The sequence below is a fragment of the Luteolibacter flavescens genome, assembly GCF_025950085.1.
Classification (GTDB): domain Bacteria; phylum Verrucomicrobiota; class Verrucomicrobiia; order Verrucomicrobiales; family Akkermansiaceae; genus Haloferula; species Haloferula flavescens.
Map to the genome: position 1 here is coordinate 401,599 of NZ_JAPDDS010000002.1, position 57,671 is coordinate 459,269.

The 57,671-nt window shown below is 65.2% G+C and carries 48 protein-coding genes (2 of these 48 only partly in view); 23 read left to right on the forward strand and 25 right to left on the reverse strand.

What is annotated here, in order from left to right; all coding sequences use genetic code 11:
• Window positions 1–1,167, reverse strand: partial view of an alpha-glucan family phosphorylase gene (gene glgP, locus OKA04_RS05195; RefSeq protein ID WP_264500073.1) — the 5' portion only. Its footprint begins 495 nt before the window's first position; only the first 1,167 of its 1,662 coding nucleotides appear in the window; its start codon is at window positions 1,165–1,167; its stop codon lies beyond the left edge, outside the window.
• A 287-nt stretch (window positions 1,168–1,454) separates the two neighbouring features.
• Between glgP and urtB the strand changes: the two genes are divergently transcribed.
• The 8 genes from urtB to ureC all read left to right on the forward strand — a co-directional run bounded on the left by urtB (window position 1,455) and on the right by ureC (window position 8,677).
• Window positions 1,455–3,101, forward strand: coding sequence for an urea ABC transporter permease subunit UrtB (gene urtB / locus OKA04_RS05200; protein ID WP_264500074.1), 1,647 nt, complete (start codon window positions 1,455–1,457; stop codon window positions 3,099–3,101).
• Window positions 3,101–4,237 carry an urea ABC transporter permease subunit UrtC gene (gene urtC / locus OKA04_RS05205; RefSeq protein WP_264500075.1) on the forward strand — a complete coding sequence of 379 codons (1,137 nt, stop codon included), beginning with the start codon at window positions 3,101–3,103 and terminating at the stop codon, window positions 4,235–4,237. The genes urtB and urtC overlap by 1 nt, the downstream gene beginning before the upstream one ends.
• Complete coding sequence (urtD, locus tag OKA04_RS05210; RefSeq protein WP_343226870.1) at window positions 4,234–5,001, forward strand: urea ABC transporter ATP-binding protein UrtD; 768 nt, start codon at window positions 4,234–4,236, stop codon at window positions 4,999–5,001. Before urtC ends, urtD begins: the two co-directional genes overlap by 4 nt.
• A 10-nt stretch (window positions 5,002–5,011) precedes the next feature.
• Window positions 5,012–5,740 (forward strand): urea ABC transporter ATP-binding subunit UrtE, encoded by a 729-nt coding sequence (urtE, locus tag OKA04_RS05215; RefSeq protein WP_264500077.1) that lies wholly within the window; start codon window positions 5,012–5,014, stop codon window positions 5,738–5,740.
• A gap of 118 nt (window positions 5,741–5,858) precedes the next feature.
• Window positions 5,859–6,146 carry an SPRY domain-containing protein gene (locus OKA04_RS05220; protein WP_264500078.1) on the forward strand — a complete coding sequence of 96 codons (288 nt, stop codon included), beginning with the start codon at window positions 5,859–5,861 and terminating at the stop codon, window positions 6,144–6,146.
• A 3-nt stretch (window positions 6,147–6,149) separates the two neighbouring features.
• Entirely contained in the window at window positions 6,150–6,452 is a 303-nt protein-coding gene (locus OKA04_RS05225) for an urease subunit gamma (RefSeq protein WP_264500079.1), read from the forward strand.
• 94 nt (window positions 6,453–6,546) lie between these two features.
• The gene (locus OKA04_RS05230) at window positions 6,547–6,855 is read left to right on the forward strand and encodes an urease subunit beta (RefSeq protein WP_264500080.1); all 309 of its coding nucleotides are present in this window, start codon (window positions 6,547–6,549) and stop codon (window positions 6,853–6,855) included.
• A gap of 100 nt (window positions 6,856–6,955) precedes the next feature.
• The gene (gene ureC / locus OKA04_RS05235; protein ID WP_264500081.1) at window positions 6,956–8,677 is read left to right on the forward strand and encodes an urease subunit alpha; all 1,722 of its coding nucleotides are present in this window, start codon (window positions 6,956–6,958) and stop codon (window positions 8,675–8,677) included.
• Window positions 8,678–8,688: 11 nt separating this feature from the next.
• Here ureC and OKA04_RS05240 read toward each other — a convergent pair whose 3' ends face one another.
• Both OKA04_RS05240 and OKA04_RS05245 read right to left on the reverse strand, forming a co-directional pair.
• Window positions 8,689–9,513 carry a hypothetical protein gene (locus tag OKA04_RS05240; protein WP_264500082.1) on the reverse strand — a complete coding sequence of 275 codons (825 nt, stop codon included), beginning with the start codon at window positions 9,511–9,513 and terminating at the stop codon, window positions 8,689–8,691.
• Between the two features lie 112 nt (window positions 9,514–9,625).
• Window positions 9,626–10,960, reverse strand: coding sequence for a sulfatase family protein (locus OKA04_RS05245; protein WP_264500083.1), 1,335 nt, complete (start codon window positions 10,958–10,960; stop codon window positions 9,626–9,628).
• Window positions 10,961–11,090: 130 nt separating this feature from the next.
• Here OKA04_RS05245 and OKA04_RS05250 point away from each other — a divergent pair, with 130 nt between their 5' ends.
• From OKA04_RS05250 to OKA04_RS05280, 7 genes are read left to right on the forward strand one after another with little or no spacing between them, the layout of a single operon-like run.
• Complete coding sequence (locus tag OKA04_RS05250; protein ID WP_264500084.1) at window positions 11,091–12,074, forward strand: AAA family ATPase; 984 nt, start codon at window positions 11,091–11,093, stop codon at window positions 12,072–12,074.
• A gap of 46 nt (window positions 12,075–12,120) precedes the next feature.
• Window positions 12,121–13,179, forward strand: a complete 1,059-nt coding sequence (locus OKA04_RS05255; RefSeq protein ID WP_264500085.1) for a DUF58 domain-containing protein — start codon at window positions 12,121–12,123, stop codon at window positions 13,177–13,179.
• 12 nt (window positions 13,180–13,191) lie between these two features.
• A complete protein-coding gene (locus OKA04_RS05260; protein WP_264500086.1) occupies window positions 13,192–15,285 on the forward strand; it encodes a vWA domain-containing protein in 2,094 nt (697 codons plus the stop codon).
• A 1-nt stretch (window position 15,286) separates the two neighbouring features.
• Window positions 15,287–17,443: a vWA domain-containing protein gene (locus OKA04_RS05265; protein ID WP_264500087.1), complete on the forward strand. Its 2,157-nt coding sequence runs from the start codon at window positions 15,287–15,289 to the stop codon at window positions 17,441–17,443.
• Between the two features lie 19 nt (window positions 17,444–17,462).
• Window positions 17,463–20,345, forward strand: coding sequence for a coiled-coil domain-containing protein (locus tag OKA04_RS05270; protein WP_264500088.1), 2,883 nt, complete (start codon window positions 17,463–17,465; stop codon window positions 20,343–20,345).
• Between the two features lie 8 nt (window positions 20,346–20,353).
• Window positions 20,354–20,998 (forward strand): DUF4159 domain-containing protein, encoded by a 645-nt coding sequence (locus tag OKA04_RS05275; RefSeq protein WP_264500089.1) that lies wholly within the window; start codon window positions 20,354–20,356, stop codon window positions 20,996–20,998.
• 10 nt (window positions 20,999–21,008) lie between these two features.
• On the forward strand, window positions 21,009–22,388 hold the full coding sequence (locus OKA04_RS05280) for a multiheme c-type cytochrome (RefSeq protein ID WP_264500090.1): 1,380 nt from the start codon (window positions 21,009–21,011) through the stop codon (window positions 22,386–22,388).
• Window positions 22,389–22,392: 4 nt separating this feature from the next.
• Here OKA04_RS05280 and OKA04_RS05285 read toward each other — a convergent pair whose 3' ends face one another.
• Window positions 22,393–23,085 carry an SGNH/GDSL hydrolase family protein gene (locus tag OKA04_RS05285; protein ID WP_264500091.1) on the reverse strand — a complete coding sequence of 231 codons (693 nt, stop codon included), beginning with the start codon at window positions 23,083–23,085 and terminating at the stop codon, window positions 22,393–22,395.
• A gap of 44 nt (window positions 23,086–23,129) precedes the next feature.
• Window positions 23,130–23,504 carry a rhodanese-like domain-containing protein gene (locus OKA04_RS05290; protein WP_264500092.1) on the reverse strand — a complete coding sequence of 125 codons (375 nt, stop codon included), beginning with the start codon at window positions 23,502–23,504 and terminating at the stop codon, window positions 23,130–23,132.
• Between the two features lie 217 nt (window positions 23,505–23,721).
• Here OKA04_RS05290 and tilS point away from each other — a divergent pair, with 217 nt between their 5' ends.
• Both tilS and OKA04_RS05300 read left to right on the forward strand, forming a co-directional pair.
• Window positions 23,722–24,669 (forward strand): tRNA lysidine(34) synthetase TilS, encoded by a 948-nt coding sequence (gene tilS, locus OKA04_RS05295; RefSeq protein WP_264500093.1) that lies wholly within the window; start codon window positions 23,722–23,724, stop codon window positions 24,667–24,669.
• Window positions 24,670–24,719: 50 nt separating this feature from the next.
• On the forward strand, window positions 24,720–25,124 hold the full coding sequence (locus OKA04_RS05300; RefSeq protein ID WP_264500094.1) for a hypothetical protein: 405 nt from the start codon (window positions 24,720–24,722) through the stop codon (window positions 25,122–25,124).
• Window positions 25,125–25,131: 7 nt separating this feature from the next.
• Here the strand turns inward: OKA04_RS05300 and tdh are convergent, their stop codons facing one another.
• The 3 genes from tdh to OKA04_RS05315 all read right to left on the reverse strand — a co-directional run bounded on the left by tdh (window position 25,132) and on the right by OKA04_RS05315 (window position 27,740).
• On the reverse strand, window positions 25,132–26,157 hold the full coding sequence (tdh, locus tag OKA04_RS05305) for an L-threonine 3-dehydrogenase (RefSeq protein WP_264500095.1): 1,026 nt from the start codon (window positions 26,155–26,157) through the stop codon (window positions 25,132–25,134).
• A gap of 76 nt (window positions 26,158–26,233) precedes the next feature.
• Window positions 26,234–27,316: an acyltransferase family protein gene (locus OKA04_RS05310; protein ID WP_264500096.1), complete on the reverse strand. Its 1,083-nt coding sequence runs from the start codon at window positions 27,314–27,316 to the stop codon at window positions 26,234–26,236.
• Window positions 27,317–27,398: 82 nt separating this feature from the next.
• A complete protein-coding gene (locus OKA04_RS05315; RefSeq protein WP_264500097.1) occupies window positions 27,399–27,740 on the reverse strand; it encodes a hypothetical protein in 342 nt (113 codons plus the stop codon).
• Between the two features lie 200 nt (window positions 27,741–27,940).
• On the opposite strand from OKA04_RS05315, the gene OKA04_RS05320 reads away from it, so the two are divergent.
• Window positions 27,941–28,288 carry a P-II family nitrogen regulator gene (locus OKA04_RS05320; RefSeq protein ID WP_211630810.1) on the forward strand — a complete coding sequence of 116 codons (348 nt, stop codon included), beginning with the start codon at window positions 27,941–27,943 and terminating at the stop codon, window positions 28,286–28,288.
• A gap of 628 nt (window positions 28,289–28,916) precedes the next feature.
• Here OKA04_RS05320 and OKA04_RS05325 read toward each other — a convergent pair.
• From OKA04_RS05325 to OKA04_RS05355, 7 genes are all read right to left on the reverse strand, one after another.
• Window positions 28,917–31,154 carry a transglutaminase domain-containing protein gene (locus tag OKA04_RS05325; protein WP_264500098.1) on the reverse strand — a complete coding sequence of 746 codons (2,238 nt, stop codon included), beginning with the start codon at window positions 31,152–31,154 and terminating at the stop codon, window positions 28,917–28,919.
• Window positions 31,155–31,237: 83 nt separating this feature from the next.
• Entirely contained in the window at window positions 31,238–31,972 is a 735-nt protein-coding gene (locus OKA04_RS05330; RefSeq protein WP_264500099.1) for a M14 family metallopeptidase, read from the reverse strand.
• A 230-nt stretch (window positions 31,973–32,202) separates the two neighbouring features.
• On the reverse strand, window positions 32,203–32,601 hold the full coding sequence (locus tag OKA04_RS05335; RefSeq protein ID WP_264500100.1) for a BUD32 family EKC/KEOPS complex subunit: 399 nt from the start codon (window positions 32,599–32,601) through the stop codon (window positions 32,203–32,205).
• Window positions 32,598–33,995, reverse strand: a complete 1,398-nt coding sequence (gene mgtE, locus OKA04_RS05340; protein ID WP_264500101.1) for a magnesium transporter — start codon at window positions 33,993–33,995, stop codon at window positions 32,598–32,600. The genes OKA04_RS05335 and mgtE overlap by 4 nt, the downstream gene beginning before the upstream one ends.
• A gap of 92 nt (window positions 33,996–34,087) precedes the next feature.
• Complete coding sequence (locus OKA04_RS05345; protein ID WP_264500102.1) at window positions 34,088–34,846, reverse strand: nuclear transport factor 2 family protein; 759 nt, start codon at window positions 34,844–34,846, stop codon at window positions 34,088–34,090.
• Between the two features lie 169 nt (window positions 34,847–35,015).
• A complete protein-coding gene (locus tag OKA04_RS05350; RefSeq protein ID WP_264500103.1) occupies window positions 35,016–35,309 on the reverse strand; it encodes a type II toxin-antitoxin system RelE/ParE family toxin in 294 nt (97 codons plus the stop codon).
• Window positions 35,306–35,527, reverse strand: a complete 222-nt coding sequence (locus OKA04_RS05355; protein WP_264500104.1) for an addiction module protein — start codon at window positions 35,525–35,527, stop codon at window positions 35,306–35,308. The genes OKA04_RS05350 and OKA04_RS05355 overlap by 4 nt, the downstream gene beginning before the upstream one ends.
• Window positions 35,528–35,640: 113 nt before the next feature.
• Between OKA04_RS05355 and OKA04_RS05360 the strand changes: the two genes are divergently transcribed.
• Window positions 35,641–35,991, forward strand: coding sequence for a lysozyme inhibitor LprI family protein (locus tag OKA04_RS05360; RefSeq protein ID WP_264500105.1), 351 nt, complete (start codon window positions 35,641–35,643; stop codon window positions 35,989–35,991).
• A 3-nt stretch (window positions 35,992–35,994) separates the two neighbouring features.
• On the opposite strand, the gene OKA04_RS05365 is transcribed toward OKA04_RS05360, so the two are convergent.
• The 3 genes from OKA04_RS05365 to OKA04_RS05375 all read right to left on the reverse strand — a co-directional run bounded on the left by OKA04_RS05365 (window position 35,995) and on the right by OKA04_RS05375 (window position 38,095).
• The gene (locus OKA04_RS05365) at window positions 35,995–36,594 is read right to left on the reverse strand and encodes an NUDIX hydrolase (protein ID WP_264500106.1); all 600 of its coding nucleotides are present in this window, start codon (window positions 36,592–36,594) and stop codon (window positions 35,995–35,997) included.
• 101 nt (window positions 36,595–36,695) lie between these two features.
• Entirely contained in the window at window positions 36,696–37,181 is a 486-nt protein-coding gene (locus OKA04_RS05370; RefSeq protein WP_264500107.1) for a sulfatase/phosphatase domain-containing protein, read from the reverse strand.
• On the reverse strand, window positions 37,148–38,095 hold the full coding sequence (locus OKA04_RS05375) for a sulfatase-like hydrolase/transferase (RefSeq protein ID WP_264500108.1): 948 nt from the start codon (window positions 38,093–38,095) through the stop codon (window positions 37,148–37,150). The genes OKA04_RS05370 and OKA04_RS05375 overlap by 34 nt, the downstream gene beginning before the upstream one ends.
• Before the next feature lie 112 nt (window positions 38,096–38,207).
• On the opposite strand from OKA04_RS05375, the gene OKA04_RS05380 reads away from it, so the two are divergent.
• From OKA04_RS05380 to OKA04_RS05395, 4 genes are all read left to right on the forward strand, one after another.
• Complete coding sequence (locus OKA04_RS05380) at window positions 38,208–40,373, forward strand: M3 family metallopeptidase (protein ID WP_264500109.1); 2,166 nt, start codon at window positions 38,208–38,210, stop codon at window positions 40,371–40,373.
• A gap of 51 nt (window positions 40,374–40,424) precedes the next feature.
• Entirely contained in the window at window positions 40,425–41,024 is a 600-nt protein-coding gene (gene gmk, locus OKA04_RS05385) for a guanylate kinase (protein ID WP_264500110.1), read from the forward strand.
• Window positions 41,025–41,231: 207 nt separating this feature from the next.
• Window positions 41,232–43,448 (forward strand): TonB-dependent receptor, encoded by a 2,217-nt coding sequence (locus OKA04_RS05390; protein ID WP_264500111.1) that lies wholly within the window; start codon window positions 41,232–41,234, stop codon window positions 43,446–43,448.
• Between the two features lie 28 nt (window positions 43,449–43,476).
• On the forward strand, window positions 43,477–44,583 hold the full coding sequence (locus OKA04_RS05395; protein ID WP_264500112.1) for a PepSY-associated TM helix domain-containing protein: 1,107 nt from the start codon (window positions 43,477–43,479) through the stop codon (window positions 44,581–44,583).
• A gap of 54 nt (window positions 44,584–44,637) precedes the next feature.
• Here OKA04_RS05395 and pbpC read toward each other — a convergent pair whose 3' ends face one another.
• From pbpC to OKA04_RS05430, 7 genes are all read right to left on the reverse strand, one after another.
• The gene (pbpC, locus tag OKA04_RS05400) at window positions 44,638–46,878 is read right to left on the reverse strand and encodes a penicillin-binding protein 1C (protein ID WP_264500113.1); all 2,241 of its coding nucleotides are present in this window, start codon (window positions 46,876–46,878) and stop codon (window positions 44,638–44,640) included.
• 105 nt (window positions 46,879–46,983) lie between these two features.
• Window positions 46,984–52,764: an alpha-2-macroglobulin family protein gene (locus OKA04_RS05405; protein WP_264500114.1), complete on the reverse strand. Its 5,781-nt coding sequence runs from the start codon at window positions 52,762–52,764 to the stop codon at window positions 46,984–46,986.
• A 157-nt stretch (window positions 52,765–52,921) separates the two neighbouring features.
• Window positions 52,922–54,856, reverse strand: coding sequence for a right-handed parallel beta-helix repeat-containing protein (locus tag OKA04_RS05410; protein ID WP_264500115.1), 1,935 nt, complete (start codon window positions 54,854–54,856; stop codon window positions 52,922–52,924).
• 55 nt (window positions 54,857–54,911) lie between these two features.
• Complete coding sequence (locus tag OKA04_RS05415) at window positions 54,912–55,076, reverse strand: hypothetical protein (protein WP_264500116.1); 165 nt, start codon at window positions 55,074–55,076, stop codon at window positions 54,912–54,914.
• A 117-nt stretch (window positions 55,077–55,193) separates the two neighbouring features.
• On the reverse strand, window positions 55,194–55,664 hold the full coding sequence (locus OKA04_RS05420; protein WP_264500117.1) for a hypothetical protein: 471 nt from the start codon (window positions 55,662–55,664) through the stop codon (window positions 55,194–55,196).
• Between the two features lie 31 nt (window positions 55,665–55,695).
• The gene (locus OKA04_RS05425; protein WP_264500118.1) at window positions 55,696–57,063 is read right to left on the reverse strand and encodes an MBL fold metallo-hydrolase; all 1,368 of its coding nucleotides are present in this window, start codon (window positions 57,061–57,063) and stop codon (window positions 55,696–55,698) included.
• Between the two features lie 79 nt (window positions 57,064–57,142).
• Window positions 57,143–57,671, reverse strand: the 3' portion of a protein-coding gene (locus OKA04_RS05430) for a SpoIIE family protein phosphatase (RefSeq protein ID WP_264500119.1). It continues 1,091 nt past the right edge of the window; only the last 529 of its 1,620 coding nucleotides appear in the window; the start codon falls outside the window, past its right edge — the gene reads right to left on this strand; its stop codon occupies window positions 57,143–57,145.

Below are 57,671 nucleotides of genomic sequence, written 5' to 3' on the forward strand. Positions count from 1 at the left end.
CCAGATGATCTGCACCGGGCGGTCGATGTTGTTCACCAGCGAGCGGAAGAGGCGGATGTCGCGCGTGATCAGGTCCGGGCGCTTGTAGCCGGCGAAGCGTCGTGCCCAGACCACGGTCAGCGCGTCGGGGTTGAAGAGCTTGCCGGTCTGGTTTGCCACGGTCTGGAAGAGCTGGGACTTCAGCTCGCGCTTGCGGGCCTTCAGCGTCTCGATGTCTCCTTCCGCGCGTGAGCCCTCGAGGCCCTTGTCCTTCCAGAAGCGACCATTCTGCGCATTCGTCACGTGGGTGATCGGGCAGATGTTCGGATAGTGTTCCCACATCTTGCGGGAGACGTCGCCGTGCAGCTTCGACACCGCATTCGAGAGATGGCTCAGGCGCAGCGCCGCGAGTGAGTGGTTGAAGACATCGCCCTCGATGCCGGTGATGCCGCGGATGTCATCCATCGGCACGGAGCCGAAGAAGGAGAAGTCGTGCAGGAGCTGGAAGTCGTGCTTCTCATTGCCCGCCTCCTCCGGCGTGTGGGTGGTGAAAACGAAGCGCTTCTTCACCTCGTCCACGTTGCGGTATTTCTCATACACGCGGAAGGCCGCGGAGAGACCGTGCGCTTCATTCAGGTGCCAAACCTCCGGGTCCACGCCCAGCTCCTCCAGCAGGCGGGCACCGCCGGCGCCGAGCACGATGTACTGGGCGATGCGGCGCAGCGGGTCATTGTCATAGAGACGGTGCGTGATCGCGCGGGAGAGGTGGTCATTCTCATCCAGATCCGTCGTGAGGAAGAACATCGGCACCGTGCCGAAGATATCTCCCGGCAGGAACATCGCCTTCACCCACACCGGGTGCCCGTGGACAGGCACCTGGAACTTGATGCCGGTGTCCTGCAGGAAGGCGTACTGCTTCTTGCGGAACTGCACCGCCATCTCGCGCTCCTCGCCGCGGGCCTGGTCATAGTAGCCGTAGGTCCACAGCATGCCGATGCCGCAGAGATTCTGCTTCAGGGCGGCGGCGGAGCGCATGTGCGAGCCGGCGAGGAAGCCGAGGCCGCCGGAGTAGATCTTGAAGATCTGGTCGATGGCGAATTCGCACGAGAAATAGACGGCGCTCTTCGAGAACTTCGGGTCGATCTCGTAGGTATGCGAGAATGGCTTCGGAAGAAAGGATCCGGACATGGGTGCGGCAGGCTGAGAAGGAAATGTCGCTGTGGACGTGGCGTTCGGGGGACTGGACGGTTGCCGTTAGGCTTGCGCCAGCAAGGCGGATTTGTCGAGCCCGGGAAGGAGGATGCGGATTCCGTACCAGCTTGTCCGATTTCCGGAAGGGCCGGTTGTGGCCAGGGTGACAGAGTGAATGAGGGAGGGTGGCACGGCGGGTGCTCTTGCGTAGATTCACCATGTCACTCGCGTCGTCAGGGAGTATGGGAATCGTCGGCCACCGGCTACGACTATGGCTTATCTGCATGGCAGGGCTTTTCGTCCCGCTATCCCTCGCGGCGCAGGAGCCACCCGCGAAATCACCGCGTGAGATCGTGGCGGAGGCTGCCGTGCTCATGGACGCGGACGAGCAGCGCGTGCTGGTCGAGTCGCTGGCCACCGCGAATGCCGACGAGGTGGTATCGCTGCTGGCGAAGTGGCGGGAAGGCGAGATCTACCAATGGCAGGACGACGAGGGAAACAGCGTGGCCGTGCTGCTCGATGGCGAGCCGGACGGTGACGAAAAATTCGCGCTCGTGACTCTCGCCGCCGGCAAGCCGGTCCTCGCCGCCGATGGCACCGCGGTCCGCATGACCAAGGACGAACTCTACATGGCGGACACCGACTCGAAGCTCCGCCGCGTGATGAAGGGCGTGACCGACCGGCTCGCCCTGTCTTCCCCCGACGTCCCGAAGCGCCTGCGCGCCGTGCAGGACACCGGCCTGGAGCAGGACCTCGCGAAACTGCCGCTGCTGGAGCAGCTCACGGTGGTCGAAAAGAACGGCAAGGTGAAGCAGGCACTCGCCGAGGCGACGGCCATGCTGAAGCTGCGTTCCGAGGACATGGCCGTCCGGGAGACCGCCGTGAAGGAACTCGGTGCGATGGGCTCCATCGCCTCGCAGGGTGCAATCAAAACGGTGCGCGATGAAGCGGACCAGGGCGGCCTCGTCAGCCTCGTGGCCGCATGTGACCAGGCGCAGAAGGAGATCGACTCGCACATTTCATTCGTGAACTCCGCGGGCACCGTCTTCCGCGGTATCTCGAAGGGCAGCATCCTGCTCATCGCGGCCATCGGCCTCGCGATTACCTTTGGCCTGATGGGCGTGATCAACATGGCCCACGGCGAACTCATCGTGGTGGGTGCCTATACCACCTACATGGTGCAGAATCTCTTCGCGAAGTGGAACCTCAACGGGATGGCGTGGGACATGTACTTCCTCGTCGCGATCCCCGCGAGCTTCCTCACCGCCGCGCTCGTCGGGCTCATCCTGGAGCGCGGCATCATCCGCTTCCTCTACAAGCGTCCGCTGGAGTCGCTGCTGGCCACCTGGGGTGTCTCGATGGTAATGCAGCAGCTCTTCCGCCTCACCTTTGGCGCGAACAACGTGCAGGTGGAAAGCCCCGCCTTCCTCTCCGGGAACTGGACGGTGAATGACATCGTCTTCGGCTGGAACCGCGTCTTCGTCATCGGCTTCGCGGTGCTGATCATCTTCCTCACGTGGGCCACGCTGAACAAGACCTCGCTCGGCCTGCTGATCCGCGCGGTGATGCAAAACCGCAGCATGGCCGCCTGCATGGGCATCCGCACGGAGCGGGTGAACATGATGACCTTCGCCTTTGGCAGCGGCCTCGCGGGTCTCGCGGGTGCCTTCCTTTCGCAGATCGGGAATGTCGGGCCGAATCTCGGGCAGGACTACATCGTGGACTCCTTCATGACCGTCGTCGTGGGCGGCGTGGGGAATATCTTCGGCACGGTGATCAGCGCGCTCGGCATCGGCATGGCGGACCAGTCGCTCCAACAGATCCTCGGTGATCCGGTCACGGGCAAGATCCTCGTGCTCGGTGCCATCATCCTCTTCCTCCAGTGGAAGCCCTCGGGCCTCTTCGCCACCCGCTCCCGCAGCCTCGACTGATGAATACTTCGCCCAATGCCATGGCAAAGGCCCCCACCATCGGCCTCGCGGTGATCGCGCTTTTCCTCGTCGTGGGGATGCCGTCGCTGAATGCCGCGGGGGTGGTCTCCGACTTCCATCTCAATACGTGGGGGAAATACCTCTGCTACGCGATCCTCGCGATCTCGGTGGATCTCCTCTGGGGCTACACCGGCCTGCTTTGCCTCGGGCAGTCGCTCTTCTTCGCGCTCGGCGGCTACATGTTCGGCATGCATCTCATGCTGATGATCGGGAAAATGGGCGCGTACAAGAGCGACCTGCCGGACTTCATGGTCTTCCTCGGCCGGAAGGAACTGCCCGGATTCTGGGAGCCCTTCTATTCCTTTCCCTTTGCCGCACTGATGGTCTTCCTCCTGCCGGGCGTGCTCGCCGGCATCTTCGGCTACCTCGCCTTCCGCTCGCGCATCAAGGGCGTGTACTTTTCCATCCTCACGCAGGCGCTCACGTACGGTGCCGCGCTGATGTTCTTCCGCAATGAACTCTACATGGGCGGGAACAACGGCTTCACCGACTTCCGCAGCATCCTCGGCGCGGACATCCGCAGCCCGGAAACGAAGCGCATGCTCTACATCGCCTCCGCGATCACGCTGGTGCTGGTCTTCCTCTTCTGCAAATGGCTCACCACCTCGCGCTACGGGCTCATCCAGCGGGCGATCCGAGACAGTGAGAACCGCGTGCTTTTCTCCGGCTACTCGGCGGCGAATTTCAAGCTCTTCGTCTTCGTCATCAGCGCGATGATCGCGGGTGTGGGCGGCGCGCTCTATGTGCCGCAGGTCGGCATCATCAATCCGAGCGAGATGATGACCGAGAAGTCGCTGGAGGCCGTCGTGTGGGTCGCGGTCGGTGGGCGCGGGACGCTCTTCGGCCCCATCGTGGGTGCGATCCTGGTGAACTATCTGAAGAGCTGGGCCACCACGGAATTTCCCGATTACTGGCTCATCATCATGGGCGGCAGCTTCGTGCTGGTGGTGCTCTTCCTGCCAAAGGGCATCGTCGGCATCCCAGCCCAGATCCGCGAGCTGCTGGCAAATCGCGAGAGCCGCAGGGCCGCCGCCGCAGAAGATGAACTCCTGAACTCCGCCGCAAAGTCCGAATGAGCATGCAGCCCTACCTCCTGGCCGCGGAGGGACTGAACAAGTCCTTCTCCGGATTCCAGGCGATCCGCGACCTGAACTTCGCCCTGCAGAAGGGCGAGCTGCGGACCGTCATCGGTCCGAATGGCGCGGGCAAGACCACCTTCCTCGACCTCATCACCGGGCGCACGAAGCCGGACACCGGCACGCTCCACTTCGAGCAGACGCACGATCTGCTGAAGATGAATGAATACCAGATCTACCGCCTCGGCATCGGCCGGAAATTCCAGACGCCGACAGTGTATGTGGATCACACCGTGCGGGAAAACCTGCTGCTCTCGCTCGCCGGATCGCGCGGCATCCTTCACTCGCTCTTCGGCCGCGTGAAGAAGGAGCAGGAGCAGCGGATGGACGAGATCCTCCACACCATCAAGCTCACCGAGCGCGCGCACGCGAAGGCCGGCTCGCTGGCCCACGGGCAAAAGCAGTGGCTGGAGATCGGCATGCTGCTCGCGCAGGATGCGAAGCTGCTGCTGGTGGACGAGCCCGCCGCCGGCATGACCGATGAGGAAACGCACCGTACCGGCGAGCTGCTGCTTTCGCTCGCGGGCAAGCACACCATCGTCGTCATCGAGCACGACATGACCTTCGTCCGCCAGATTTCCCAGGGCGGCATCGTCACCGTGCTCCACCAGGGGAATGTCCTCTGCGAGGGATCCGTGGACCGCGTGCAATCGGACGAGCGCGTCATCGAAGTCTATCTCGGCCGCAAGAAGAAGGCCGCCTGAACGAACTACCATGAGTGCCGTAGTTGCCACCGATGCCCCGACCCTCTCCGTCGGCAGCCTGCATGTCTCCATCGGCGGCAGCCAGATCCTGCGCGGCGTCGACCTGGAGATCCGCCCGAAGACCGTCTTTTGCCTGATGGGCCGGAACGGCGTCGGCAAGACCACCACGCTGAAGGCCATCACCGGCCTGATGACCGCGAACAAGGGCACGGTCTCGCTCGAGGGCGAGACGATCTCCCACCTGAGCCCGGAGAAGCGCGCGCTGATGGGGCTGGGCTTCGTCCCGCAGGGTCGCGAGATCTTCCCCCAGCTCACCGTGGAGGAGAATCTCTACATCGGCACCACCGCCCGCGGGCGGAAGCCCAAGAAGGAGGAGGTGGACCGCGTCTTCACGCTCTTCCCCATCATCAAGGAATTCCTTCCCCGCAAGGGCGGCATGCTTTCCGGCGGCCAGCAGCAGCAACTCGCGATCGGGCGCGCGCTGCTCACCCGGCCGAAGCTGCTCATCCTCGACGAGCCGACCGAGGGCATCCAGCCGAACATCATCGACCAGATCGGCGAGGCCATCAAGATGCTGCGCGAGGAGGGCGAGATGGCGATCCTGCTGGTCGAGCAGTACCTCGATTTCTGCAAGGAACTCGGCGACGACTTCTGCATCCTGGAGCGCGGCCGCGTGGCGGCGAATGGACCGATGACCGGCCTCAGCGAAGAACTCATCAAGGAATTCCTCACCGTCTGACCCACGCCAAATTTTCAAGAATCAGGACCAGGATGGATGGGATGGATTGGATAAAGTCAGGCATCGAAATCTTATCCCATTCATCCTATCCATCCCGGTCCCTTCTCCCTTTCCGACCATGATCCGCGATACCCTCCGCAAGCTGCTGTCAGGCTTGCTTGCTTTCTTGCCCGCCATCGCCGCCGCCCATCCGGGACACTATCATCCTCCGGGTGAGGAGGATGAGTTTGACCAGCTCGACAAGCTTCGCGCGGACTGGCTGCACCTGCATGGATGGGTTGAGGTGACGCTTGCCGCCACGCTGGTGACGTCGGTGCTGCTGTTCCACTTCAACAAGAACCGGAAGGTCCGCATCGGTGCGATCATTGCCTTCGGCGGATCGCTCGCACTGCTTGCAGCATCCTGAGCCATGCACTTGTCCCCGCGCGAACAGGAGAAGCTGCTGGTGGTCGTCGCGGCCGACCTTGCCCGGCGTCGTCGCGACCGCGGCGTGAAGCTGAACTATCCCGAAGTCGTCGCCCTCATCACTGCCGAGATCTTCGAGGGAGCCCGCGACGGGAGATCCGTGGCGGAGCTCATGAGCTACGGCACCACGCTCGTCACCCGCGACGAGGTCATGGAGGGAGTCGCGGAAATGATTCACGACATCCAGGTCGAGGCCACCTTCCCGGACGGCACGAAGCTCGTCACCGTCCACCACCCCGTGAGATGAAGAAGATCGTAGATGGGAGATTGCAGATCGTGGAGACCCCACACGCCTGTTGCCTTTCATCTCCCATCTTCCATCTGCCATCCACCATCTCAGAATGATTCCCGGAGAAATCATCACGCCCGATGGCGTCATCGAGATCAATACAGGCCTCGCGAAGCTGCGCGTGGCCGTTGCGAATACCGGCGACCGCCCCGTGCAAGTCGGCAGCCATTTTCACTTCGCCGAGGTGAATGATGCGCTGGAGTTCGACCGCGCCGCTGCCCGTGGCTTCCGCCTCGATATTCCCGCGGGCACCGCGATCCGCTTCGAGCCGGGGGACACGCGCGAAGTGCCGCTCGTCGCCTTCGCCGGGAAGCGCGAGATCTACGGGCTGAACAACAAGGTGAACGGGCCTCTGGAATGAAGATGAAACGAATGGGGACCGGGAACGCGGAATTCATTCCGCGCGTGCAAGCCCAGACACCCGACCTTCCGAGCGGAATGAATTCCGCGCTCCCAGTGTCATGAACCAGACCCGCGCCAACTACGCAGGCACCTTCGGCCCCACGGTGGGGGATCGCGTCCGCCTCGCCGATACCGAGCTTTTCATCGAGGTCGAGCGCGACCTCGTGGCGGAAAAGGGCGGCTACGGCAATGAAGTGAAATTCGGCGGCGGCAAGGTGATCCGCGATGGCATGGCGCAGTCGCCGCTCGCGTGTGATGCCGATTGCCTCGACCTCGTCATCACGAATGCGCTCATCCTCGATGCCGCACAGGGCGTGATCAAGGCGGACATCGGCATCAAGCACGGTCGCATCGTCGGCATCGGCCATGCGGGGAATCCGCTGCTGCAGGATGGCATCGACATGGTCATTGGCGCGGGGACGGAAGTCATCGCGGGCGAGGGCTGCATCATCACCGCGGCAGGCATCGATACCCACATCCACTTCATCTGCCCGCAGCAGATCGAGCACGCGATTGCCAGCGGCGTAACCACGCTCATCGGCGGCGGCACCGGTCCCGCGCACGGCACCTATGCCACCACCTGCACGCCGGGGAAGTGGAATATCCGCCGGATGCTCGAGGCCGCCGAGGCCTTTCCCGTGAACCTTGGTTTCCTCGGCAAGGGCAACTGCTCCTCGCCCGAGCCGCTGCGCGAGCAGGTGGTCGCCGGCGCCATCGGCTTGAAGCTCCACGAGGACTGGGGCACCACTCCTGCCGCGATCGACACCTGCCTCGGCGTGGCGGATGAGCTGGATGTCCAGGTGGCCATCCACACGGACACGCTGAATGAAGCGGGCTTCGTCGAGAGCACGCTCGCTGCTTTCAAGGGCCGCACCATCCATACCTACCACTCCGAGGGCGCGGGCGGCGGTCACGCTCCGGACATCATCCGTGTCTGCGGCGAGGCGAACGTGTTGCCCTCCTCGACGAATCCCACGCGGCCCTTCACGGTGAATACCATCGACGAGCATCTCGACATGCTCATGGTCTGCCACCACCTCGACTCGCGCATCCCCGAGGACGTCGCCTTTGCCGAGAGCCGCATCCGCCCGGAGACCATCGCTGCGGAGGACCTGCTGCACGACCTCGGTGCAATCTCGATGATGTCCTCCGACTCCCAGGCCATGGGCCGCATCGGCGAGGTCATCACCCGCACATGGCAGACCGCGCACAAGATGAAGGTGCAGTTCGGCAAGCTGGAGGGGCCGTCGCATCCCGCCGCTGACAATTTCCGCGCGCTGCGCTACGTCGCGAAGTACACCATCTGCCCCGCGCTCACCCACGGCATCGCGCATGAGATCGGCAGCATCGAGGTGGGAAAGCTCGCGGACCTTGTCATCTGGAAGCCGGCATTCTTTGGCGTGAAACCCGAGACTGTCTTGAAGGGCGGCCTCATCGCCTGGGCGAACATGGGCGACCCGAATGCCTCGATCCCCACGCCGCAGCCGATGATGTATCGACCGCAGTTCGGCGCCTTCGGCAAGGCGGTCGCCTCCACCTCGCTCACCTTCGTCAGCCAGGCCGCGCTCGATGCCGGCTCGCTGGATGACCTCGGCCTGCAGAAGCGACTCGTCGCCGTGAAAGGCTGCCGCACCGTCACGAAGGCGGACCTGCCTTTCAATGACGCCATGCCGAAGATCACCGTCGATCCCGAGACCTACACCGTCACCGCAGATGGGCGTGAATTGCGCTGCGAGCCCATGGCGGAGCTGCCGATGGCACAGCGGTATTTCCTTTTCTAACAGACAGCCGGTTATTGGGTGATCGCCACGGGGCCCGGTGCCTCGACCGGCTCCGGCAGTTCGTCCATGGAACGGCGGATGCGCGCGTGGGTGCGGGCGATCATGTCGGCCTCGTCGCGCAGGCCTCCGAGGATCTCATGCAGGCGCTGGCCGGGTTGCTCCGCGGCTGTCTGCTTCGGCTTGTGATCGAGTGACTCTGTCCCGAGTCCAACGATCTCGGCGTGGACCTGATAGAGGGAGGTGTAGGCGTGCAGGATCGCCGCGTGCGACTCGCGTCGCGCGCTCTCCAGTCTTTCCAGCAGGGCGGGGTCGCGGGAGGTTAGCACGTCGCCGAGCCTTTCCTCGCGCTTCCGGATGTCGGTGATCTCGCGGCAGACTTCCGCGCAGATGCCGTCCACGCCTTTCTCAACTTCCTGGGCGAAGACGGCGAGATGTTTGCCGCGATGGACGTCCTTCTCGATCTTCTGCTTCAGGAAGAGGAAACGTCCGAGGCACAGCGCGTACTGATGGAGACCCTTTGCCGAGAGGTTGTTGATGATGCGCTTGAGCTCATCGTCCTGCGCGGCATTGCTCTCGCCGATCAGTTCGCGGAGGCTCGTCGCATCGATCGCCGGACGGCGCTTCTTCCAGTAGCGGCTGACCAGGGCTGCGGTCGCGCCGAAGAGAATCACGAATCCGGCCAGTCCCGCATCGAGCGCAATGCCCGCCGCGCCCGCCAGGATCAGCGGCGTCCAGGTTATCGGTGACCGCAGCATGAGCTCGCGGCTGCGTTCCCGGATGCGGACATCGTCCATCGGGAAAGTGGGTGCCACCGAGAAGAGCGTCGAGGGGTCCATGGTCACGTGGGTTTCTTCTTTGCCCGCGAGGCTAGGAGGCGAATCGAGCGGGGGGCGACTACATTCGGGCGCTATCTTCGGAGTCGCGGGATTGCGCGCGATTGTGATTCATTCAACGAACCGAGTCCTTCGACTCGGCGAATCGCTTCCGCATCATTTCCAGCCGGTCCTTCTCGGTCGCCGCGAGATTCGCCTGTTCGCGCGGGTCGTTCTTCAGGTCGAAGAGTTCTTCGAATCCGCTGTCCGGCCACAGGATGTATTTCCATTCCCGCGTCACCAGTGCCTCCGAGGCGGGGATGAAGTCCTTGTCGCGGATCACCGCGTGCTCGTAGTAGAAGTCCTCGCGCCACGCGGGCTTCACCGGAGAAAGATAGAGCGGCGCGAAGTCGCGGCCCTGCATCGTCGGAGGGGCGGCTTTCCCCGTGGCGGCGAGAATGGTGGGCGCGAGGTCGGCATTCAGGACGATGTCATCGTTCGTCGCTCCACGCTTATCTTTCGCAAGCCGCGGATCACGCACGATGAGCGGGACGCGGATCGACTCCTCGTAGGGATACCACTTGTCGGCCAGCCCGTGCTCGCCGTGGAAGTAGCCATTGTCCGTCGTGAAGATGACCAGCGTATCTTCTAACAGACCCTGTGCCTGCAGCTCGTCCAGCACCCGGCCGCAGGCGGTATCCACCTCGGTCACCAGGCGGAAGTAGTTCTTCATCGAGGTCTGGTATTTCTCAGCGGTGTCAAAGCGCAGGCCCCATCGGCGGCGGCCCTCGTTCTTCGCGCTGGAGACTGCGGGCGGCAGCTTGGCAAAGGTGTCCGGGACTTCCGGCACGTGCGCGTCCTTGTAAAGGGCGGCGCTTTCCGGCTGGGGGAGGTACTGGTCCGGGTGATCGTCCTCGGCATGGGCGGCGAAGAAATTCACCGTCAGGAAGAACGGCTGGTCCTCCGGGCGCGAGCGCAGGAAGTCGAGCGCATCGGCCTCGTTCTTGCGCGTGATGTGGATCTCGCTGCCATCCTCTTGCTTGATGAAATGCTTCCCGCCGTAGTTGCGCGCGAAGTCGAAGCGGCCCGCCTGGAATTTCCCCGAGTGCCACTTCCCCACATGCCCGGACCACCAGCCCGCCTCGCGCAGGATGCCGGGCCACGTTTCCTCCCATGGTGTTCGGAAGGCATCGAAGCCGCGGTTCCCGTGGCGGGACATCCACTGCCCGGTCAGCATGGTCGAGCGGCTCACCCCGCAGATCGACGTGGTCACGCAGGCACGCGTGAAGCGCACGCCTTCTCCCGCCAGCGCATCCAGCCGCGGCGTCTGCACCACCGGGTGACCAGCGCAGCCCAGCGTGTCGTGCCGCCAGTCGTCGGCATAGAGCAGCACGATGTTCAGCGGCTTGGCACCGGCCGCGAGGGTCAATGCGAAACCGGCCGCAAGAATGGAAAGGAAGCCACGGATCATCTCTGATTGAAGTTACGTGTTGGAAGTCGATTTCATTCGGTGAAGGACCAATGAACTTTTGGTGACAAAAAGTTTCATTCTTGCCACTGACAGAGACGACTCCCAGCGTGAATGGAGTTGTTAAAATGCCATGAGTTCCCCCGGAAGTAAGACTGATGACGTGGCCCGCGCCTCGAAGGCGATCATGGCCGAGCTGGCAAAGGTCATCGTCGGCCAGGACGACATCGTCCGAGGCCTGGTCGCCTCGCTTTTCGCGAATGGCCACTGCCTGCTGATCGGAGTGCCCGGCCTGGCGAAGACACTGCTGGTGCAGTCGATCGCCCGGGTGCTCGGCGTCGATTTCAAGCGCATCCAGTTCACGCCGGACCTCATGCCGTCGGACATCCTCGGCTCCGAGGTCATCCACGAGCACCACGGCAAGATGGAGTTCCAATTCCGGCCCGGCCCCGTTTTCACGAATCTCCTGCTGGCGGACGAGATCAACCGCACGCCGCCGAAGACCCAGTCCGCACTGCTGGAGGCGATGCAGGAGCGCCGCGTGACCACCGCGGGGGAGGTGCGGCCCTTGCCAAATCCCTTCCTCGTCGTCGCCACGCAAAATCCCATCGAGCACGAGGGCACCTATCCGTTGCCGGAGGCACAGCTCGACCGCTTCATGTTCTCGCTCGACCTCGGTTATCCATCGCGCACGGAGGAGATCGATATCGTGCGGCGCACGACCATCGGCGAAACCGCGGACCTCACGACCGTGATCTCCGGCCACGACATCATCGCGATCCAGAAGCTCGTCCGCGCGATGCCCGTGGCAGACCACGTGCTCGCCTACGCCGTGGACCTCACCGCCTCCACCCGGCCGAATACCGGGAAGAAGACCGCCGACACCTACATCGAGTGGGGTGCGGGCCCGCGCGCCTCGCAGTATCTCATTCTCGGTGCGAAGGCATTTGCCCTCATGGAGGGCCGCGCCGCGCCCGAGGCATTCGATGTGAGAAAGGCGGCCCCCATGGTGCTCGGCCACCGCATCGTGCCGAACTACCGCGCTACCGGTGAAGGCCTGAAGGCCGGGGATCTCGTCCGCACCTTGATAGGCGAAACCAAGGAGCCCACCTACTGAGGCCATGACCCCGCCGGTCCCCCAGCCCCCGGATGATCGATCACCCATGGCTGCCCGATTCGCGGCAGCGCGGGGGATGGCGTCCTCGGGACCGCCGCCTTTCCCCGGTGCGAAGGAATCTTCACCAACAAAGCCGCCACCTTTCCCCGGGTCAGCCAAGCCCCGCGAATCTGCGGACGCCGCGGATGAGCGGAACCGCGAGCACCTTGCCTCGCGCCTGCTCGATCAGTCGGAGCTGGAGCGCTTCAAGAATCTCATCGTCTTCGCGAAGACCACCGTCGAGAGCCAGTTCAGCGGCAGGCACAAGTCGCCGGACCTCGGCAGCGGCGGGGAATTCGTGGAGTACCAGGCCTACCTTCCCGGCCTGCCGATCCATGCGATCGATTGGCGCATCTACGCGCGCACGCGGAAGCTGGTCATCCGCCGCTACCGTGAGGAGACTGACATGGACGTGCATCTGCTGGTGGATGCATCCGGCTCGATGGGCTATCTCGGCACGGGCCGGGAGAACAAGGGCCGCCGTGCGGCACGCATCGCCGCGGCGCTCGCCTACCTCATGATGAAGCAGGGCGACAAGGCCTCGCTCACCCTCTTCGCCGACCGCGTGATCGACCACTTGCCCGCAGGCGGCGGCCAGCGTCATTTGTTGAAGGCCCTGCGCTCGCTGGTGAGGCCTGCGCACGAGCCGACCGGACTGACGGACCTGCCCGGCGCGGTGCGCGAGTGCAACCGGCTATTCAAGCGGCGCGGACGGCTCATCATCCTTTCGGACCTGCTCGGGCACGATCCGGCGGAAATCTTCGATGCGCTCGGCCCGCTCCTTCACCGCGGCTTTGAGATCCTGCTGATGCAGATCCTCGATCCGGAAGAGCGCATGCTGCCGGATGCGCCGCTCGCGCATTTCGTGGACATGGAGACGGGCGAGTCGATCGAGGTGGAGCCCGCCGAGATCCGCGATGCCTACGCCGCACGCGTGCAGGAGCGCTGCGACACACTCGCGGAGGACGGTGCGAAGCATCGCGTGGAATTCACCTCGCTCTGCACCGAGAGCCCTTACCGCGAGGCCATCGAGGCCTATCTCGGCTTCCGCACTTCCAAGAACTGAAGCCACGCCGCCATGTCCTTCCTCAATTCCCCGTTTCTCTGGCTGCTGCCGCTGGCGGGGATACCGCTGCTCATCCACTGGCTCAGCCGGCGCTTTCCGAAGACCTTCCTCTTCTCGTCCATCGAGGACATCCGCCGTACCGTGGCGGGTCGTTCGCGGCTCTTCCGCTGGCGGCATCTCATCATGCTGCTGCTGCGCACCCTCGCGCTGCTTGCCCTGGTGGGCGCGTTCTTGAAGCCGGTCATCGCCTCGCGTGCTCCGGCCGACGGGAAGGAGGGCCGCCGCGTGCTGCTGCTGGTGGACCACTCGCTCAGCATGACCCATGCGGATGGCGGGACCACCGCGTTGTCGAGGGCGAAGGGCGAGGCGAGACGCCTGCTGGATTCGCTGGACCCTGCGGATCACTTCAATGTCATCCGCGTCGATGCCTCTCCCGCCGCGGCCTTCGTCGAGTTCTCCACGCTGCGCGATGCGGCGATGGCCTTTTTGGAGGACTCGGCCCCTCCCGTGGGTACCGCCGATTTCCATGCGGCGAACCAACTCGCGGCGGAACTCGCGAGAGATCAGAAGGGCCAGCTCGATGTCTATTACTTCTCCGACTTCCAGCGCGGCAATTGGGCGGATGTTGCCTTCTCGTCGCTGCCGTCCGATGCGCGCCTTTTCTTCGTGTCTGCCGCAGGAGAGAAGCAGCGCGGGAATCGCGCGGTGAGCGGCATCCGGATCGCGGAGGGCGCGGTCATCGCCGGGGGAGAGATCGAGCTTTCCATCCGCGTCGCGAATCATTCGCCGGACCCTTGGAGCGGGAAGATCGAGGCGGGCTTCGATCCTGCCCATCTGCGCGAGCGAGAGGTCACGCTTTCCCCGTGGTCGGAGACGGATGCCACACTCGTCGTGCCCGTGCCTGCGGGCGGCCTCCAGAAACTGACGGTAACATTGCCGCCGGATGACATGCCGCTCGATGACAAGCGACATCTCGTCGTGCAGGTGCGAGACCGCGAGGAGGTGGTGCTGCTCACCGGTCCCGATGCGGCGGGTGGCTCGCCCGCGCCGTCGCTCTTCCTCCGCACGGCAGTCGATCCCTATGGCGGGGAGAAGGGCGTGTATCGTCCGAGACCGCTGGAGCCCGGTGCCTTGACGCCCGCTGCGCTCTCGGCGAGCACGCGGGTGATTGGCTCGCGGCTTCCCTTGCTCGGCGATGACCAGGCGGGCACGCTGGCGACATTCCTGCGCGGTGGCGGCGGGATGATCCTCTTCCTCGATGGCGAGTCCGACCGGGCGAATCTCGACAAGCTCTCCGGCCTGCTGGGCGAGGAGCTGCCGCTGCGCCTGACCGAGAAGCTCGGCTCGGAGAATCTGCCGGGCGGTGCGATGCAGGTGGCCAGCGGGGACTTCCGCTCGCGCTTCCTACGGCTCTTCGAGAACGAGCGGCGGCAAAATCTCGCGCTGCTGGAATTCTACGATCTCTACCACGCCATGCCTACCGGCAAGGGCCGCACGCTGCTGAGCTATGCCGACGGGACGCCCGCACTGACCGAGAGCCAGATCGGCCTCGGCACGCTGCTGGTTTGCAATTTCTCCGTCTCGGAGGCATCGAGCAATCTCGCCCGCCAGCGCCTCTTCCCCGCATGGATCCACGAGATGCTGCTCCGCATGGGCGACTCCACGAATGCGGCGATGGAATCTTTCGTCCCGGGTGACACGATCTCCGGCGAAGCCTGGGCGGCGGAGGCGACCGGGCGCGATCTCATCGCTCCGCCAAGTACGAAGACCATCGTACGTCGCGATCCTGCGGGCGAGCGCCTGCGCGTCACCTTCACCGCGCCAGCCCCCGGCTTCTACCGCCTGCCCGGTGGCGATGGCCGCGACCTGCTTGCCTTCGCCGTGAATCCCGATCCCCGCGAGTCCGACCTGCGCTCGATCGACCCCGCGGTGCTGCCGGACCGTGCCGGTGGCAGCAATTCCGGCGCGGCCTACGTCGGGGAAACCGCGGACTACGGCGTGCTCCTGCGCGGCCGACCGGTCTTCCACTGGTTCCTGCTCGGCGCGCTCGGCCTGCTGCTGGTCGAGGCGATGCTTTTCAAGACTCTCAAACCGCGAACCGCCTGAGGTGCTTTTCGATCCCGTCATCCCCCTTCCATGGATCCTGCTCGCCGCCCTCGTGGTGCTGGGGCCCACGGTGGTCTTCTACTTCCGCTCGGGCAAGCGGCTCGGTTCTGTTAGAAACGTCTTCCTCCTCGTGCTGAGGGTCGCGGCGCTGCTGGTGATGCTCGCCATCCTGCTACAGCCATACCGCGAGGAGCCGGTGCCCGTGCCGGTCCGGGAGAAGTCGGTCCTCTTCGCCATCGATACTTCGGCCAGCATGGCGGAGGCGCATGCAGACGGGAAGAGCCGCATCGATGCCGCGCGCGACGATCTCGCCGGGGCGGGTGTCCTTGACGATGAAAGCGGGCGCTACCGCTTCTTCACGCTCGGCGAGGACGCGGCATCCATCAGTGCCGAGGAGCTGCAGTTCAAGCCCGCCGATGGCAAGTCCACGCGCATTGACACCGCCGTCGCGACCATCCTGCGGAATGCGAATCATCCGCCGCCATCCGCGCTGGTGCTGCTGTCGGACGGCCATGACTTCGAGCTCATCCCGCCGGGCGACACGGCACGCCGCACGCGGGCGCGCGGCATTCCCGTCTTCACGCTGCCCTATGGCACGGCGGAGTCCGGGCGCGATGTCTCGGTGCGCATCGCGAACTACCATCCGCACACGTTCGTCCGGCAGAAGACGCAGCTTCAGGTCTTCGTCCGCGCCACCGGCTGCCCGCACGAGACGCTGAACATGGACCTGCTGCTCGATGGCAAGCTCGTCGAGCGCAAGACCCTCGAGACCGGCACCCAGTCCTATCACAATGTCTCCTTCACCGTCTCGCACGAGGAGTCCGGGCAATTCGAATACACCTTCCGGCTCTCGCCTGTTACGAACGAGCGCGAGCTCTCCAACAACACCGCGACCACCTACCTCAATGTGATCGCCGAGAAGATCCGCATCCTGGAAATAGAGGGCACGCCATTCTGGGATACCACTTTCCTGCGGCGTTCCTTCGCGAGGAATGACAAGTTCGACATCGACTCGCTTGTCGCCTTCACCGGCGACCGGGTGCGGCCCATCCGGTCGAATCCCGAGCGCGTTGCCGCCGAGTTGGTCCCGCCTGCGAAGGCCGACGACCTGGCTCCCTACAATCTCGTCGTGCTAGGCCGCGACGTGCAAAAGGTGATCGGCACCGATGGCATCGCCGCGATCGATGCGTGGGTGAAGGACCACGGCGGCATCGTGGTCTTCGCCCGCGGCAAGGCATGGCCGGAGGGCGAACTGCCGGGGGCCGAGCTGCCACCGATCGAATGGGACACCTCGAATGCGCGCGGCGCGCGGCTGGAGGTGACGCCGCAGGCGGGCTCCGTGCCGGCCTTCCGCCTGCTGCGCGAGGTGGCCGCGGCGGACCAGTTTCCCGAGATCATTTCCTTCCCCGCCACCGGCCAGCCGAAGACGCTCGCGACCACCTTCTCCGTATCGGAAGACCAGGCCCCGGCGGTGGTCTATCGCCGCTATGGCAGCGGGCAGACGATCTCGCTCGGCGTGGGAAACCTGTGGCGCTGGGTTTTCAATCCGCAGGCCGAGTATGATAACAATGCCTACGACCGCTTCTGGGACCAGCTCTCGCTGTGGCTGCTGGCGAATGGCGGCGTGACCCCGATCGAGGGCTACTCGCTGCGCACCGACACGGCGAACCTGCCGCTCGGTGAGACAATCCGCCTGCGCTTCGGCATCCACGGGCGCGACGCGATGGTCGCCCCGCCATCGATCTCGTTTTCGAAGGACGGTGCGCCCGTCACGAATCTCGTGATGACCTCCGAGGAGAATGGCATGCTCCATCGCGCGGAGTTCACGCCGCGGGAGACCGGCCGCTATCGTGCCGAGGTCACGGCTCCGGATGGGAAAGTGCTCGGTGCGAGCTTCATTGTCTTCCGCGAGGACCTGGAGTCGGTGGAGACCGCGATGGACCGCTCCTATCTCGATGAACTTTCGAAGGCCAGCGGCGGCCGGCTCCTCGACCCCGCCGAGCTCGGTCCACTCCTGTCCGACCTGATGCGCGAGGCCGCCGAGCAGACCCCGCTCACCCGCCGCGTCTCGCTGTGGGACCGCGCGTGGGTTTTCATCCTTGTGAGTTTCCTCCTCGCCACGGACTGGTATCTTCGCCGCCGCTGGGGTTTGATCTGATATGATATGAAGTGATGCAATGAAAGACGAACCACCTCCCTCCTCACCGGTGATCGAGATGCTCCGCCGGGCCGGTGCCGTCGAGTCGCGGCATCGCGCGCTGCGGCTGGTGATGCGCTCGCTGGTGTGGATCGCCCTCGCGGTGCCGCTGCTGATGGTGGCGGACATCCTGTTCCATTTCTCCGATGGCGTGCGGCTGGCGGGTAGCCTCGGCGTGGCCGTCGCGCTGGTGCTGGTGCTCGCCGCGGCGGCGGTGATCGCCTTCTTCGCGAGGCCCCCTTTGCTCAGGGTCGCACGTCTTCTCGAGTCGCGCGATCCCTCGCTGGGGTCGAAGCTGGTGAACTTGCTCCAGCTCGATGCCGACGCACGCTCGGCACAGGGCTCGGAACTCACCCGCGAGCTGGCGGGCCAGGCGGTGCAGCAGGCGGCGCGCTCCGTGGATTCCTCGGGCTTCCCGGTTCTCGCGCGCGATCCGCAGCGCTTCCGTTATCTCGGTCGCGCGATGGTGCTGCCGGTGTTGTTGGGGCTGGTCACGCTCTTCGGCGGGGCGGATGCCCGGCGCGAGTGGTTGCGCTTCCTCGATCCCCATGGCGATCATCCGCCGTTGTCGTTCACGCGCATCGAGATCGAGAAGCCGGAAGCCGGCACCTCGGTCCTCTACGGGGAATCCCTGCTCGTCATCGCGAAGACGCGCGGCCACATCCCGAAAGAGCTTTTTCTAACAGCCCGGCCGGAGGGCGGTGGAGAGCCATTCACCGTCGCCATGATCCCGCGGGGCGAGGGGATCTTCGTCGCGCCGCTGGAGAAGATCCACCAACCGCTGGAGGTCACCGCGCACACCCGCGGCGAGAGCAGCCGCAGCCAACGCCGCCGCATCGATCTCATCCTCACGCCGCAGATCGGCCCCGCCGTCGTGACCATCGCGCCGCCCGCTTACACCGGCCAGCCCGCGCGCGAGGTGCCCTTCCGCTTTACTGCTCTCCAAGCGCTGGAAGGCACGGCGATCACCTTCCGCCTTGGCTCGAATCGACCTCTGGGTGAGGGCAAGATTTCGCTGCTCACCGCGCCGGACCAGTCCACGGACTTCCCGCTGCTCCCGGCACCCGAGGGCGCGGCGGACAGCGCCACCGCCTCGCTGACGGCCACGGCATCGGGCCGTCTTTCCTATCATCTCGTGGACATCGCCGGTCACGCAGCGACGGAGACCCCGACTTCCACGCTGACGGTCACGCGGGATCAGCCTCCTTCCATCACGGTCACCGCACCGGAGCGCGATGCCTTCGTCGTGGAGAAGATGAGGCTGCCGCTGGTGATCGATGCGACCGATGACTACGGCCTGCGCTCGGTGCGGCTGCATGTGGGCATCGACGGGAAATTCGGCGAGCCGGTGGTCGCGGAGTTCGACAAGCCCGACGTCCGCCGCCACCGCGTGGAGCATCAGCTCGACCTCGCCGCCATGGGGGCGAATGCGGACAGCGAGATCACTGTCTTCGCCGAGGCAGTCGATACACGCCCCGAGCCGCAGATGACGCGTACCGGCAGCCGCAGGATGGGCGTGATTACCGAGGAGCAGTACAATGAATACCTCCGCCAGCGGGCCGACGTCGCAATGATCGCGGGGAAGTACGAGAACCTGCTGGCCCGCTTGCAGGAGAAGGTCGAGGCGCAGCGCGAGATCGAGAAGACCTTGAAGGAGCTTCAGGAGAAACAGGCGAAGGACCCCGACGACAAGGAACTGGAGGAGGGCCTGGCCAAGGCATTCCAGCAGCAGGACGACCTGAACCACGAACTGGAAGCGCTGGCGGAAGAGATGTCCGACTTCGGCCGGGAGGATCCCGTTTACGATTTCGAAAAGGAACTGCAGGAGCAGTTGCGCGAGCAGGCGGGGAAGCTGCGTGAGTCGGCGAAGCGCAACCGCGAAGAGACCGGGAAGGCGCTGGAATCCGGCCCGCCGCCATCCGAGCCGCCGACGAAGGAACAGCTCGACGCCATGGCGCAGGCTGCGCAGGAGCAGCGCGAACGCCTGGAAGGCGAGCGCCAGGAGGCGGAGCAGAACGTGCAGGAGCCGCTGCAGGATCTCGCGCAGCTCCACGAACTGATGAAGGACTTCAATCTCTTCAAGCAGCTTGAAGAACAGCAGCGCGAGCTCGCGGAGCAATCGAAGGCCTACGAGGAGAAGCAGGAGCTGACGCCCGACGACCGCCTCGCTATGCGCGAGATGGGAGCGAAGCAGCGGGAGCTGGGACGCAAGCTGGATGACCTCGCGCGCAAGCTCGAGCAGGACGCCGCGGCGGCGAAGGAGGAGTTCCCGCAGGCGGCGGAGAGCGCGCAGCAACTCGCCGACGCCATCGGCCAGGCAGGCATGCCCGGCATGGCTCGGGAGGCCGCGCAGGACATGCTGGAGGGTCGCGCCGATGGAGCGCATCCGCGCGCGCAGCAGCTCCACGAGGAGATGGAGAAACTTTTCGCCGAGAACGGGCAGCCCGGTCTGGAGGGCGTGCAGCAGGGCATGGATCAGGCGCTGCGGCTGGAGCGCGGGATGAATCCCGGCAATTCCTTCCGCCAGATGATGCAGTCGCTGAATTTCCGCCCGGGTCCGGGCGGCGGGTCGGGCAAGGGTGCCTCCGGAATGATGGCCAGCGGCTCCGCACCCGGCGATACGGACGTCATCGGCGGCGAGTCTCTGATGGACGGCCCCATGTCGCAGGCCATGGCCGGTCGTGGCGACCAGGGCGGCGCGGGGATGTCCGGCGCGCCCACCGCACGCATCGATGCCGCCGACAGCGGCAAGCCTGACGAGCTTTCCTCGCGACGCACCACCACGCCCGGTTCGTCATCGCTTCTGATGGAGTATGAAAACATCGCCGACGCCTACTTCCGCCGGCTCACCACGGAGAAATGATACCACTCATGAAAGCACTCCTTTTTCTAACAGCACTCTTCGCCTCGCCGGTGCTCGCCGTCGATTGGAATACCGAGACCATCCGCTGCGGGAATCTCGTCTATGGCGACAACCAGACCTCGGTGTGCTTCGCCGAGACCTTCCTCACCGAGACGGCGAGCGAGACCGGCCTGAAGATCGACCCGAAATTCGCACGCATCGCGCTGGCGACCGAGGAGGTCTTCACCACGCCGCTCTGCGTCTTCACCGGCGAGGGCGATTTCAAGCTGAAGGATTCCGAGCGCGCGAACCTGCGACGCTATCTGGAGAACGGTGGCTTCATCCTTTCCAGCCCCGGGTGCTCCAGCGAGCCGTGGGACAAGGCCTTCCACAAGGAGATTGCGCTCGCCCTACCCGGCCACGAGCTGAAGGAGATCCCAATGGACCACGAGATCTTCTCCACCGTCCACAAGATCACGAAGCTGAATGTGAAAGGCGGCGGCAGCACGCGGCTGAAGGGCATTTTCATCAATGGTCGCCTCGCGCTGGTGCATTCGCCCGAGGGCCTGAACAACGCCGCGAACGCGAAGGGCTGCTGCTGCTGCGGTGGTGCCGAGATCCTGGAGGCCAAGCAGGTCAATGTGAACGCCGTGGCCTACGCGCTCCTTCACTGAGTATTCCCGCGTGAAGAAAGTCCTCCTCATCGCCCTTGGGCTCGCTGTCGTGGTCGCCGCTGCGGCGATCTATTACACCCGGTCTCCCGGGGCAAAGCCCGCTGCCGCGCAAAAGCTGACCATCCACTTCACCTGCGACACTTCCGGCAGGCTGGAGCCGTGCGGGTGCTTCACCGGCCAGCATGGCGGCCTCACCCGTCTCATGACCTGGCTGGAGGCGAGGCCGGAGCGTCACGACACGCTCATGGTGGATGTGGGCGGCGCACTCGCCGGGGTGAATGACTACGATCTCATCCAATACCGCTACCTCGCCCGCGGCTATCAGGAGATGGGCTTCGAGGCGCTGAACATGGGCGCTGCCGAGGCGGCGATCCCCGCGAAGACCATCGCCTCGCTCTCCTCCACCTCGGCGGTGCCGCTAGTGAGCGCTTCGCTGGTGGACGCCACCACGCGGAAGGAAATCCTCGATCCCTATCGCATCGTTGAGAAGGGCGGTCGCCGCATCGGGATCCTCGGCGTGGTCTCGCCGACCAGCGTCACCGATCCCGGCGAGGGGCTGGCCGTGCTGAGCCTCGACGAGGCGATCGGGCGGCACCTCCCGGCCTTGCGTGAGAAGACGGATCTCATCGTGCTGCTCGCATTCGCAAAGGAGGCCGAGCTGCGCCGCCTGGCCCGCGACTATTATGAACTCGCGCTCATTCTCGGCGGCGACGTCGGTGGTCCGGCGCAGGACATGATCCGCGAGAACGACTCGATCGTGCTCTACACGACGAATGAAGCGCGCACCGTGGGCACGCTGACGGCGACGCTCGATGGCCAGCCCCGGACCCGTCTGTTAGATCCTGTTTACGAGATCACGCTTCTGGAAGAGAGCATCCCGCAGCACGTGGACCTGCAGGAGCTGGTGCGTGAATTCCGCGACGAGATCCGGAGCACGCCGCTCGCCGTGGATGATCCGGATGCCGTCGATCCCAGCGCCATCCCCGGCGTCCAGCCACCTGCGACCTATGTCGGCTCCGCGACCTGCCAGAGCTGCCACCCGAAGGCGTATGAGACGTGGGAGAAGAGCGGCCACGGCCATGCCTTCGAGACACTTGAGAAGAAGGGCTCCGATGCCGATCCGCACTGCATCCAGTGCCACACCGTCGGCTTCGGGCGTCCGTCCGGCTATCGCCGTCCGTTTGGAAAGGAGAAGCTCGTCGATGTCGGCTGCGAGTCCTGCCATGGCCCGGCGAGCGAGCACGTCGCGCATTTCCGCGACGGGAAGAAGACCGCCTTCAAGTTCCGGCCGGTGGGCCCGGGCGACTGCGTCACCTGCCACCACGGCGAATTTTCCCGGCCCTTCGATTGGGACAAGTTCTGGCCCCTCATCGAGCACGGAAAGGAGTGACCGGTCAGAAGAGGTCCGCGATCACCTTTGCCGCGATCTCGTGCCCCTTGCGGTTCGGGTGATTCGCCTGGGCGAGCAGCCTGTCCTGCTTCACGCCGCGCTTCAGCTCGGCCTTCCACGCGGCCCACACGTCAGCCAGCAGCACGCCTTCCTCCGCGGCCACCTTGCGGATGATGGCGGCGCGGATTTCCAGCGGCTCGTCAGGTGAATCGATCTGTGCTCCCCGCGAGCCGGTGGGTGTCAGGAAGACCACGGGCACGCCCTTCTTCTTCGCGGCGCGCGCCATGGACCGCCATGCTTTCTCCACGTCCTCCACGGGCACGCGGCGATCGTTCAGCGCGTAGTCGATGAAGACGATGTCCGGCCGCAGCGTGAGCACGTCTTTCTCGAATCTCGCCGCGCCCTTCACGCTGTCCTCGCCGCCGATCGCCGTGACGATGGAATTGATCACCGCATGGGGATGCGCCTTCTGGATCTTCCCCAGGGCCATCAGAGGGTAGGAGTCGAAGGGCTTCACCTCCGGCGTGCGGTGATACCCCGCAGGCACGCTGTGGCCGTGGAAGACGAGGTGGATGGTGCGGTTGTGCGGCCACGTTTTCGCCAGTTCCGCGCGCAATGCCGCGGGGACCTGCGGTTCGCGGGCGTGCCCGGCGCAGCTTGCGAAGAGCAGGAGGAATGGAAGGAGCAGCCACTTCATCGGCAGGGATCTTACGCTGGTTGGCAAGCGCGTCTTGCCGCGCCTCATTTCTGCACCGGCTTGCCCGCCTTCTTCCACGCGGTGATGCCGCCGGCGAGGTCATGCACGGTGAAGCCAGCCTCGCGGAGCTGCTTCGCGGCACGGGCGCTACGGCCACCGGACTTGCAATAGACGAGCACCGGCTTCTTCGGATCGAGCGCCGCCTTGGCCCCTTCGAGAAAGCCGTCCTTCGCGATGGGCACGAATTTCGCGCCCTTGATGTGGCCCTCATCCCACTCTTCCTGCGTGCGCACGTCGAGGAGCTGGGCACCGTCGGCGAGATGCTTCTCCGTCTGCTCGATCTTCACGGGAGCGGGTGCCTCCGCGGCGGACAGGGGAGTGGCGAGGGCGAGGAGGGCGAGAGCGGCTGCGATTTTCATGATGGCATTCTCGTGCGCATCGGGCGTTCGGGCAAGGGCTCCTGACTGGCGGGAGGATCGACAACGAAGCGGGCGAAATTGACGAAAGTCAGAAGACCGGACCGAGGCGGCTTGGCTGCATTTCCATTTTCGTTCGTTTCGCTCGTTTTGTTGTTCCCCATCTTCTTATCCAGACATCACCGCTTGAAAACCGGCGTCGTCCGGTCATGCCTGTGCCGTGCCTGTGCCGGAGATTCCCTGGTTCCAGTCCGCCTCCAGGCGGCGGCGCTACCTTGCGGGCATTTCCGGCGGGGCGGACTCGGTGGCGCTGCTTCACCTATTGCATCGCGCTGGCTTCCGGGATGTCGTGGTCTGCCATCTCGACCATGGCCTGCGCGGCCAGGCGTCGGCGGGGGATGCGCGATTCGTGGAGAAGCTCGCGGCCTCGCTCGGCTACCCGTGTGAATCCGGCAAGGCGGACGTGCAGGCGATGATCCGTGAAACGGGCGACTCGCTCGAGACCGCCGCCCGCGATGCCCGCCATGCCTTTTTCGCAGCCTGCTCCCGGAAGCACCGCTGCCCGCGACTGCTGCTCGCGCATCACGCCGATGACCAGGCGGAGACCATCCTGTGGAATCTCCTGCGCGGCAGCCGCGGCCTCTCCGGCATGCGCGCGGAGCAGGTGCTCCAGATGGACGGCAAGCCGGTGGAATGTCTGAGGCCGCTCCTGACGATGCGACGCGATGAGTTGCTCGCCTGGCTCGTATCCGAAAAGATCGCGTGGCGCGAGGACGCGTCGAATGCGGAACCCATTGCCGCACGGAATCGCCTCCGCAATGAAGCGCTGCCCCTGCTCTCGGACATCGCACGACGGGATATCACCGCCTTGCTGAATCGTGCGGCAGACTCCTCGGACGAGCTGCGCGTGATCGAGCGATGGGCCGTGGAGCAAGCGGCGGCGCTCGATCCGCAGGGTCGCCTGCACGTGCCACGGCTGCGCACGCTGCCGCGCGAGGTCCAGTCGGCGTGCTTGTACGATTACCTTCGTACTTCCGGCGTCCCGGAGCTGTCGCGCGATCTCGTCGCGCGCGGCCTCACGCTGCTCGATGCAGACGGGCCGCCCGCGGTCAATCTGCCGGGCGACCGGGTACTCCGCCGGAGGGCGGGCAGGATCTTCATCGTGTAGCGGAGGCTCGCCAGGGTGCGGCGTGTGTGATTGGTTCCGGTCATACCGCCATGATATCTTTCCCTTCCCTCCGTTCGTTCGCCGTCATCCTGCTGGCCGTCACCGCACCGCTTGCTGCCGATCCTTCCGAAGACAAGCGGTTCACCGCGATGATCAAGGAAGACGCCACGACCAGGACGACCACGGTGCGTGTCCGCATCCCGAAGGACGCCCATGCGACGCCCGTCCAGTCCGTCTATCTGCAACGTGCGAGCAAAACGGGCCTCGACCTCAATGTTCCCGTGAGCTTCACCGAGGGGCCGGAGGGAGTATCCGTTTACCTCATGCTGCCCACCGATCTCGCGCGGCAGGCCACCCTGCGCGTGAGCCATCGCGCGGCGGAGACGGGCGGGGCTGGCAGCGGTGGCCAAGCAGGGGAGGCCTACAAGATCCCGCTGGTGGAGCCGAAGAAGTGAGCGCCGCTCAATCCCACTCCAGCACCACCTTGCCGGATTGACCGGACATCATCGTCTCGAAGCCCTTCTTGAAGTCGGCGATGGGGAAGCGGTGCGTGATCACCGGCGAGATATCCAGGCCCGCGCGGATCATGCTGCTCATCTTGTACCACGTCTCGAACATCTCGCGGCCGTAGATGCCCTTCAGGACGAGGCCTTTGAAAATGACCTTGTCCCAGTCGATGGCCACCTTGTCCGGGAAGATGCCGAGCAGGGAGACCTTCGCGCCATTCGAGGTGTGGTTGAGGATGTCATTCAGGCCCGATGGGTGGCCGGACATTTCCAGCGCCACGTCGAAGCCTTCCTTCATGCCCAGCGACTTCATCGCGTCGGACAGGGACTCCTCGGCGACGTTCACGGTGCGGGTGGCACCGAGCTTCTTCGCGAGCTCCAGGCGCCAGGGATTCACGTCCGTCACCACCACGTGGCGGGCACCTGCGAAGCGGCAGACGGCCGCGGCCATGCAGCCGATGGGGCCGGCACCGGTGATGAGCACGTCCTCCGCCACCAGGTCCCAGGAGAGCGCGGTGTGGACGGCATTGCCCAGCGGGTCGAAGCACGAGATGACCTCCTCCGGGATCGAGGGATCGACCTTGTAGACGTTGCGATACGGGATGGAAAGATACTCGGCAAAGGCACCCGGGCGATTCACGCCCACGCCCAGCGTCTCCGGGCAGAGGTGGCGGCGGCCCGCGAGGCAGTTGCGGCAGCGGCCGCAGACGATGTGGCCTTCACCGGAGACGAGTTCGCCGGGGACGATGTCGGTCACGCCTTCGCCCACCGCCTCGACCACGCCGCAGAATTCATGGCCCACGTGCATCGGCACCGGGATGGTGCGCTCTGCCCAGGCGTCCCACTTCCAGATGTGGACGTCGGTGCCGCAGATGGAGGTCTTCTTGATCTTGATGAGCACGTCCATGGGGCCCACTTCGGGCATCGGGACGTCCATCATTTCGAGTCCGGGACCGGCGGTGGCTTTGACGAGCGCTTTCATCAGATGAGGTGCGCGAGGAATCGTGCACGGCCCCCCGGGGCGGACTAGGGAAATGTTTTCCGCCCGGGAAAAGTGACTAAGCCGCGCGGGACGGTTGGCGGAATCGGTCCAAAGGCTGCTCCAGGTAGCGCCAGCACAGCCACGCCACGCCCCACGAGGCGAGCGCGAAGAAGATGAGCCGAACGCCGAGCAGCGGGCCGTGGAAGGTGGGATGCTCGAAGACGGGGTGCCACAGGATCGGCATCACGGTGCCCAGCGCGAGCGGCACGGTGGTGTGAAAGAGGTAAAGCCCGTAGCTGATCCGGCCGATGTGCTGCGCCACCGGGTGCTCCAGAATTCTCCCCAGCGGGCCGGTGAAGCCGTGGAGCGTCGCGGAGATCAGCGCGGCGAAGAGAATGGAGACAAAGGTCTGCTGGAAGTGCCGCAGCCCGGGCACGGAGCGGTCCGCCTCATCCAGGCAGTAGAGTATCACGTAGGAGGCGAAGGCGATCCACCCGGCGATGCGCACCCGGCAATCGCCCGGCTGCATTCCGCGCTCCATCGCCAGCGCGAGCAGCGCCCCCACGGCGAAGTAGTCCGCGGCGCAGGTGGAGATCGCACCGGGGTGCGGGATCTCGGGGAAATGGTGGAGCAGCACCCAGCGGCTCAGCGGGGCCAGCATCACGAAGCCCGTCAGCAGGGGAGCCAGCATCCGCCGTGGAGAGAAGAAGATCAGCAGCGGCCACAGGAAGTAGAACTGCATCTGGATCGCCAGCGTCCAGTAGTGTGCCGTGCCCGAGGGATAGTCGGGCAGGTAGGCCATGTGGAGATTTGAGACATGGGTCAGATACACCCACGGGTGTGCGCGCATGTCCGGGGCCGCGCAGATCCAGGCGAAGGCCATGGCGGCGTAGCACGGGATGAGGATGCGGATGGCGCGGCGCTTCAGGAAGTGCCGCGTGGCCATCTTCCGCCACGGCTTCTGCAGCTTTTCCCCGGCATCCCGGTCCCGCAGCAGCACGCGGGTGATGAGGAAGCCGGTGAGCGTGAGGAAGAAGTAGAGGCCGATCTCGAAAGGCAGCGCCCCGCGCCACTCCCGCGGTGCCCAGTGCAGCCACATCACGCCCAGCACGGCGAAGGCGCGCCAGCCATCCAGTTGGGTGTTTCGCGGTGCGGACAAGGTGGTGCGACGCTGTCAGGAGCGGCGGGAGATCACAGGGAAAAAATGCGAGGGATCCTTGCCGCTGGATCCACGGACACTTTCACAGCAGCAGTGCATAGCGGGTTATCAGTATCACGGACAGCACGGCAAAGGGGACGACGAGACACTGCAGGATGATAAATGCAGTAAGTGGTGGGAAGATCTTGTCGGTCGGGATTCTTGGATCGATCAGCTTCCGGTCAAGCATGCCGAGGCAACAGGTTGCGATGAAGCTCGCGAAGATCCACCCATAGAACCATGTGTCGTTCTCAACCGAAGGAATGTGCCGCTGAAGCAGGATTATTAGCTCCGCGGCGGCATATCCGAAGCACGTCGGCATGATCCAGACCACTACCCGAAACCGATATGAGGGGTTGTTTCGGAATGAGGGCTTATCGCGCATTTCGGACAGGTTTTCGAATTTTTCCAAAAATTAGGCCAAGCTTTCGCGATGTCACGATTATCGCCGGAAACGCTTGAAATTGACCGGATTTCCGCTGGCCAACTAACATGACCGGACGTAGCATTACGCAGTTTCTAAAAATTCCCTGCCTCAATTGGCACGGGCATTGCTCAAGGCTCAATCGACCAATCCGCCGCACCATGAAGAAAATCGAAGCGATCATCAAACCGTTCAAGTTGGAGGAAGTGAAAGAAGCCCTTGCCGAAGTCGGTGTGCAGGGCATGACCGTGACTGAAGTGAAGGGCTTCGGCCGTCAAAAAGGCCACACGGAAATCTACCGCGGCTCCGAGTACACCGTGGACTTCCTTCCCAAAGTGAAGATCGAAATCGTGGTGGACGACGCGCAGGCCGGCGGCGTGGCCGAGGCCATTGTGAAGAGCGCGAACACCGGCAAGATTGGTGACGGCAAGGTCTTCATCTCCACGATCGAGGAAGCCATCCGCATCCGCACCGGCGAGACCGGTTCGTCCGCGGTTGCCGTGAACTGAGACCACCCAAATTTTTCCCAGGTCATCGCCCGGCTCTCCCCAGGGAGTCGGGCTTTTTCGTGGGCGGAAGGAGGTGGTGCCTAGAGTTTGAACCCAGTCTAGGAAGCCGCCCTCACCGGGAATCCCCGCTGGGAGCGCCCGCTGGGAGCGCGGAGCCACTGGCCCGCAGAAGCACCGGAGCGGTCCGCTACAGGGGTAGCTTCCCCACTGTCACCAGTGCGACTACGGTTGGCCGTGCGGACCGTACAAGTGAGCGGCATTTCTCCATCCTCCGTAGTCGTGGTGGTGACACCACGGAAGCGACCGGTGGAGTCCGCCTCGCTTCGTCGTGAGGCGCGAGAAGATCGCAGCGTGGATCGCTGATCGCTCTTCCCGGACTCTCCGGTCATCGCGCGGCAATGCCCGGCTTCCATCTGGAAAATAACGCTCTCATGGGGAAGAAGGAACGCCGAGCTTTGGGATGAAATCGCCGGGCAATCTGAGGTCATGCCGTGCAGCCCATGCGGGCCGCTTCATGTAGCGGCCCGCCCCCGTGCTTCTGCGGGCCAGTGGCTCCGCGCTCCCAGGAGGGAAGCCTCCCCGCGGCGGAGCCACACCCATTGGCGCGGCTCCGCTTTCACGGCCTGCCTTATGGCAGCACCAGCACCGCGCTGGCGGCAGCCGGGGCATCGAGGCGTTCCTGTAGCGTCGTGCGGATCGCGGTCGCCGTGCGGGCGACCTTGCCGTCGTGCACTTGCTTGCCATTCACGATGACCTTCACCGGCTGGTCCAGATCGACCAGCTCGTCGGAAAGCCGCAGTTCCGTCTTCGCAGGGACATCGCCCTCCAGGCGGATGGTCTGTCCCTCCACCGTGGCCACGATCTTTTCACCGGCCTTCGCCGCCGCCTTGTCCGTGATCTTCAGCCAGTAGAAGCGGTCGTGTGTGATGTCGTCCTGTAGCCAGACAATCTTCTTCGGCCACGGATTGCGGGTGAAGCCTGCCATCCACGGCACGCCCTCGGCGTCCTTGCGATTCATCCAGTGCGGCAGGCCCTCGTAGATGCGGGACATGTGGACATACGCGCCCGGGTCGTCCTTCGCGAGTTGGTCCAGCTCGGCGGTCTTCGCCGCGGCGATCTTGTTGCGGTCGTACGCCGCGTCATTGCCGCCCATGAAGATCGCGAAGGGAAGATTCCGCAGGCCCAGCAGCGAGGCTTCGTTCGGGTGGCCCGCCATCATCGCCGCCGCGGCGTAGCGGTCCGCCATGCGCGGCGCGAGCTGCCAGACGCCATCGCCGCCGGCCGAGTAGCCCATCAGGTAGATCTTGTTCGGATTCACGCCGCGCAGTGCGACGTGGTCCTCGATGAGGCGCTGGAACATCGGGTCGATGTGGCTCTCGTGCCACAGGTTCCAAGTATCGGTTGGTGCGCGCGGCGCGATGTAGATGCCCTCGGCGGGCTCGTAGAGGCGGATCTGGTTTTGCCACTGCTGGTCATTCACCCGCGGCGGCGCGCTGCCACCGCCGTGCATGGAGATCCACAGGCTGCGGCCGTCCGCCGGGGCTTCGCCAAAGGTCTTCTCCAGCCAGCGCAGCGTCTTGCCATCCACGGTGATCGCCTTCTTCTCCAGCTCATCCTTCCGCTCTCCGGCCAGTGCTGCCGAGCGATCGGCCGCCAGCAGCTTCGTCACGCGGGCGGCGTCCGTCTTGCTCAGGTCGCCCGGCAGGTCATCGCCCTTCCGGTCCGAGGAAAGCCACACCTCCACGGTCGAGACCGCGCAGGGCACCGGGGCCATCTCCTCCCAGCTCGCGTCCACCGTAGGGTCGCCCTTTTCCAGCGGACCGTAGGCCATCTCGCGGAGCTCGCCGTCCTTCGAGAATCGCAGCCAACCCTTCGCGCCCGGCTTCAGCTCGAAGCGCGGCATGTCATTCAGGTCCGCCGTACCGGCCTTCGTCTCGGCCTCGCCGATCTTCTTGCCGTTCTCGTCCAGCAGCGTCAGCGGCACCGCCAGGCGCTCGCCGCCCTTCTTCTGGAAAATCCGCACGCCCAGCTTTGCCAGCGGGGCCGCCTCGGGGGCCTTCGCGTAGGTCGCGGTCACATTCACCGCTGCCACTGCCTGGCTGCCCGGTGCCCAGACCATCGGGAAGGAAAGGCCGTCCTTCTTCCACGAGGTCGAGTAGATCGCATACTTCGGCTCGTCCGCCTTGGCCTGCGCCGCATCGTTCACGAACCACCCGCGATTCAGCCCGTCGTTGTCATACTCGTCGGCACCGGTGAAGTGCCAGCCGCCGTCCCACACTTCCACCCAAGTGTGATTCCCGCGCTCGTTCGCCCACAGCGGCGTGCCGGTGGCGCGGGCCGGGATGCCCACCGCGCGACACGCATCCACCAGGATGATCGAGAGGCCGGTGCAGGTCGCCTTGTTGATCGCGATCGACTCGCTCGGACTCTGGTTCGGCGCCTTGCGACCGGTATTGTAGTGGACGTTGATGATCTTGAAGAACTCGCGGTTCAGCGCCTGCACCGCATCGGTCGCCGTCTTCGCGTCCTTCACCAGCGGGCGTGCCTTCTCCAGGAAGTCCTTCCGCCACTCCTCGCGTGTCTCGTCAAAGACCGCGTAGGGCAGCACGTCATTGAGGAAGATCTCCTCCGGCACCTGCTTCGCCCACGGGAATTCCTCGCGAGCCTGGAAGGCGAGGTTCAGATTGTCCGACAGGAAGTCCGCGGAGAGCGACTCGCGGTCCTTGGCCGGCATGTGTTCCGTGAGGAACTTGGCGGCGCGCTCGCCGGCCTCGCCGTGTTTCGCCTTCGCGGCGGTGATGAAGTCGTCGGTCGGCGCGCCGAGCGCTGCGGCCGCCAGCCCGAGCAGGGGAAGGAAAAATCGCATGACGCGCACCCTAGCGAAGCGGGCAGCGCGATCAATCTCCGGATTTTTTTGTTCCGGAAAGTGAGCATCGATTCGCTTTGATGTCAGGATCCGCTGACGAATGCCGCCGCCGCCTGTGCTGCCGCGACGTGGGCGGCGATGCGGTCTTGCAGGCAATTCGCGCTGGGCGTCTCGAAGGTGAAGGAGACCGGGCAGCCGCGCTTTGCCAGGAAGATCGCCTCCGGCCAATTCCCCGGGAGGTCCGCTTCCGCGGCGTGGTAGATCCAGCCGGTGTCGCGGATCTCGTGGCCGTCGATCAGCGCTCCCTCCTCCGGCGGGAACCACGGCTCCACCGCTTGCAGGATGGAGGCTGCGCGGTCCGGCAGATCGTCCCCCAGATTGATCTCGTAGAAGTAGAAGCCGCTCGTTTCCCAGTCCTCGTGGAGCGAGATGAAGATCCGCGGGCAGGGCAGCGATTCCAGCCACGCCGCGTGCACCTGCACCTCCTCGGTACTGCGGTTCCAGTAGTCGCGGTTCAGGTCCACGCCCGCGGCATTGTGGCGGGTGCCGGCGACCAGTCCGGTGGGATTCAGGGCCGGGCAGACGAGCCACGGGCCATCGTCAAAGGCGCCCTGCCTCAGCAGTTCCAGTGCGGCCCAAGGTCCTGCCGGTTCGTCGCCATGCATCCCGGCGGACAGGTAGCCTGCGGGGCCTTCGCCCGGCTTTTCCCATGCCACCAGCGGTCCCGCTGCCGTGTGGCACAGCGTCCGCGCGGTGAATCCACGTTCACCGGCAAGCGCGCCGAACTCGGCAAGGAAGGACAGGAGCTCGAAGGCCACGCCCGGAGGATGCCCCGGACCCGCCGGGGCCGATCAAGCGGATTCAGATCCCCGATGCGTGATTGCCGGGCCGATGCCAATGGACGGAGCTGCGCATCGTGGTCCGCATCGCTCCGCGTGCGGTTTAGCCGGTAGGGGAGCCTGTGGTGGAGTCCGCCATCATATAGCTTCGACCGCACGCGGGGCGATGCGGACCACGATCGAGGCCGCCCCGGCACTCAAAGTTCGCTTCAATCCCCACCAGGTGCAGGCCACGGCAGGATCTCCGCCAGCTCGAAGTCGATGATGCAGAAGCGTCCTGCCCGGGCGTCGTAGGTGATGTTCCGCGGCTCCGCGTCCAGATGGCGGACGCCATAGTCGCGTTCCAGATCGGCGAAGAGCTGGTCGGCCCGCTCCTTCGAGATCGTCGGGGCCGGCTGGCCGCAGCTCGTGGAGACGAAGTAGAGTTCGTCCGGATGCTCTTCCACCAGCTTCGGTACGTAGGGGCAGCCGCGTTCCTGCAGGACTTTCAGCACGGCCACCTCGTTGGCGTAGCGCTTGTCCGCATCGGTGCCGCGGAAGCGCTTGTGCACGTTTCCCGTCCAATCGAGCCGCACGTGGGCGCGGATGCCGTCCTTCAGTTCCTTCATAAGCCCAGAATGGCGCGTGCCACGGAGAAATAAATGACCATCCCCGATACGTCGACGATCGCGGCGATGGCCGGGGCCGAGACCACCGCCGGGTCCAGCTTCACCGCCCGCGCACCGAGGGGCAGCAGCGAGCCGAGGAATGTCGCGGAGGTGACCTGCGTGGTGAGTGCCACGGCTACCGCGAGCGCCACCTTTGCCAAGCTCATCCCCGGAGGTAGCGGCAGGTGGAAGAAGGGCAGCAGCACCATGGTGAAGAGCGCCATGCACAGCCCCAGCAGCGCGCCGAGGAAGAAGCCGGTGCGCAGCTCCTTCCACGCGACCTCCCCGGCGGCACCGGGATTGATCTCCCCGAGCGACATCGCGCGGATCACCATGGTCGAGGCCTGCCCGCCGGTATTCCCGCCCGCCGCCACCACCATCGGCAGGAAGAGCGAGAGCAGGAAGACCTGGCTGAGGATGGAGCCAAAGCGCATCATCACATAGCCGGAGAGGATGGACACGAATGCCAGCCCGGTGAGCCACCCCGCACGGCGGCGGAAGTGGGTGAGGATCGTCGTATTCAGATACGTCTCCTCGGACTGCTCGCCACCGATACCGGCGATCTTTTCGATGTCCTCCGTGCTTTCCTCCTGGAGGATCTCCATCGCGTCGTCGTGGGTGACGATGCCGAGCAGGTGGTCGAATTCATCGACCACGGGCAGCGCGATGAGGTCGTACTTCAGCAGCATGTTCGCCGCTTCTTCCTGGTCCGCGGTGGCCAGCACGCGCTCCGTGCCGATCTCGCGCATGATGTCCCGCACGGGGGTGTCCCAGGTATTGAAGGCGAGGTCGCGGAAGCGGAGCTTGCCGAGCAACCTGCCCTTTTGATCCACCACGAAGATCCGGCTCAGCGTCTCGGTGGACTCCTGCCCGCGGCGCAGCATCTCGATCGCCTGCTTCACCGTCTGGTGGACGAAGACGCGGCCGATCCGCGTGGTCATGCGGCCGCCTGCCGTATCGTGCTCGTATTTCAGCAGCGAGCGGGTCAGCTCCTCATCCTCCGGCCCCAGCAGGCCCAGGAAGCGCTGCCGTGCCTCATCGCCCACGTCCTGGAGGATGTCCACGCGGTCATCGTCGGAGAGCTCGTGAAAGAGCACCTTCAGCTCGGACGGGCTGAAGGCCCCGAGTGCCTGCTCGATCATCGAGTCCGGCAGCTCCACCACCATGTCGGCCGCCTTTTCCGGGCCGATGGTCTTCAGGAAGAGGTCGCGCTGTTCCTCCTCGATCTCCTGATAGGCCTGGGCGAGGTCGGCATAGTGCATCTCCTCGGCCAATTCCCGGATGACGCTGCAATCCGCCGCCTCGATGGCTCGCATGAGCTCGTCGAGTGGCAGTTTGGCTTCGTCGTCCGGCATGGGGCGGAGTGTATGGCCGGACTCCGCACCGCCAAGCGCGGAGAGGTGACGGCCCTTCCAAAAAAAGGTGGGTCAGGAGGGGGGCCGGCTGCTCAGGGCTTCAGGTCCAGTGCCGCCTTGTCACTGCCATCCATCAGGAATGGCACCGACTCGTGGAGGTGGCGGATTTTCCAGGCATCGGCGGACTTCTCCAGCCCCATCGTCAGCCGGAACCACAGGTCGGTCCTCTCGCCCGATTTCTTCGTGCCGTTCAGATGCGCGAGAGCATGAGCCCATGCGACCGGGCCGGACGCCTTCACCTGGAGGTCGCGGAGTTCCTGATGGAGCGGCCCGTCGAAGGTGTCGAACCACCCGGCGAGGTTTTCTTCCAGCGGCTCATCCGCCACCAGGGGCGGTGCGAGGTAGTAGCCCACCGGATCGCCATCGACTTGCGCCGCCACCAGCGCCACGTCCTTCCGGCAGATGCCATCGTTCCATCGGGCGATCACGGATTCGATCTCCTCCCGGCTCGCGCTTTCCGCCGTATCGCTGCCGAAATACACCTGCACGTGGACCACCTGGTCGCCGCGAAAGGTGAAGACCTCCGTATTCCGGAACCGGGCCCCGGCCTTGTCCGTGGCCAGATAGGTGACCACCACGTCATCCCCATCCTCCAGCAGCTTCTCGATTCCGAAGGTGCCCGCGTGCTTGCTATTCGGCCAGCAGCGGGCGAAGTAGCTTTCCCGGCTGATCCTGTCGTCGATGGGGCTGCTGAAGGTGAAGTCATCGGCCAAGATCGGCTCGATGAGGCTGCGGTCCTTTTTCTCGTAGGCTTCGAAGCAACGGCGGGTGAGTTCGGCGCGAGTGCTCATGGCATGGTGCAGGCGGGGTGTCGCCAGACCATCCGCTGAATCCGTGCCACTGCGCCGGTCGCGGGAATGCTCGCGCTACACGGCCTTCGAGGTAGCCTTGGTCGACCGATGTCCGGGCATCACTTGCATTGCGCATGAGGGGATTGCATCCGGTTCATCGCGGAAATCTCTATCTGCGCCCCATGCCGTAGGCGGGGTGACGTTTACGGTGCTTCACCACCGTGACCCGGATCGCATCTTCCGGTAAGATCCTGAAATGAATCTGGTAGGGAAAACGCTTCATCAGGGAACGCCGGATATCGTCACGAACCACCATCCAACGCTCGGGTCGCGCAGCGATCATCAGGACCTGTCGCTCGAATTCATCGATGAAATCATGCCCGAGATGCCCGGAGCAGCTCTCGTAGTGATCACGGATCTCTTCCAATTCGATTGCGACCGCAGGGTGATATTCCACCCTCATGAGCGCAGACGCTGCATCAGTTCCTGATGCGAGAGTGGGGTCACTGCTCCTGCTTCGATCTCAGCGTCGCGTCGGAGTGCGAGTTCGATGGCGTCGTCGTCACTCATTTCGTCATCCAGCCCGGGGTCTCCGATGCTTTCCCAGAGGGATGCCGCCAAAAGAGCACGCTCGCGGGTCGGCAGGCGCAGTGCTTCAGGTGCAATCTGATCGATTCCCATGTCCGAACTTGGACCGGATTCCCGTTCGGGGAAAGCCGCAATTCTCCCGGGATCATGCAGGGAAGGCTTGGGTTCCCGTTGAAATCAGACAGCGGGGGAGGCAGGATGCTGCCATGAGACTTTTCTCTCTTTGCCTTCTCCTGATCATCGCCGCTCCCGCCGCGCTTCGTGCGCAGTCCCAGCAGGAGATGAATGCGGAAGCCGCGGAGAGCTTCAGGAAGGCGGACAAGGAACTCAACGAGGTGTATGTGAAGGTCGTCGCGAACCTCGATGACCAGGCAAAGGAAAACCTGAAGAAGTCCCAGCGCGCGTGGGTCGCCTGGCGCGATGCCGAGGCCGCCTTCCGCGCCGATGCGGAGGCGCGCGGCGGCAGCATGTGGCCACTCGTCCACGAGGGCGTCCGCAGCCGCCTCACGAAGGAGCGGGTGAAGGGACTGAAGGAACTGCTTCTGAAAGAAAAGTGACCCTCAATCGAACGAAGTCGGCAGGTCCGGGTTCGCGGCGTGGAGGAAGGCGTGGGTAATGTAGTGCTCCGCCGCGCGGTGCGGGCAGAGATCGGGCAGGGCATCCGGGAGGAACCAATCCGCGCCGTCCGTCTCGAGGGAAAGCGTGAGCTCGCCGCCGGTGGCTTCGCAGAGGAAGAGGAGCTTGTAGACGTGCTCCGGTTGGCGCGGGTGGCCTTGCCGGTCCTTGTCCCAGCAGGCGATGAGCTTCTTCACCGTGACCACGATGCCGGCCTCCTCCAGCACCTCGCGGGCGGCATTCTCGGCCGGGCTGGCATTGAGGTCCGCCCATCCGCCGGGGAGCGTCCATTGGCCGGTGCTCGACTCGCGCACGAGCAGGATCTCGCCGTCCTGGATCACCGCCGCGCGCACGTCCACCTTCGGCGTCGCGTAGCCGAATTCCACCGGCCAGGTGAACTCCCGCTCCTCCGCGCCGAGCAGCTCGGAGGCGATCTCGTGGAGCCGCTTGTAGCGCTCCAGATCGTAGGGGCCGTCCGAGTAGCGCAGGCCCGCCTCGGCCATCGATTTCAGTTCGCGGCTGACTTCCAGCAGGTCCTTCGGCATGGCCGTGAAGCTACCGGAGGTGCGGAAAACTTCACTCCCGAATTTGCCGGTGAGCGGTTAGATTCTTCTGTTCCTTCAAGCCAAAACTCGCCGGGCAAGTCCTAACCTCCGATCACCCAATCCTTCGGAGCCTTGAAGCCCTCGCGACCCTCGCCATAGGGCCCCACGCCGGGCTTTTGCCAGCTTCCAAATTCCCGCAGCAGCTTGCGCAGCTCGGCCACCTTCTCCGGGTGCTTCGCGGCCACGTCCTTCGCTTCCTTCACGTCGGTGGACAGGTCGTAGAGCTCGAAGGTGGCCTTGGCCCCGGGTTCCTCCGCGAAGAAATCACCATGCGCGACCAGCTTCCAGGAGCCGAGGTGCACGGAAGCGTGTGCCTGCGCGTCCTGATGGATGTAGGAAAACCACGGCCGCTCCGGCACCGGCTTGCCCTCGCGCAGGGCGGGGAGGAAGTCGATGCCGTCCAGATTCTCCGGTGCCTTCACGCCTGCCGCCGCGAGCACGGTCGGCAGCACGTCGATGTAGCCGATCCTCTCGTCAAAGCGCTTCCCGCCGCTCACACCGCCCGGGGCCAGCGCATCGCCGCGCACGAGCGGGTGCCGCCTTCGTACACATTCAGCTTCGCCCCGCGGTAGGGGGCATTGCTGCCGCCGGCCCGGGGGATGCCGCCATTGTCGCTGAAGAAGAGCACCAGCGTGTCCGCCGCGTCCGGCCGAGCCTCCACGGCGGCGAGCACCTGCCCGATCGCCCGGTCCATCGCGTGGACCATGGCCGCATAGACCCGCTTCTTCGGCCCGAGGCCGGAGAACTTCGCCAGATCCTCCTCCTTCGCCTGCATCGGCGAGTGCGGGGCATTCAGCGGCATGTAGAGCAGCCACGGCTTTTCATCCGGTGCCTCGCGGACGAAGCGCGCCGCCTCCGCGCCGATCAGGTCGGTCGCGTAGCCTTCCTCCTTCACCGTCTTCTCGCCGCGGTGCCAGTCGGTCTCGCCGTCGCGCTCATGGGTGAAGTAGTCGATCGCCCCGTTGTAGTGACCGTAGAAGCTCGTGAAGCCGCGGGCGAGCGGGAGGAATTCCTTCCTGGCGTGGCCGAGGTGCCACTTGCCGGTGATCCCGCGCGGCCCGTAGCCCGCCGGGGCCAGCAGCTCGGCCATCGTTTTTTCTTCCGCAGGGAGGCCGTATTTCGACCACGGAGGCACCACCGCCCGCATCATGCCGTAGCGCAGCGGCCACCGGCCCGTCATCAGGCCCGCGCGGGTCGGCGAGCAGATCGGCGCGGCGCGGAATCCGGTGAGGTTCACCCCCGTCGCGGCCAGCCGGTCGAGATTCGGCGTCGGGATGGTGCCGCCATTGAAGCCTACATCCGCGTAGCCCAGGTCATCGGCCAGGATCACCAGTACGTTCGGCTTCTCCGCCGCGGTCACGGCTGCCCCGGAGGCCAGCAGGAGCAGCCCCACGCCGAGGGTGCGGAGCAGGAGGGAGGGCCAGGTGGAGCGTTTCTTCATGCCTCTGGATTTCATGGAGCGGGCGGTTGTTCCGATCTTGCCACGGAATTGAACATCCCCGGCGGAAAATTCGACATTTCCACCCGCGGGTAGCTGGCCTAGGGAAAGGCCCATGCATCCTTTCCTCGACGAGGGTTTTCATGTCCGTTGGTCCACACTCGTGCCGGAGGCGGTCGAGCCCGACATCCGCAAGGCACTCGAAATCGCCAAGGCAAACCTCGACGCCGTCTGCGCCGTCACGCCCGCCGAGGCCACCTATGAGAATACCTTCGGTGCCTTCGAGAAGGCCAGCGACCTGCTGAGCCTCGGCTGGGGACGCCTGAATCACCTCGACTCCGTCTGCGACGAGCCCGCCCAGCGCGCGGCGCTGAATGCGATGCTGCCGGAGGTGTCCGAGTTCTTCGCCTCCATCCCGCTCAACGAGAAGCTGTGGGCCGTGCTGAAGGCCTTTGGCGAATCGCCCGCCGTGGCCGCCCTCGGTCCGGTCGAGAAGCGCTTCGTCGAGGAGACGATGCTGGATTTCGTCCAGTCCGGTGCCGACCTGCCGGAGGACCAGAAGGCCCGCGTGGCCGCCGTGGAAGCCGAGCTTTCCAAGCTGACGAAGCAGTACTCCGAGCACGTGCTCGACGCCACGAATGCGTGGGACCTGCTGATCGAGGACGAGTCGAAGCTCGCCGGCCTGCCTGCCTCGGCCAAGGCCGCCGCGCTCGCGAATGCAAAGGCCAAGGGCCTCGCCACCGACGAGAAGCCCGCCTGGCGCTTCACGCTGCAGATGCCGTCGATGTTCCCGCTGATGCAGCACCTCGATGACGAGGGCATCCGCCGCCAGGTCTGGGAGGCCTCCGTGAAGGTGGCGGGCGAGGGCGAGCTGGATAACACGCAGCTCGTCTGGGAAATCCTGAAGCTCCGCAAGGAGAAGGCCGCCATCCTCGGCCACGATCACTTCGCCGATCTCACCCTGCAGCGCCGCATGGCCCGCAATGGCGCGACCGCGCTGAAATTCACGGAAGACCTGCACGACCGCATCGAGGCCCCCTTCCAGGCTGAGTATCGCTCGCTCTGCGACTACAAGGGCAAGAAGACCGGCGAGCCCGTCGATGGCCTCCAGCCATGGGAATTCGCCTACTGGTCCGAGAAGCGCCGCCAGGAGGAGTACGACCTCGATGACGAGGCCCTGCGCCCGTACTTCCCCGTTGATCGCGTGATGAGCGGCATGTTCGACCTCTGCTCGCAGCTCTTCGGCATCACGATCCACGAGCGCGAAGCGGCCTATTTCGAGCGCGGCTCCGACTCTCAATCCTCATCGGACTCCCAACTCCCCGAGGTCTGGCATCCGGAGGTGAAGTTCTACGACCTGCTCGACACAAAGTCCGGCGAGCACCTCGGCTCCTTCTACGCCGACTGGCACCCGCGCGAGTCGAAGCGTGGCGGCGCATGGATGAATTGCCTCTTCACCGGTCATCCTGGCGGCAATGGCGCGGCGCGCGAGGCCCACCTCGGCCTCATCATCGGGAACATGAGCCCGCCGGTGGATGGCAAGCAGGCATTGCTCACCCACGGCGAGGTCGAGACGATCTTCCATGAATTCGGCCACCTCCTCCACGGCCTGCTGAGCGATGTATCGGTGCGTTCGCTCGCCGGCACGAATGTCCCTTGGGACTTCGTCGAGCTGCCCTCGCAGATCATGGAGAATTTCTGCTGGGACCGCCGCTCGCTCGACTACTTCGCAAAGCACCACGAAACCGGCGCGACCATCCCGGACGATCTCTACGACCGCATGATCGCGGCGAAGAACTACATGAGCGCCACCGGCTTCATGCGCCAGCTCGCCTTTGGCAAGCTGGACCTGGAGCTCCACACGAGCCTCGACCGCTACGTCGGCCGGGATCTGGACGAGGTGGACCGCGAGATCCTCTCCAGCTACCGCGTGCCGATGAAGACGGACTCGCCGAGCATGGCGCGCCGCTTCAATCACCTCTTCAGCTCGCCGACCGGCTACGCCGCGGGCTACTACTCCTACAAGTGGGCCGAGGTGCTGGACGCCGATGCCTTCACCCGCTTCCAGGAGAATGGCGTGATCGATCCGGAATCCGGTGCGGACTTCCGCGAGCACATCCTTTCGAAGGGGAACTCCGAGCCGGTGGACGAGCTCTTCCGCCGCTTCATGGGCCGCGATCCCGAGCTGGAGCCGCTGCTGCAACGCTCCGGCCTGGCCGGAGCCGCGATGGTGGATGGCAGATCGGAGATCGCAGATGAAAGGCAAGAGGCAGGGGTGTGACCCGGCCTTGAGGAAACATCTGCCATCTACAGTCCACCATCTCCCATCTTCATGGCGCGCTCCGGTATCCTCTATCTTGTCTCCGGCCCTTCGGGGTCCGGGAAGTCCACGCTTTGCCGACGGCTTGCCGCCGAGGGTGAGGCGGAGTTTTCCATCTCCTGCACCACCCGCCAGCCCCGGCCCGGCGAGACGCATGGGAAGGAGTACTTCTTCCTCACCATGGAGGAGTTCGAGGCCAAGGTGGCGGCGGGGGATTTCCTCGAGCACGCGTTGGTCCACGGGAACCGCTACGGCACCCTGCGCAGCGAGGTGGTGGAGCGCCTCGCCGCGGGCACGGATGTGGTCATGGACATCGACGTCCAGGGCGCGGGCCTGGTCCGCTCCTGCGATGACCCGGCGATCCGCGCAGCCCTCGTTGATCTCTTTGTCATGCCGCCGGATGAGGATGAGCTGGCCTCCCGCCTCCGCGGCCGCGGCACGGATAGCGACGACGTCATCGCCCTGCGCCTGCGGAATGCCATCGACGAGATGCACCACTGGCCTGCGTACAGCTACCGCCTCCTCTCCGCCACGCCGGAGGAAGACTACGTGAGATTCAAGTCCCTCCTCACCGGCGAGCGCCTGCGCGTCTCCCGGCTGCGGGAGGCGTGACCTCGGCTCGGGGGCCATTCGATTCCTTCGATGTTTCGCGATCCCGGGTTGGCACCCCGGTGGGTTGTTCGCGCCCTGACGGACGTTGATCCCGGAGCGCGTGCGTGAAATTGCGGAGGCGCATGCTGAGATCCACAATTGACACCCAAGGGCTTTTGTTTGATTTCCGCTCTGTTGAGATTCGTTCTCAACTAAAGATCCTTCCATATGAAAGCCATCCACGCTTCGCCCTCCTTGCCTCACTTCCGCCGCCGGTCGCTCCGCTGGCAACTGGGGATCACGGCCCTCGCCACCGGTCTCGCCTGCGCGCAGACCACCCCGGAAGCACCTGCCGCTGAGGCGAATGCAGTGCAGGAGCTTGAGGAGATGACGGTGGAAGCGAGCGCCGATGCCAGCGCCGACGGCCTGATCGAGGCCTATGCCGGTGGACAGATCGCTCGCGGCGGCCGCGTGGGCCTGCTGGGCGCGCGGGATTACATGGAGACGCCCTTCACGCTCACGAGCTACACGGAGGAGCTGATCGAGAACCAGCAGGCGCAGAGCGTCGGCGACGTGCTGCTGAATGACCCTGCCGTGCGCGTCACGCGTGGTTTCGGGAATTTCCAGCAGACCTACATGGTCCGCGGCTTGCCGGTGTATTCGGACGACATGACCTTCAATGGCCTCTACGGCATCCTGCCGCGCCAGCACCTGGCGGCCGAGCTGGTGGAGCGCGTGGAGGTCTTCCGCGGTGCGAGTGCTTTCCTGAATGGCGCGGCCCCCGGCGGCAGCAGCCTCGGCGGCACCGTGAACGTGCTGCCAAAGCGCGCGGGCAATGACCCTCTCACCAGATTCACCACCGGCATCCAGACCGGCGGCCAGCTTTACGGGGCGGTGGATGCTTCCCGCCGCTTCGCGAATGACAGCTTCGGCGTGCGTCTGAATGGCGTGCTGCGCGACGGCGATACCGCGGTCGATGGCGAGTCGGTCTCGCTCGGGATGGTCGCCCTCGGCCTCGACTGGCGGGGCGAAAACGTGCGCGTCTCCGCGGATATCGGCTTCCAGGATCTGAAGCGCGACGCCACCCAGCCGAGCATCACCATGGGTGCCGGCATCCCGGTGCTGCCCGCTCCCTCGGCATCTCGCAGTGTGGCCCAGCCGTGGACCTACGCGAACGACAAGAATTTCTTCGGCGTCCTGCGCGCGGAGTACGACTTCAGTGAAAACTGGACCGCGTGGGCGGCCATCGGCGGGCGCGATGGCGAGGAGGACAATTCCTTCGCAAACCCGACCGTGACCGCGCTGAACGGTGCGACCACCACCACCCGCTTTGACAATACCCGTGAGGACTCCGTGCTCACCGGCGAGATCGGCATCCGCGGGAAATTCGAGACCGGCCCGCTGAAGCATCAGGTCAGCCTCTCCGCCACCGCCTACGAGCTGGAGGAGAAGAATGCCTTCGCCTTCTCGGACTTCGCTGGCTTCCCCGGCAGCATCTACCTGCCCACGCCCGTCGCGCCGCCACCGGCCACCGCCTTCCTCGGCGGGGTGCTCGGTTCGCCGCGCGTCACGGAGGAGACGAATACCAGCAGCGTGGCCCTCGCGGACGTGATCTCGATGTTCGATGACCGCCTCCTCCTCATCGCCGGTGCCCGCTACCAGGAGATCGAGACCCACAGCTACAATCCCACCACCGGAGCGCTGACCGCGGCCTACTCGGACGAGGAAGTCACCCCGATGGGCGGCATCCTCTACCGCATCACGCCGAATGTCTCGACCTACGTGAACTACATCGAAGGCCTCACCAAGGGCGACATCGCCCCGCTGGACATCGGCGGCACGCCGGTCAGCAATGGCGGCCAGGCGCTCGCACCCTACGTGACGCAGCAGATCGAGGCGGGCGTGAAGTTTGACTTCGACTGCGTCGGCGGATCCATCGGCGTCTTCCAGAGCGAGAAGCCGATCGCGGGTCTGAACTCGGCGGGCATCTATGACGTGCTGCGCGACCAGACCTACCGTGGCCTGGAGATCTCCGCCTTCGGCGAGCCGATGGACGGCGTGCACGTGCTGGGTGGCGTGAGCTTCCTGGACACCGAGAAATTCGGCGCGGACCAGATCGGTGCTCCCGCGGCGCAGGGAACCTTTGGCGCGGAGTGGGACCTGCCCTTCCTGCCCGGCGTGACGGTGGATGGCCGCGTGATCTATACGAGCTCACAGTACGCGGACAATGCGAACACCCAGAAGGTGCCATCGTGGACGCGCTTCGATGCCGGCGTGCGCTACACCACGGAGCTCTCCGACGGCAATGCGCTGACACTCCGCGCCCGCGTGGAGAACGTGGCGGATGACGACTACTGGGCTTCCGCCGGTGGCTTCCCCGGCTACGGCTACCTCACGGTCGGCGCGCCGCGGACGCTGGTCTTCTCGGCCTCGTACGAATTCTGATCCACCCTGCCAGACCGTCACCGGCATCGTGCGAAAGCTCTTCTGGAAACTCCACTCCGTGGTCGGCCTTATGGCCGGCCTCGGGCTGCTGGTGATCGGCATCACCGGCAGCCTGCTGGTCTTCCATCAGGAGTTGGACGCGGTCATCAGCCCGGAGGCCACGCGCGTGGAGCCGGTGCCGGAGGGGCGGATGCCTTTGGAAAAGCTCGTCGTCGCGGTGGAGCAGCAGGTGCCCGGTCATGGGGTCACCGGCTGGGAACTCCGCCGCGATGACCCGCGTGCCGCGGAGGGTGCCTACGTGATGCCCCATGGCACGCGCGACTGGCACTGGGTCACGGTGGACCCGTATCGCGGCACGGTGCTGAGCCGCCCGCGCGATCACGATGCGACGTTGAAGGGCTGGCTGCTGGAGCTGCACAAGGAGTTCTTCCTCCACGACATCGGCATCGCAGTCACCGGCCTACTGGGCGTGGCGCTGTGTTTCCTCGGCGGGTCCGGGCTGTATCTCTACCGGCGCTTCTGGAAGTCGCTCTTCCGCCTGCGGCTAAAGTCGAGCTTCCGGATGCTCAGCGGGGACTTCCACCGACTCGTCGGCGTGTGGTCCACGGGTTTCAATCTGCTCCTGGGATTCACCGGCGCGTATTGGAATGTCTCACACACCATCGAGCACCTGGTGGAGCCGCATCACGATGCCGCGGATGAGGTGCTGTTTTACGAGAAGCTGTTTTCCTCCGAGCTGCCGATCGAGGCGATGCTGACGGATGCGAAGAAAGAGATCCCGGGATTCGAGGCGCGCTACGTTTCGTTGCCCTGGGCTCCGGGTGGCCCTTTCACGCTGTGGGGATCCGCCGAAGACGCCGCGTGGTTCCGCAGCGAGTATGGCTCGCAGGTCGCCTTTGACTCGAAGACCGGCGCGGTGATCTCAAAGCACGATCTCACCAAGGACGGCTGGTGGACGCAGGTGGTGGACTCCTTCGAGCCGCTCCACTTCGGGAACTTCGGCGGGCTGACCTCGAAGATCCTCTGGTCCGCCGCCGGTCTCGCCCCTGCGCTGCTCTGCCTCAGCGGCATGGCCATCTGGTGGCAGCGGCACAGGAAACCCGGTGCGTCTCCCGCCGCGAAGGGGAGGAAATGAAATGGCCCCGGGCATCGCCCTGGCCTTCATACATGCTTCCATCCGCAGGCAGGCTCACCGTTGCTCTACCTTGATCGTGACATTCTGCTTGCCGCCGTTGCGCTTGTCGGTGGCGATGAGGATGTGGTTGCCGGGCTTGAGCTTCACCATGGCTTCCGCTCCACCGGCAGATACCTCGAGCGTGTCGCATGACCAATCCGCCTGGCCGGGGAGATTCGTGGCGAGGTGGAGCGTGCCGCCATTCGGGAGTTCCGGGTCGAGCTGGTAGGTCATGCCATCGCGCGGGGCGAGGATGCGCAGCGGCGATTCCGCAGGCATGCCCTTGTCGAGGGCGTAGGCATTCCGCTTCCGGTTGTGCGACGAGGAGAACCACTCCGAGTATGATGAATCCAGTAGCACGTGCCCGGAGGCGTCCCGGTCCGCGGCGGAGGCGAAGAGCGGCATCCGGTCTGCTGGGACCAGCGTCGCCGGGCCGGGAGCATTCGTCCTCTTTCCCGTGAGCGGATCGATGGAGACTTCCACCAGTCCCTCCGGCCGCTCCAGCCATTGTGGCGCGTGATTGCGGTGCAGCCTCAGCATCGCGCGATGGAAGATCGGCCCCGCGCCCGCGACGCCGGACACGCCTTTCATGGGCGAGTTGTCGAAGTTCCCCGCCCACACGCCCACGGTGAAGTCCCGGGTGAAGCCGACGCACCAGTTGTCGCGGAAGTCGGACGAGGTGCCGGTCTTCGCCGCGCAACGGAAGGGCAGCTCCAACGGCCCGCCACGGCCGAAGGCGGGCGCACGCGCGATGGGATCGGACAGGATGTCCGCGATGAGATAGCAGGAGGCGGGCGACATCGGATGGGAGACGGGATCGTGCTGCTTCTCCATCCAGAGCTTCCACGGCAGGTGCCGGCCTTCCTCCGCCAGCGTGGCGTAGGCATTCGTCAGATCCAGCAGCCGGACCGGCGCGCTGCCGAGCGTGAGGCCCAGCCCGTAGGGCGAGGCGTCCGGGCCCACCGACAGCACGCCCATGCCCGAGAGGAGATCATTCAGCGGCCTCGGACCGCCGAGGTCATTGAGCGCGCGCATGGCGGGCACATTCAGCGAGCAGGCCAGCGCCTCGCGCACGCTGACGGGGCCGCGGAAGGTGCGGTCGTAGTTCTCCGGCGCATCGAGGCCCTCTTTCGTGCGGAAGCGCGTGGGGATGTCCGCGACGATCGCCGCCGGATGCAGCCCGCCCTTGTCAAAGGAGAGCAGCCACGTGAAGGGCTTCAGCGCAGAGCCGGGAGAGCGCAACGTGAGCGCGCCATTGATCTGTCCGCCATTCGGGTCGCGCCAATTGCCGGACGAGACCAGCGCGAGGATCTCGCGGGTCCGGTTGTCCAGCACCACCACCGCGGCGTGCTTGATGTGCGAGCCGGACAGCTTCGCCAGTTCCTCTCCGACGATGCTTTCCACGTCGCCCTGGATTCCCGCATCGATGGTCGTCAGCGAGCGGGGAGAGGGCTGGCCATTTTCAAAGGACGGCAGCCACGGCGCGAGGTCCCGCGTGGTCAGGGGGCGCAGGGCGACGGGTTCCGCCCGTGCTGCGGAAATACGAGAGGCATCGTAGTTCTTCGCGAGTCGGTCGAGGACCATGCCGCGACGGACGAGCGCGCGCTGCGGGTGCCGGACCGGGTTCAGCCGGCTCGGTGCCTGCGGCAGCCCGGCGAGCAGGGCGCTCTCCGCGAGCGAGAGATCGGAGAGCGGCTTTTGGAAATAGAAGCGCACCGCCTCCGCCGGGCCGGTACGATGGTTGCCGTAGGGCAGCCGGTTGAGATAGGCGGTCAGGATCTGCTCCTTGCTCCACTTCATCTCCAGATGCCGCGCGAGCAGGGCCTCGCGGACCTTCGTGCGCAGGTCCCGCTTCGCGGGAGGCGATGTGAGCTTGATGAGCTGCTGGGTGATGGTGGACGCGCCGGAGACCGCGCGACCGTGGACCACGGCATCCTTTGCCGAGCGGGCGGTGGCGAGCAGGTCGATCCCGCCGTGATCGTGGAATCGCTTGTCCTCCGCAGCGATGGTGCAGGCGATCAGATCCGCGGGGATTTCTTCGAGCGTCACCGGAGAGCTGCGCGTGTAGTCGGGCAGCACCAGGTGGTGCAGCGGCCTGCCACCGCGGTCGAGCAGCACCGGCGATGCGGGTGCATCCGTCAGCCCGGCGGGCAAGGGGACGCACCACGGCAGCACGTACCACGCGAAAAGCCCGGCCGCCGCCATCGCCGCGGGGATCGCGACGCGCTTGCGACGAAGGAGACGGCGGGCTTTCATGATTGGTGGAGTATTCGAACGGGCGGTTGAAGTATGCTCCGGCTGGGATGGGATGCTTTGGCCGCACCCAGCCGGAATGACGCAGGCATTCCGCTACATGGGGAGTCAGAACTCCCGTGAGGCGGAGAGCGCGGTATTGTTCGGATCGTACATCGACTCCACCTTGGCGGGCGGCGCGACGGCCTTGCCCTCCATGGTGCAGCGCGCGAGGTAGGTGATCTCCGTGCGGCCCGCCCTCCAGATGCGGTCGTAGAAGAAGACCGCGCGGTCCGAGCGCAGCTCGCTGTGCGAGATGGCCCAGTCGTTCTCGCTGGTGCGTCCGGCATTCGGATTCGCCGCCTGGCTCGCGAAGTCGTTGTTCACCGCCTCGAAGATCGAGGGCAGGTGATCCTCGACCACGAGGTAGCGCGAGTCGTTCGTGGGTAGCGCGACCTGCAGCGTCACCTTCACCAGGTCGCCGAGCTTCGCGGCTTCCAGCGGTTCGGTGGTGCCGTCGGATTTCACGCGCTCGTAGAAGCGGGTGATCTCCATGCCGTTCTTCGCCACCGGCTTTTGCGGCGCGATCGCGGGCTTCGACGCCAGCTTCACGCGGACGTAGGCCGTCTGGTCGGAGGTCGCCGAAAGCGCGAGCTTTCCATCGAGCGGGAAGCTGAAGGAAACGGCGGGCTTGCCCGGCTCGAGCGTGATGGTCTGCGGGCCATCGGCGCTCGTCAGCGTCACCGTCGCCGGCGTGCTCTCGTCGTGGTTCTCCGCGTAGGTGGCCAGCGCGAGGAGCGACCAGCCATTCACCCAAGTGGTCTGCCAGTGGCCATACGGATTCCGCTCCTGGATCATCCGGTCGAGCGCGGTCGTGGCCTCGGCGCTCTCCGAGTCCACGGCGGACCAGGCGAGCAAGGACAGCGCATGGTCATTCTGGATGGACATCCAGCCGTCGTCCTTCAGGCGGAACTTCGTCTTGTCGCGAAGGATCGCCCGTGGGTCACCCGTGCCGGATGCCTCGGCGGCCAGCGCGAGCAGGCAGCGCGAGCGCGGGGTGAGGTCCGCCATGCGGTTCTTCAGCGCATTGATGTAGGCGGCGGGCTGGCGTTCCACCATCGCCAGGATCCACGTGGCGCGGCAGGCGTTCTCCAATTCATACGGCGAATTCGTCGCGCCGATGCCACGCAGTCCGGACTCGAGGTGACCTGCCAGCGAGGCGATCGCGGCCTCGGGCACTTCCGCCCCGGCTTCCTTCGCAAGGATCAGGCCGAGACCGGCATAGGCCGAGGCCCATGGCACCGCCTCGCGATCCCCGGGCCAATAGCCGAAGCCACCGTCCGAGGTCTGCATCGTCAGCAAGCGGTTCACGCCTTTCTGCAGCGCTTTCTTCACCTCCTGCGGCGAATACTTTGCGAAGCTCGGCACCACGCCCCGGAGCTGCTCGACTGCCAGCCATGGCATCATCGAGGATGTGGTCTGCTCCACGCATCCGTAGGGATACTGCAGCAGGTAGTCCACCGAGCCCGCGGCCTCCGAGAGACGCGAGCGGGAAAGCTCCAGCTCCAGATTGCCACGGCCACCGAGCAGCGCGGGATCGAGTCCCTTGAGCAGGTTCGCATCCTTGTTGTCGAGCTTCACCAGGTTCATCTGGCGGAGCAGCGGCACGGGGTACTGCACCTGGAAGCGCGACTCCACGCGGTCCGCGAGCCTGGTGGCCAGCACCGGCGTCAGCTCGGCGCCGTCCAGCGAGACCGGTTCGGCCTTCCACGTGAAGACCGCCTCGCCGGTGTTCTTGAAGTCCACCGGGAAAATCACCGTGGCGGATCCGCCTGCCGCGAGCGTCAGCGTCTTCTCCGTCTCCGCGCCGGCCAGCACCGCGACCGGATCGGAGGCGGGAGGATTCGGCGTGAAGGTGATCTTCCACGTGCCGTTGTATTCGGAGGCATTCTGGACCAGCGCGCGGATGTCGAGCGAGTCGCCCTCGTTCGCGAAGCGCGGTGCCTGCGGCTCCACCATCAGCGGCTTGTTCACTACGAGGTCCGCCTTCGTGTGGCCGAAGCGGCTCGTGCCATGATGCGCCACCGCGATGACCCGGTAGCGCGTCAGCGTGTCCGGCATCTTGAAGGTGGCGGTGAATTTCCCGCTCGCATCCGTGGTCAGCGCCGGCTGCCAGCCCGCGCAGGGATTGAAGTCGCGGCGCAGGGCCGGGGGCATGCTGCCATACTCACCATCACCACCACCGATGAAGAAGCCCTTGTTGTAGAAGCTCTGCTCCTCCGGCGACTCGGCGACGAAGTGGCCCAGCGTCGTGCCGCAGTCCACGCGCAGGCTGCGGGGATCGTAGAAGTGCGCCATCGGGTCCGGCGTCTCGTAGCCCATCACGGCCAGCGTGCCCTCGTCCTCCGCGTAGAGCGTGACCTCGGCATTGGCCGCGGGCTTGCCATCGGCGAGCAGCACACTGCCCACGAGTTCGACTTCCTGGCCGGGCAGCACGCTGTCCTTCGGCACGTTCAGAGTCACGCCCAGCTTGTCGCGGCGGTTCTCCACCGTCAGCTCGCAGTAGCCCAGCCGGAGCTGCGGCTCCTTGAATTGCCGCCCGCTGTCCTGCGCGCCCTTGATGACCAGCACGGAGACGTAGGCATTCGGCGCGTCGTCATCGCCGAGAGGGATGTCGATCACCGGCTTGTCCGCCTTCAGGTCGATCATGAAGGAGCGCAGCACCTTCTCGCGCTCCACGGTCACGAGCGCGCTGCCCTCGATCGGTGAGAGCACCAGCACGCGGGCCGTTTCGCCGGGCAGGTAGACCTTCTTCTCGGGCACCAGCTTGATGCGCACGCCTTCCTCATAGGCCCATGGATACTCGTCGCCGCCATAGACGTGGATGGACGTCACGGTGGCGAAGGCATTGCCCGCGGCATCGGTGCCGCGCAGCTCGATCTGATGCAGGCCGGGCTGCTGCGGGGCGAGGAGGAATTCGGTTCCCTTTCCTCCGGACAGCACCAGTTCCGTGGTGGAGAGTTCCTCGCGGCGGCTTTCGTTGCGCACCGCGGTGCCGCCTTCCTCGTTGGCGAGGCGCACCTGGTCATTCACCTCGCGCGAGAGCTTGGCGGAGAATTTCACCTCGCCATCGAAGGCCTCGCCATCCGGCTTTACGGCCACGATGCCCAGCGGAATGCGGTCCCCGGCACGCACCAGTCGATCCAGCCGGGAGATGCCGACATAGACGGATGCCGGATGAACCACGGCCTGCGTGCGTTCGTTCAGCGTCTGGCGGTTCGCGTCCGTGACCTCGGAGGAAACGGAGACCTCTCGGGCCATCGGGAATTCGGGATCTGGCAGCTTGAGCGCGACGCGCATTTCGCCGCCTTCCGTGAGCTGGCCCTTGCTCGACTCGCTCTCGGAGCGGCGCGAGCCATTGTCATCGTCCCAGCGGTAGCCGAAGTAGTGATACCAGTAGCTGAAGTCCTGCGTGCGGTGATCGCCGAAGAGATAGTCGCGGAATTTCTCCGGGTAGAAGTTCGTCTCCTCCACGGTCGTGAAGGTCTCCACCTCGCCCTTTGCGACGGGCTGGCCTTGATAATAGGCGGCCTTCAGGTCGAGCGTGACGGTCTTCGCGCCGATCTCCGGCTTGTCGATCTTCTGGGTGACCTCGAAGGCATTCCGGCGGAACTCCTCGACGCGGATGCCGAGCGAGAAGGTGGCATTCTGCTGGATGCGGGATCGCTCGGACCAATTCTCCACCTCTTCCAGTTTCGCGAGTTCGTCGGGATACTCGAAGGTGACCTGATGGTAGCCGGTGGTCTCCCCGGGCAGCTCGAAGCTCGCATCGAAGCCCCCGGCCGGTGAGACCGAGATGTCGCGGCGAAGGATCTCCTTGTTCTTCGGATCCGTCACCACGAGCTGGGCAGGCTTCACGGCGTCGGCCTTGATGTCATTGCCATCCTGATGGCGGACGATGCCCTTCAGGTGGACGGTCTCGCCGGGGCGGTAGAGCGAGCGGTCGGTGAAGAGGAAGACGCGGCGCATTTCCAGCGGCGTCTGCTCCCACGAGTAGCGCACGGGGAAGCGCCACAGGCCGATGGTCGGCAGGGTGCTGTCGTAGGCCACGCTATAGCGGTCATTGCCGAGCTTCGCTTCCAGATGGCGGGCAGCCTTTTCGCGAGGCATCACGGCCATGCCGTCCGCGCCGGTCTTCACCTGCTGGAGGCCTTTTGCGTCCTCGCCATAGGTCGCCAGCTCCACATCGGGCAGCGGCTTGCCGGTCAGGCAGGAGAAGGCAAAGACGCGCGCCTCGCCATCGATGATCTTCCAGGCGAGGCCGATGTCCGTGAGCTGCACGAGCGCCTGCACCACGGGTGACTTCGCCGTTGCAGAGTCGCCGTCCGAGTCGGTGCGGTCTTCCCTCGCGAGCCGGATGCCGTCCTTCGGCGTGCCGAGGATTTCGACGAAAAACGCAGCGGGAGCTTTTGCCTCCGGGGTGACGGGCTCCGGGTCCTTCGGGAAGCCGAGCGTGTAGGGCTTCGCATCACCGGCCAGCACCTTGTCCCAATCCAGCACCAGCGGCTGCGTGGTATCGAGAGCGGTGTCGAAGGGGATCTCCAGATCCGCGATCGTCTCGCCGCCGAGCATCTCATAGGGGATCACGTGGGTCGGCTTGATCGCCTTCCCATCGTGGCCCATGCCCGTGTAGTGGCGGTAGCCCTGCTGCGCGCGGATCAGCTCGGCACCGGTCAGGCGCTTCACGCGCACTTTCACCGAGGCGAGGTTCACGGTCTGCACGCGGTACTTGCGATTGCCCGAGGCGAGCTGGCTCTCGTCCTGGCTGGGCAGGGCGAGTTCCGGCTTCAGCGGGGTGAAGGTCAGTTGCCTAGTGACCTGCTGCCCGAGGGCGCGGCCGTCCTGGGAGGTCAGCGCGGGATCGAGCGTGACTTTCCAGGTGTTTTCCCCGGAGAAATCACCGATCAGGTGGATCTGGTCGCGCCGCACCTCCATGCGAAGGTCCTTCGGCTGCGGCTCCACTTTCACCAGCGACGGCGGCAGATCGACCGGCATCTTCGCATTGAGATCCACCACGATCCGCCGCGGCTCGTCCGCCACCACCCGGGCGTTCAGACTCGCCACCTTCAACTGCTCGATGGTGCCGATGTGGCGCGTGGCGTCCGCGCCGAATTTCACCTTGCCGCTCGCATCCGGCAGACCAGCCAGCATCGAGAGCCGCCAGTTCTCGCCCGCGGGCAGCGGCTGGAGCGGGGTTACGATGAGGCCGTTCGGCAGCTCCGTGTCCGCCTTCAGGTCGGTCCGGGGCGTGGCCGCTTTGCCGCGGTTGGCGAAGCGCTCCGTCCACGAGACCCCCATGTAGCCGGGCTGCTTCAGCCGGCCAAAGGTGGCGCGCTCCGTCTTCGCGGCCACCCGCTTGCCGCCCTCCGCCTCGTAGAAGAGGAAGGGCGCAGCCTTGTCCGGCGTCACGTCGCCATTGAAGCGCAGGAAGAATGCAGCCGTGCGCGGTGACCAGTCCTCCACGTAGCGGTCGAGCAGCGCGGCGTAGTCCACCTGGAAAGGCTCGCTCGACAGCTTCGTCAGCTCGCCGACGGGGATCACCGATCCATCGAGGTGGGCGTGCTTACCGGTCAGCTTGAAGGTGTAGGTCGTCCCGAGTGCCGGCGGGCCTGCGGGGCGGAATTCGAGCACGTTGGCCTCCTTCCAGAAGAGGGTGCCGGTCCACGCGGGCTGGATGTCCAGCCACGCGGTTTTAGCCTCCTTGCCGATCCGGTCGGAATCGGCGGCGGCGCGGTCGAGGACTAGTTCAATCGTACTCTCCGGCGTCAGTGACGTCGTCGATACGTGGAGTCGGGGTGCGGCGGTGGCACCGGTAACGAGGCCCGCCAACAAGACGGCAGTAGGGCGCATGGTAGTATGGATGAGTTTCCGGGGCGTGATACGGAATCACGGCCAGGTGACATGTCATACGCGCATGGAAATATTTTCAACCAAAGGCTTCGTGAAGATTTGGTGAAATGCGGATCTCTGGGAGAGATCCCTACATGTCTTGTAGGGGTGGCCTGCCTCACGGCGATACCGACAGCCGCACGAAGCGATTCCCGCCTGCCATGGGAAAGTCGCGCCAGTAGTTGCCGCTGCCATCGCCTTGCTCTGCGGGAGTCGCCGCGGGCCAGGTGCCGAGATCGGTGGAAGACTGCACCGCGTAGGTGAGCTCGGGCGCGTCCTTCCGGTAGCGGAAGCGGAAGACGCTTCCGGCCATGCTCCCGGAGGGCGCGAGGTGGAGGTCCGCGAGCGTGGGATTCATCCCCTGCGAATACTCCACCAGATTGCGGATGCCATCGGCATCGGGGTCGTCGTCATTGCCTGCGGGCGGGCCACCGTCCGGCAGGCTGAAATGCGTGTCCCGCCACGCTTGCAGGCCGGTCATGAATTCGTGTGCGCCCACATCCACGCGTCCGTTCGCCCGGCGCGATTTCCCGAAGTAGTCTTTCTCCGCCGCCGCGGGGACGAAGCCCGGCTCACCACGGTCGCGAGCCGCTGCGGCCGGAGTGATCTTGAAATCCTCCGCCGCCGGGGTGGCTCCGGGTGTCGCCACCGCGAAGCCGGGATTGAGGAAGGCGGAGTTCGCATCGCTGCCGACCGCCGTGCGCCATGCGGCGAGTCCGCTGTAGGTGGTGTTCCCCTGATTGCCGCCGCCGCTGCCGGTGCGGTTCAGTCCGAACTCGATGGCCGCCTCGCTTCCCCCGTAATAGTAAAGATTGTAGTCGAAGACATTGCTGGTGGAAAAGGCCCGCTGCGCCGCCGATCCGCCCTCGACATAGTGGACCACCATCTGTCCGGTCGCTTCGCTCGCCCAGAGGATGTTGTTCTTGAAGGCATTGTCCTGCAGGTAGAATTGCAGGGTGATCTGTCCTCCGTGGGAGACGTCCGTGTCGTTGCGGTAGAGCGTGTTGTTTCGCACCTCGCAGTTCCGGGTCGTGCCGCGCTGGTGATCGTAGCCGCCCATGATGATGCCGGCCTTGTGGTTGTGATGCAGCAGGTTGTCCCGCATCACGATGTGATCGGTGAAGCCGCCGGCCGCCTCGCTGGCGAGCTCGATGCCGAAGTTGGACCCATACACGCGGTTCCTCTCCACGATGATATTCGTGCCGCCGTCGATGTAGATGCCCGCCGCGGAGCGGTCGCCGCCGCCGGTGGTGAAGTTCCCGCCGTAGCCGGGATTGTAGGCGCTATCGATGTCGTGGACCAGATTGTCCCGCGCCACGCCGTCCCGCGCACGGTCCACCGCGGCCGGGGCCGAGCCCTCGTAGCCGATCATGTCGATGCCGATGTTGTTGCAGTGGTGGACGTGGTTCCGGCTCACCGTGAAGTTCGTCACGTTGCCATTCAGCACCAGCGATTCGCTCTGGCCGGTGCGCAGGTTGTGGACCTCGTTGCCATCGATCACCAGCCCGTCGATGGCCGTGGCGGTATTCCCGTAGACCGCGACGCCGAAGCCGTTCGAGGCCTTCGTCGTGCTGCTCTGCCAGATCTCGTGGACCTTGCAATCCAGCACCTTCAGCCCGCTGCCGCTGCCCTCGATCAGCAGGCCGGTCGGGATGCTGGAGGCGCTCGTCGTCTTGTAGTTCCGGATGTCCAGCCCGCGCAGGTGGACGTGGTTGCAATTCTTCATCTCCACCAGTCCCGCCCGTCCGCCGCTGGTCGGCACGGTGAGGGTGCCGCCGTCGATCGCCGCCGCGGCCCCTTGCCACGCCCGGATCACGATGGGTGCCACGGCCGTCCCGCTTTTCCCGGAAAGCAACAACCGCTCCGCATACACTCCCGCGTGCAGGTGCAGCGTATCGCCCGCCGCGAGCAGCGGCACCGCATGGGCCAGCGTCTTCCACGGCTGAGCCTCGCTGCCCGCCGCGGCATCGCTACCGGTGGGGCTCAGGTGGTAGTCCGCCGCGGTGAGCGGCAGGGACAAGAGGGCAAGCGTGCACAGGGCCCGGAGATTCATGCCGCGATCGCTGCAAAAGAGAGGGCGCATGGCCAGCATGATTCCGAGGGGTCGTTCAGCGTTGCTCCTTCGACGATGAGATCACGCCTGCGCCTAGCAAGATCGACGAAGCGATGATGAATGTCTGGAACAGCTCGCTCCTGGGATTTGTGACCGCCATCGACGCGGAAAGAAGCAGGGCAAAGGCTCCCGCGGCAAGGGTCAGGGAATGAATGTTCATTGAACCCTGTCCTTATGAGCAGGAGCCACCTGCGGCAAGTTCACAATCGATCATCACCTCCGGATATCTCCCCGAGGCCTCCGCCATTTGATGCAATCACTTTTCGGAGCCGGGAGTTCAGGGTCCACCTGATGACGTCCTCGCCGGATCATATTTATCCATCAGCTTGCGGAGCTTCGGGACGAAGTCCTTGGCGAAGGGATCGTCCTCGATCGGGGTGACGGATTCCGGGTGGTTGCGGTAGTAAGTCGCGACTTCGGAAAACACGGGTCCGGGTGGCCACTTGCTGAGTTCGGCAGGGCTCAATTGTCCTGAGTCGATGGCGTCCTGCATGTCCAGCACGGAGCCGTAGAGAAGCCGATACCGGGTGCTCTCTGCCAGGGCGACATCGCCTTCCTTCTCCTTCTTCGCCGCGAGGACGAGGTAGACCGCGGTGTTCTGGGAATGGCCGAGCTTCGAGCGCTGCTCCTGCACCGCCGCGCCCTGCCTCCGCCCTTTTTCCAGCCCGAATTGATAGGCACCGGCCCCCACGAGGAGCCCCGCCGCGACGTGGGTGAGGAGCCGGGTGGCAATCGAACTCTTGTTCATGGTCCGGGCCAGCAGACCAAGCCCGCAGCCCTCAATCGAGCACGTAATCCTTGCCCGGTTCCGGGATGATCGCCTCCGTCTTCGGCAGTTTGATCCGGAGCTGTTCCTTGAACCACGCCGTTGCCTTCGGATCGCCGTGGACCAGGAAGACCTTCTTCGGCTTCACCTTCAGGATGTAGTCGAGCAGGGCGTCGCGCGTGGAGTGGCCGCTGAAGTCGAAGACCTCCATCTCGCACTTGCGGGCCACGGCCGGGTAGCGCGAGTCGAGCACCACCTTCTCTCCCGTCTGGCCCATGCGCAGGTGGCCTGCGGGCGAGGCGGGATCGGCGTAGCCCACGAAGAGCAGCGCGTTCTTCGGGTTCTCCAGGAAGCCGGCGCGGGCAAATCCGTTCGAGACCGTGTTCTCGCTCATCATGCCGCTGGAGAGGCAATAGATCGCGCCGGGATTCAGCGGGATGGGGCCGGCCTTCTTGCGGTTGCCCGCCTGCAGGTCCATGTCCTCCAGGATGCGGAAGCCATCGTCGCTGCGGCGCGTGCGGCCCTTTGCATACTTGTCGTAGATCACCGTCATCTTCGTGCTGAGGCCGCCGATGAAGACCGGGGTCTTCTTCGGGATCAGCCCCGCCTTCTTGAAGCGATGGATCATGGTCAGCACCTCCTGCGTCTTGCCCATGGCGAAGACGGGGATGAGCACGCTGCCGCGCCGCTCGATGGTGCGGGAGATCGCTTCGGCCAGGCGCCTTTCCTCGCCCTGCCGCGTGTAGTCCGGCCGCCGCTGGCTGTCGCCGCGGGTGGTCTCGATGATCAGGGTGTCCACGTGCTCCTCGGGGAAGCGCGCGCCCTTGATCAGCGTGGAGTCCTCGAAATTCACGTCGCCCGTGTACATCACACGGTGGCCATTCGCCTCCATCGTGATGCCGGTGGAGCCGAGCACGTGACCGGCGTCATGAAAGGTGCCGATGAGCGTGCCCCCGGAGTCCATCTCGAAGGGGCGCTCCAGCGGGCGCGTCTCGAAGACCTTCTCAAGGTCGTCGATGCCCCGGTGGGTGAAGAGCGGATACTCCACGATGCCCAGCTCCGTGCGCTTCGCCTGCATCACGTTCACGGAATTGTGAAGCATGGCGACCGAGAGCTCGGCGGCAGCCGGGGAGAAGAAGGCCTTTGCCTGCGGCTGGCGGCTCAGCAGCACGGGCAGCGAGCCGATGTGGTCCAGGTGCGCGTGGGTCACCACCACGGAGTCGATGGAGCCGTCCTCGAGCTGGTCGTAGCGTGGCAGTCCTTCCAGGCCGTCGTGTTTCGGGTGAAGTCCCGCATCGAGGACCACGCGGGCCTTTCCGGTGTCGAGCAGGTAGGAATTCGCACCGATCTCGGCGCTGCGGCAAAGGCTGCGGAAAAGCATGTAGGAAAACGGAAGCCCCGGAACCATGGGGACCGCCGGGGAAAAGTCGATGGCTGATTTCCAGCGGGATGCGCGGCCCTCAGCAGCCCGCCGTGGCCGGGACGGGCAGGACCTCCACGCCCAGCAGGCAGACATCGTCGTCGAAATGGTGGCTGTCCGAGTACTGGAGCACCCGGTTCAGCACCAGATCCAGCAGCTCTTCCAGGGTGCCGCCGTGGCAGCCGCCCGCGGTTTCCATCAGGCGTTTTTCCAGGAATGGCTCCCCGTCCGGATTCTCCGCCTCGAGGATACCGTCGGTGAAAAGCAGCAGGCGATGCACCCCTTTCAGCGGGATTTCCCCGGCCGGGTAGTCCGCCCTGGCGATGAGGCCGAGGCCCGGGCCCTTCTGCTTTTTCCCCGAGGCTAGCTGCTGCACGCCGCCGGGTCCGGTGGCGATGCCCCCCGGGTGGCCGGCGCTGGCGTAGCGCAGCGTGCCCTCGCCCAGGTCGAGCACGGCGTAGAAGGCGGTGGCAAACATCGTAGCCCCCGCCCGGTCCAGGATGGCGTGCAGGCCGTTGTTCAGCCCGTGGAGGAAGGCGGACGGATCGGCCGCGCTGCTACGCTGCTTT

Coding starts and splice junctions, on each gene's coding strand:
- OKA04_RS05225 (WP_264500079.1), top strand. CDS start 6,150: ATGCACTTGTCCCCGCGCGAACAGGAGAAGCTGCTGGTGGTCGTCGCG.
- OKA04_RS05380 (WP_264500109.1), top strand. CDS start 38,208: ATGCATCCTTTCCTCGACGAGGGTTTTCATGTCCGTTGGTCCACACTC.
- tdh (WP_264500095.1), bottom strand. CDS start 26,157: ATGAAAGCGCTCGTCAAAGCCACCGCCGGTCCCGGACTCGAAATGATG.
- OKA04_RS05285 (WP_264500091.1), bottom strand. CDS start 23,085: ATGAAGTGGCTGCTCCTTCCATTCCTCCTGCTCTTCGCAAGCTGCGCC.
- OKA04_RS05220 (WP_264500078.1), top strand. CDS start 5,859: ATGATCCGCGATACCCTCCGCAAGCTGCTGTCAGGCTTGCTTGCTTTC.
- OKA04_RS05300 (WP_264500094.1), top strand. CDS start 24,720: ATGATATCTTTCCCTTCCCTCCGTTCGTTCGCCGTCATCCTGCTGGCC.
- OKA04_RS05320 (WP_211630810.1), top strand. CDS start 27,941: ATGAAGAAAATCGAAGCGATCATCAAACCGTTCAAGTTGGAGGAAGTG.
- OKA04_RS05410 (WP_264500115.1), bottom strand. CDS start 54,856: ATGAATCTCCGGGCCCTGTGCACGCTTGCCCTCTTGTCCCTGCCGCTC.
- OKA04_RS05250 (WP_264500084.1), top strand. CDS start 11,091: ATGAGTTCCCCCGGAAGTAAGACTGATGACGTGGCCCGCGCCTCGAAG.
- OKA04_RS05375 (WP_264500108.1), bottom strand. CDS start 38,095: ATGAAGAAACGCTCCACCTGGCCCTCCCTCCTGCTCCGCACCCTCGGC.
- OKA04_RS05415 (WP_264500116.1), bottom strand. CDS start 55,076: ATGAACATTCATTCCCTGACCCTTGCCGCGGGAGCCTTTGCCCTGCTT.
- OKA04_RS05315 (WP_264500097.1), bottom strand. CDS start 27,740: ATGCGCGATAAGCCCTCATTCCGAAACAACCCCTCATATCGGTTTCGG.
- OKA04_RS05275 (WP_264500089.1), top strand. CDS start 20,354: ATGAAAGCACTCCTTTTTCTAACAGCACTCTTCGCCTCGCCGGTGCTC.
- pbpC (WP_264500113.1), bottom strand. CDS start 46,878: ATGAAAGCCCGCCGTCTCCTTCGTCGCAAGCGCGTCGCGATCCCCGCG.
- OKA04_RS05365 (WP_264500106.1), bottom strand. CDS start 36,594: ATGCCGAAGGACCTGCTGGAAGTCAGCCGCGAACTGAAATCGATGGCC.
- urtE (WP_264500077.1), top strand. CDS start 5,012: ATGAGTGCCGTAGTTGCCACCGATGCCCCGACCCTCTCCGTCGGCAGC.
- urtB (WP_264500074.1), top strand. CDS start 1,455: ATGGCAGGGCTTTTCGTCCCGCTATCCCTCGCGGCGCAGGAGCCACCC.
- OKA04_RS05325 (WP_264500098.1), bottom strand. CDS start 31,154: ATGCGATTTTTCCTTCCCCTGCTCGGGCTGGCGGCCGCAGCGCTCGGC.
- OKA04_RS05260 (WP_264500086.1), top strand. CDS start 13,192: ATGTCCTTCCTCAATTCCCCGTTTCTCTGGCTGCTGCCGCTGGCGGGG.
- OKA04_RS05240 (WP_264500082.1), bottom strand. CDS start 9,513: ATGGACCCCTCGACGCTCTTCTCGGTGGCACCCACTTTCCCGATGGAC.
- OKA04_RS05425 (WP_264500118.1), bottom strand. CDS start 57,063: ATGCTTTTCCGCAGCCTTTGCCGCAGCGCCGAGATCGGTGCGAATTCC.
- OKA04_RS05335 (WP_264500100.1), bottom strand. CDS start 32,601: ATGAAGGAACTGAAGGACGGCATCCGCGCCCACGTGCGGCTCGATTGG.
- OKA04_RS05290 (WP_264500092.1), bottom strand. CDS start 23,504: ATGAAAATCGCAGCCGCTCTCGCCCTCCTCGCCCTCGCCACTCCCCTG.
- OKA04_RS05420 (WP_264500117.1), bottom strand. CDS start 55,664: ATGAACAAGAGTTCGATTGCCACCCGGCTCCTCACCCACGTCGCGGCG.
- OKA04_RS05270 (WP_264500088.1), top strand. CDS start 17,463: ATGAAAGACGAACCACCTCCCTCCTCACCGGTGATCGAGATGCTCCGC.
- urtC (WP_264500075.1), top strand. CDS start 3,101: ATGAATACTTCGCCCAATGCCATGGCAAAGGCCCCCACCATCGGCCTC.
- OKA04_RS05355 (WP_264500104.1), bottom strand. CDS start 35,527: ATGGGAATCGATCAGATTGCACCTGAAGCACTGCGCCTGCCGACCCGC.
- OKA04_RS05350 (WP_264500103.1), bottom strand. CDS start 35,309: ATGAGGGTGGAATATCACCCTGCGGTCGCAATCGAATTGGAAGAGATC.
- OKA04_RS05360 (WP_264500105.1), top strand. CDS start 35,641: ATGAGACTTTTCTCTCTTTGCCTTCTCCTGATCATCGCCGCTCCCGCC.
- OKA04_RS05405 (WP_264500114.1), bottom strand. CDS start 52,764: ATGCGCCCTACTGCCGTCTTGTTGGCGGGCCTCGTTACCGGTGCCACC.
- urtD (WP_343226870.1), top strand. CDS start 4,234: ATGAGCATGCAGCCCTACCTCCTGGCCGCGGAGGGACTGAACAAGTCC.
- OKA04_RS05245 (WP_264500083.1), bottom strand. CDS start 10,960: ATGATCCGTGGCTTCCTTTCCATTCTTGCGGCCGGTTTCGCATTGACC.
- OKA04_RS05255 (WP_264500085.1), top strand. CDS start 12,121: ATGGCTGCCCGATTCGCGGCAGCGCGGGGGATGGCGTCCTCGGGACCG.
- OKA04_RS05345 (WP_264500102.1), bottom strand. CDS start 34,846: ATGAGCACTCGCGCCGAACTCACCCGCCGTTGCTTCGAAGCCTACGAG.
- OKA04_RS05230 (WP_264500080.1), top strand. CDS start 6,547: ATGATTCCCGGAGAAATCATCACGCCCGATGGCGTCATCGAGATCAAT.
- ureC (WP_264500081.1), top strand. CDS start 6,956: ATGAACCAGACCCGCGCCAACTACGCAGGCACCTTCGGCCCCACGGTG.
- gmk (WP_264500110.1), top strand. CDS start 40,425: ATGGCGCGCTCCGGTATCCTCTATCTTGTCTCCGGCCCTTCGGGGTCC.
- mgtE (WP_264500101.1), bottom strand. CDS start 33,995: ATGCCGGACGACGAAGCCAAACTGCCACTCGACGAGCTCATGCGAGCC.
- OKA04_RS05390 (WP_264500111.1), top strand. CDS start 41,232: ATGAAAGCCATCCACGCTTCGCCCTCCTTGCCTCACTTCCGCCGCCGG.